Source organism: Segatella hominis (assembly GCF_019249725.2).
Taxonomy (GTDB): Bacteria; Bacteroidota; Bacteroidia; order Bacteroidales; family Bacteroidaceae; genus Prevotella.
Genome location: NZ_CP137559.1, coordinates 1,320,932 through 1,378,602, shown reverse-complemented (window position 1 = coordinate 1,378,602; position 57,671 = coordinate 1,320,932). Strand labels below are relative to the sequence as shown.

General features: G+C 44.5%; 43 protein-coding genes and 12 tRNA genes (2 of these 55 running past the window's edge). 46 read left to right on the top strand and 9 right to left on the bottom strand.

Annotated features, from left to right (window positions below; genetic code table 11):
- From KUA50_RS05655 to rplU, 4 genes are all read right to left on the bottom strand, one after another.
- Positions 1-1,842 carry the 5' portion of a bifunctional dihydroorotate dehydrogenase B NAD binding subunit/NADPH-dependent glutamate synthase gene (locus KUA50_RS05655; RefSeq protein ID WP_218457184.1) on the bottom strand. It extends 504 nt beyond the left edge of the window, so 1,842 of the gene's 2,346 nt are visible here — the first part of the coding sequence; its start codon is at positions 1,840-1,842; its stop codon lies beyond the left edge, outside the window.
- Between the two features lie 182 nt (positions 1,843-2,024).
- Positions 2,025-3,317 (bottom strand): serine--tRNA ligase, encoded by a 1,293-nt coding sequence (gene serS, locus KUA50_RS05650; RefSeq protein WP_022109697.1) that lies wholly within the window; start codon positions 3,315-3,317, stop codon positions 2,025-2,027.
- A gap of 233 nt (positions 3,318-3,550) precedes the next feature.
- Entirely contained in the window at positions 3,551-3,841 is a 291-nt protein-coding gene (gene rpmA, locus KUA50_RS05645) for a 50S ribosomal protein L27 (RefSeq protein WP_218457185.1), read from the bottom strand.
- A 17-nt stretch (positions 3,842-3,858) separates the two neighbouring features.
- Complete coding sequence (gene rplU, locus KUA50_RS05640; protein ID WP_022109699.1) at positions 3,859-4,176, bottom strand: 50S ribosomal protein L21; 318 nt, start codon at positions 4,174-4,176, stop codon at positions 3,859-3,861.
- A gap of 448 nt (positions 4,177-4,624) precedes the next feature.
- Here rplU and KUA50_RS05635 point away from each other — a divergent pair, with 448 nt between their 5' ends.
- The 25 genes from KUA50_RS05635 (at position 4,625) to KUA50_RS05515 (ending at position 20,270) form a co-directional block, all read left to right on the top strand.
- The gene (locus KUA50_RS05635; RefSeq protein ID WP_218457186.1) at positions 4,625-5,902 is read left to right on the top strand and encodes a serpin family protein; all 1,278 of its coding nucleotides are present in this window, start codon (positions 4,625-4,627) and stop codon (positions 5,900-5,902) included.
- Positions 5,903-6,158: 256 nt separating this feature from the next.
- Positions 6,159-6,245: transfer RNA gene (locus KUA50_RS05630), tRNA-Ser, on the top strand.
- A gap of 26 nt (positions 6,246-6,271) precedes the next feature.
- Positions 6,272-6,343: transfer RNA gene (locus KUA50_RS05625), tRNA-Glu, on the top strand.
- Between the two features lie 47 nt (positions 6,344-6,390).
- Positions 6,391-6,462: transfer RNA gene (locus tag KUA50_RS05620), tRNA-Glu, on the top strand.
- A gap of 85 nt (positions 6,463-6,547) precedes the next feature.
- Positions 6,548-7,804, top strand: coding sequence for a DUF5103 domain-containing protein (locus KUA50_RS05615; RefSeq protein WP_318346075.1), 1,257 nt, complete (start codon positions 6,548-6,550; stop codon positions 7,802-7,804).
- Positions 7,805-8,003: 199 nt separating this feature from the next.
- Positions 8,004-9,656, top strand: a complete 1,653-nt coding sequence (locus tag KUA50_RS05610) for a glycoside hydrolase family 10 protein (protein WP_256624288.1) — start codon at positions 8,004-8,006, stop codon at positions 9,654-9,656.
- 81 nt (positions 9,657-9,737) lie between these two features.
- A tRNA-Lys gene (locus KUA50_RS05605) sits at positions 9,738-9,810 on the top strand.
- Positions 9,811-9,830: 20 nt separating this feature from the next.
- A tRNA-Arg gene (locus KUA50_RS05600) sits at positions 9,831-9,904 on the top strand.
- A gap of 34 nt (positions 9,905-9,938) precedes the next feature.
- Positions 9,939-10,012: transfer RNA gene (locus KUA50_RS05595), tRNA-Arg, on the top strand.
- Positions 10,013-10,043: 31 nt separating this feature from the next.
- Positions 10,044-10,116: transfer RNA gene (locus KUA50_RS05590), tRNA-Lys, on the top strand.
- A gap of 18 nt (positions 10,117-10,134) precedes the next feature.
- A tRNA-Arg gene (locus KUA50_RS05585) sits at positions 10,135-10,208 on the top strand.
- Between the two features lie 32 nt (positions 10,209-10,240).
- Positions 10,241-10,316, top strand: a tRNA-Lys gene (locus tag KUA50_RS05580).
- 163 nt (positions 10,317-10,479) lie between these two features.
- On the top strand, positions 10,480-12,012 hold the full coding sequence (locus tag KUA50_RS05575; RefSeq protein ID WP_218457189.1) for a carbon starvation protein A: 1,533 nt from the start codon (positions 10,480-10,482) through the stop codon (positions 12,010-12,012).
- A gap of 128 nt (positions 12,013-12,140) precedes the next feature.
- Positions 12,141-12,623 carry an outer membrane beta-barrel protein gene (locus KUA50_RS05570; RefSeq protein ID WP_218457190.1) on the top strand — a complete coding sequence of 161 codons (483 nt, stop codon included), beginning with the start codon at positions 12,141-12,143 and terminating at the stop codon, positions 12,621-12,623.
- A complete protein-coding gene (gene recR, locus KUA50_RS05565; protein ID WP_022109705.1) occupies positions 12,623-13,234 on the top strand; it encodes a recombination mediator RecR in 612 nt (203 codons plus the stop codon). The genes KUA50_RS05570 and recR overlap by 1 nt, the downstream gene beginning before the upstream one ends.
- 102 nt (positions 13,235-13,336) lie before the next feature.
- On the top strand, positions 13,337-13,771 hold the full coding sequence (locus tag KUA50_RS05560; RefSeq protein WP_218457191.1) for a hypothetical protein: 435 nt from the start codon (positions 13,337-13,339) through the stop codon (positions 13,769-13,771).
- Between the two features lie 57 nt (positions 13,772-13,828).
- Positions 13,829-15,016: a glycosyltransferase family 2 protein gene (locus KUA50_RS05555; protein ID WP_218457192.1), complete on the top strand. Its 1,188-nt coding sequence runs from the start codon at positions 13,829-13,831 to the stop codon at positions 15,014-15,016.
- Positions 15,017-15,037: 21 nt separating this feature from the next.
- The gene (locus tag KUA50_RS05550; protein ID WP_218457193.1) at positions 15,038-15,556 is read left to right on the top strand and encodes a GNAT family N-acetyltransferase; all 519 of its coding nucleotides are present in this window, start codon (positions 15,038-15,040) and stop codon (positions 15,554-15,556) included.
- Positions 15,557-15,654: 98 nt separating this feature from the next.
- Positions 15,655-15,728: transfer RNA gene (locus KUA50_RS05545), tRNA-Asp, on the top strand.
- Positions 15,729-15,758: 30 nt separating this feature from the next.
- Positions 15,759-15,832 (top strand) — tRNA-Asp (locus KUA50_RS05540).
- 30 nt (positions 15,833-15,862) lie between these two features.
- A tRNA-Asp gene (locus KUA50_RS05535) sits at positions 15,863-15,936 on the top strand.
- A 463-nt stretch (positions 15,937-16,399) separates the two neighbouring features.
- Entirely contained in the window at positions 16,400-17,845 is a 1,446-nt protein-coding gene (gene ltrA / locus KUA50_RS05530) for a group II intron reverse transcriptase/maturase (RefSeq protein ID WP_218458242.1), read from the top strand.
- A gap of 231 nt (positions 17,846-18,076) precedes the next feature.
- Positions 18,077-18,766 carry a hypothetical protein gene (locus tag KUA50_RS05525; protein WP_218458246.1) on the top strand — a complete coding sequence of 230 codons (690 nt, stop codon included), beginning with the start codon at positions 18,077-18,079 and terminating at the stop codon, positions 18,764-18,766.
- 215 nt (positions 18,767-18,981) lie between these two features.
- A complete protein-coding gene (locus KUA50_RS05520; protein WP_218458243.1) occupies positions 18,982-19,329 on the top strand; it encodes a hypothetical protein in 348 nt (115 codons plus the stop codon).
- Positions 19,311-20,270, top strand: a complete 960-nt coding sequence (locus KUA50_RS05515; protein ID WP_218458244.1) for an IS3 family transposase — start codon at positions 19,311-19,313, stop codon at positions 20,268-20,270. Before KUA50_RS05520 ends, KUA50_RS05515 begins: the two co-directional genes overlap by 19 nt.
- Positions 20,271-20,856: 586 nt before the next feature.
- Here the strand turns inward: KUA50_RS05515 and KUA50_RS05510 are convergent.
- Both KUA50_RS05510 and KUA50_RS05505 read right to left on the bottom strand, forming a co-directional pair.
- Entirely contained in the window at positions 20,857-21,747 is an 891-nt protein-coding gene (locus tag KUA50_RS05510) for an IS3 family transposase (RefSeq protein ID WP_233524585.1), read from the bottom strand.
- A 50-nt stretch (positions 21,748-21,797) separates the two neighbouring features.
- Positions 21,798-22,145 (bottom strand): hypothetical protein, encoded by a 348-nt coding sequence (locus KUA50_RS05505; protein WP_218458243.1) that lies wholly within the window; start codon positions 22,143-22,145, stop codon positions 21,798-21,800.
- Positions 22,146-22,338: 193 nt separating this feature from the next.
- Here KUA50_RS05505 and KUA50_RS05500 point away from each other — a divergent pair, with 193 nt between their 5' ends.
- Together KUA50_RS05500 and KUA50_RS05495 are read left to right on the top strand one after the other, a co-directional pair.
- Complete coding sequence (locus tag KUA50_RS05500) at positions 22,339-23,151, top strand: metallophosphoesterase family protein (protein WP_218457579.1); 813 nt, start codon at positions 22,339-22,341, stop codon at positions 23,149-23,151.
- The gene (locus KUA50_RS05495; RefSeq protein WP_218457578.1) at positions 23,132-23,788 is read left to right on the top strand and encodes a hypothetical protein; all 657 of its coding nucleotides are present in this window, start codon (positions 23,132-23,134) and stop codon (positions 23,786-23,788) included. Before KUA50_RS05500 ends, KUA50_RS05495 begins: the two co-directional genes overlap by 20 nt.
- A 36-nt stretch (positions 23,789-23,824) precedes the next feature.
- On the opposite strand, the gene KUA50_RS05490 is transcribed toward KUA50_RS05495, so the two are convergent.
- Positions 23,825-24,166 (bottom strand): sugar 3,4-ketoisomerase, encoded by a 342-nt coding sequence (locus tag KUA50_RS05490; RefSeq protein ID WP_218457577.1) that lies wholly within the window; start codon positions 24,164-24,166, stop codon positions 23,825-23,827.
- 378 nt (positions 24,167-24,544) lie between these two features.
- Between KUA50_RS05490 and KUA50_RS05485 the strand changes: the two genes are divergently transcribed.
- Positions 24,545-25,513, top strand: coding sequence for a hypothetical protein (locus tag KUA50_RS05485; RefSeq protein WP_218457576.1), 969 nt, complete (start codon positions 24,545-24,547; stop codon positions 25,511-25,513).
- 273 nt (positions 25,514-25,786) lie between these two features.
- Here the strand turns inward: KUA50_RS05485 and KUA50_RS05480 are convergent, their stop codons facing one another.
- Positions 25,787-30,154: a translocation/assembly module TamB domain-containing protein gene (locus tag KUA50_RS05480; protein ID WP_256624321.1), complete on the bottom strand. Its 4,368-nt coding sequence runs from the start codon at positions 30,152-30,154 to the stop codon at positions 25,787-25,789.
- Positions 30,155-30,458: 304 nt separating this feature from the next.
- Between KUA50_RS05480 and KUA50_RS05475 the strand changes: the two genes are divergently transcribed.
- The 8 genes from KUA50_RS05475 to KUA50_RS05440 all read left to right on the top strand — a co-directional run bounded on the left by KUA50_RS05475 (position 30,459) and on the right by KUA50_RS05440 (position 38,577).
- Positions 30,459-31,814: a Na(+)-translocating NADH-quinone reductase subunit A gene (locus KUA50_RS05475; RefSeq protein ID WP_218457575.1), complete on the top strand. Its 1,356-nt coding sequence runs from the start codon at positions 30,459-30,461 to the stop codon at positions 31,812-31,814.
- Positions 31,815-31,832: 18 nt separating this feature from the next.
- Entirely contained in the window at positions 31,833-32,990 is a 1,158-nt protein-coding gene (locus tag KUA50_RS05470; protein WP_022109820.1) for an NADH:ubiquinone reductase (Na(+)-transporting) subunit B, read from the top strand.
- An 18-nt stretch (positions 32,991-33,008) separates the two neighbouring features.
- Entirely contained in the window at positions 33,009-33,611 is a 603-nt protein-coding gene (locus KUA50_RS05465; protein ID WP_218457574.1) for an FMN-binding protein, read from the top strand.
- Between the two features lie 12 nt (positions 33,612-33,623).
- Positions 33,624-34,250: an NADH:ubiquinone reductase (Na(+)-transporting) subunit D gene (locus tag KUA50_RS05460; protein ID WP_118118863.1), complete on the top strand. Its 627-nt coding sequence runs from the start codon at positions 33,624-33,626 to the stop codon at positions 34,248-34,250.
- 1 nt (position 34,251) lies between these two features.
- Positions 34,252-34,875 carry an NADH:ubiquinone reductase (Na(+)-transporting) subunit E gene (gene nqrE, locus KUA50_RS05455; RefSeq protein WP_118118865.1) on the top strand — a complete coding sequence of 208 codons (624 nt, stop codon included), beginning with the start codon at positions 34,252-34,254 and terminating at the stop codon, positions 34,873-34,875.
- An 18-nt stretch (positions 34,876-34,893) separates the two neighbouring features.
- Entirely contained in the window at positions 34,894-36,168 is a 1,275-nt protein-coding gene (nqrF, locus tag KUA50_RS05450) for an NADH:ubiquinone reductase (Na(+)-transporting) subunit F (protein WP_089542481.1), read from the top strand.
- Positions 36,169-36,369: 201 nt separating this feature from the next.
- Positions 36,370-36,909 (top strand): phosphodiesterase, encoded by a 540-nt coding sequence (yfcE, locus tag KUA50_RS05445; protein WP_218457573.1) that lies wholly within the window; start codon positions 36,370-36,372, stop codon positions 36,907-36,909.
- Between the two features lie 24 nt (positions 36,910-36,933).
- The gene (locus tag KUA50_RS05440) at positions 36,934-38,577 is read left to right on the top strand and encodes an NAD(P)/FAD-dependent oxidoreductase (RefSeq protein ID WP_218457572.1); all 1,644 of its coding nucleotides are present in this window, start codon (positions 36,934-36,936) and stop codon (positions 38,575-38,577) included.
- A 74-nt stretch (positions 38,578-38,651) separates the two neighbouring features.
- On the opposite strand, the gene KUA50_RS05435 is transcribed toward KUA50_RS05440, so the two are convergent.
- Complete coding sequence (locus KUA50_RS05435) at positions 38,652-40,217, bottom strand: ATP-binding protein (protein WP_218457571.1); 1,566 nt, start codon at positions 40,215-40,217, stop codon at positions 38,652-38,654.
- Between the two features lie 397 nt (positions 40,218-40,614).
- On the opposite strand from KUA50_RS05435, the gene KUA50_RS05430 reads away from it, so the two are divergent.
- From KUA50_RS05430 to KUA50_RS05385, 10 genes are all read left to right on the top strand, one after another.
- Positions 40,615-43,356 (top strand): hypothetical protein, encoded by a 2,742-nt coding sequence (locus KUA50_RS05430; protein WP_218457570.1) that lies wholly within the window; start codon positions 40,615-40,617, stop codon positions 43,354-43,356.
- Positions 43,357-43,381: 25 nt separating this feature from the next.
- The gene (locus KUA50_RS05425) at positions 43,382-43,600 is read left to right on the top strand and encodes a hypothetical protein (RefSeq protein ID WP_218457569.1); all 219 of its coding nucleotides are present in this window, start codon (positions 43,382-43,384) and stop codon (positions 43,598-43,600) included.
- Between the two features lie 313 nt (positions 43,601-43,913).
- Entirely contained in the window at positions 43,914-44,861 is a 948-nt protein-coding gene (locus tag KUA50_RS05420) for an Rpn family recombination-promoting nuclease/putative transposase (RefSeq protein ID WP_218457568.1), read from the top strand.
- 451 nt (positions 44,862-45,312) lie between these two features.
- Positions 45,313-48,660, top strand: a complete 3,348-nt coding sequence (locus KUA50_RS05415; protein ID WP_218457567.1) for an alpha-amylase family glycosyl hydrolase — start codon at positions 45,313-45,315, stop codon at positions 48,658-48,660.
- A gap of 264 nt (positions 48,661-48,924) precedes the next feature.
- Positions 48,925-50,067, top strand: coding sequence for a DUF2027 domain-containing protein (locus KUA50_RS05410; protein WP_218457566.1), 1,143 nt, complete (start codon positions 48,925-48,927; stop codon positions 50,065-50,067).
- A 26-nt stretch (positions 50,068-50,093) separates the two neighbouring features.
- Positions 50,094-52,088: an NAD(+) synthase gene (locus KUA50_RS05405; RefSeq protein WP_218457581.1), complete on the top strand. Its 1,995-nt coding sequence runs from the start codon at positions 50,094-50,096 to the stop codon at positions 52,086-52,088.
- A 252-nt stretch (positions 52,089-52,340) separates the two neighbouring features.
- Positions 52,341-55,952 carry an isoleucine--tRNA ligase gene (gene ileS / locus KUA50_RS05400; RefSeq protein ID WP_218457565.1) on the top strand — a complete coding sequence of 1,204 codons (3,612 nt, stop codon included), beginning with the start codon at positions 52,341-52,343 and terminating at the stop codon, positions 55,950-55,952.
- A gap of 191 nt (positions 55,953-56,143) precedes the next feature.
- A complete protein-coding gene (locus KUA50_RS05395) occupies positions 56,144-56,530 on the top strand; it encodes a TraR/DksA family transcriptional regulator (RefSeq protein ID WP_022111630.1) in 387 nt (128 codons plus the stop codon).
- On the top strand, positions 56,531-57,184 hold the full coding sequence (locus KUA50_RS05390; protein ID WP_022111629.1) for a lipoprotein signal peptidase: 654 nt from the start codon (positions 56,531-56,533) through the stop codon (positions 57,182-57,184). It begins immediately after the preceding gene.
- 2 nt (positions 57,185-57,186) lie between these two features.
- Positions 57,187-57,671, top strand: partial view of a DUF4296 domain-containing protein gene (locus KUA50_RS05385; RefSeq protein WP_218457564.1) — the 5' portion only. Its footprint extends 553 nt past the window's final position; the window shows 485 of its 1,038 coding nt (coding positions 1-485); the start codon lies at positions 57,187-57,189; its stop codon lies off the right edge, out of view.

Here is a 57,671-nt window from a genome sequence, read left to right as displayed (position 1 = left end):
CATAGCTGTATTTCCACCGCCTACAACTACTACTTTCTTGCCTAAGTTGATAGGGGTGTCGCTATGAGGGTTGGCTGCGTCCATCAGGTTCACGCGGGTCAGGTACTCATTGGATGACATAATGTTCAATGCATTCTCGCCAGGAATATTCATGAAGTTAGGCAGACCTGCACCAGAGCCCACGAAGATGCCCTTGAAACCCTGTTCGTTCAGTTCCTTTACGGAAATTGTCTTACCAACAATGCAGTCGGCAATGAATTTTACACCCATTTTCTGAAGATTCTCAATTTCTACATCCACGATGGCATTAGGCAGACGGAACTCTGGAATACCATATTTCAATACTCCGCCAATCTCGTGAAGTGCCTCGAATACTGTTACGTCGAATCCCTTCTTGGCCATATCGCCTGCGAAACTCAAACCGGAAGGACCAGAGCCTACTACTGCTACCTTTATACCATTGGCTGGTTCCAGTTCTGGAACGGAAATGTTTCCGCTCTGGCGCTCGTAGTCAGCTGCAAATCGCTCAAGATATCCGATTGCCACTGCAGGCTCGTTCATCTTGAGGTGGATACATTTGCTCTCGCATTGTTTCTCCTGTGGACATACACGACCGCAAACGGCAGGCAGGGCAGAGGTGTTTTTCAGAACCTTAGCTGCTGCTAAGAACTGGCCGCGTTCGATATTCTTGATGAAAGATGGAATATTGATGCTTACAGGACAACCTTCCATACAGGTAGGTTTTGGACAGTCCAGACATCGCTTGGCTTCAGTCAATGCCATCTCCTTGGTTAAACCGATATTGACCTCTTCTGTACGTGTGGTGGCACGATATACTGGATCCAACTCCGGCATCTTAACACGCTCTATGGCAGTGCGCTCTTTTGCTTTCATCGAAGTGCGTAACTGCTTGCGCCACTCAGAGTTGCGGTCGGTAAGCTCTGCGATACTTTCTGTAGTAGGCTCTACGTCCATCATTACATCTGTCGTCTCCTTATTCTTGTTTGTTTCTACTGTTGCAAGGTGCTCTTCGAAATGCTCCATCTCTTCACGCTCTGCATCCTTGAAGGTACCCATGCGCTTGAACATCTCATCCCAGTCAACCAATGCTCCGTCAAACTCAGGACCGTCGATGCAGACAAACTTAGTCTTGCCGCCAATGGTCAATCGGCAGGCACCGCACATACCTGTACCATCCACCATAATCGTGTTGAGGGATACATCTGTAGGGAGATTATATTTCTGAGTCAGGAGACAGCAGAATTTCATCATGATAGGAGGGCCGATGGCGAATACCTTATCGATGTGCTCCTGATTGATGAGCTTTTCGATACCGACAGTTACAACACCTTTCTCGCCGTAACTTCCGTCATCGGTCATGATAATCAGTTCGTCACTGGAAGCGCGAACTTCATCTTCCATGATTACCAATTCCTTGTTGCGTCCAGCAATCACAGAGAGAACACGGTTGCCTGCAGCTTTGAGGGCACGCATGATAGGGAGCATTGGAGCTACACCTACACCACCGCCCGCACAGATTACTGTACCATAGTTCTCGATATGGGTTGGGTTGCCGAGAGGACCCACAACATCATGAATTTCATCTCCTTCGTTGAGACTACAGAGTTTGGTAGATGATAATCCTACCTTCTGCACAACCAGGGTGATGGTGCCTTTTTCTATGTCTGCATCAGCGATAGTCAGAGGCATACGCTCACTATTGTCATCCACACGGATGATGACGAAGTTACCTGCCTTGCGGCTTTTAGCTATCAAAGGTGCTTCTACGTCGAAACGATAAACCTTCTCTGAATATTGTATTTTTTTGATAATCTTGTTCATAGGGTTATTTTTGGTTATTATGTTTACTCTATAAGGTTGTTTTTGTATAATTTGGTTCCGTGATAAAAAAGCAAAAGGATAACGTCGGCTGTAGAAATGCAGCCGATGTTATCCTCGTACTTAATATTGTTGGCCAGTGAATCCCAGCCAGATATTTGAATTAATCGATGTTCTTACTCTGATTAATCGAAGTTCTTATCGTCCAACATCTCGAAACCGCAGTATGGTACCAATACCTTTGGTACACGGATACCCTCTGGTGTCTGGTTGTTCTCCAGGATAGTTGCTACGATACGTGGCAAGGCGAGAGCAGAACCGTTCAATGTGTGGCAAAGCTCAATCTTCTTGTCCTCTGCATGGCGGTAGCGGCAGTGGAGGCGGTTAGCCTGATAGCTCTCGAAGTTGGATACTGATGAAACCTCCAACCAGCGACCCTGTGCTGCACTCCATGTCTCGAAGTCGTAGCAGATAGAAGAGGTGAAACTCATATCACCACCGCAGAGACGGAGAATATGGTATGGCAACTCCAACTTCTTCAAAAGACCCTCTACGTGGTCAAGCATCTCGTTCAAGCTCTCGTAAGAGTGACCTGGTTTGTCAATACGTACAATTTCTACCTTGTCAAACTGGTGCAAGCGGTTCAAACCACGCACGTCCTTACCATAGCTACCTGCCTCACGACGGAAGCAAGCAGAGTAAGCACAACGCTTGATAGGGAGATCCTTCTCGTCGAGGATAACATCGCGGAAGATGTTGGTTACAGGAACCTCGGCAGTTGGGATGAGGAAGAGGTTATCAAGATTAGCATGATACATCTGACCCTCTTTGTCTGGCAACTGACCTGTGCCGCGACCAGAATCCTCATTTACTACATAAGGAGGCTGAATCTCGAGGTATCCACTCTTGCGAGCTTCATCCAGGAAGAAAGCCTCAAGCGCACGCTGGAAACGGGCCATCTTGCCGATATATACTGGGAAGCCAGCTCCAGTAATCTTCACACCGAGGTCGAAGTCAACGAGGTTGTACTTCTTCAGGAGATCCCAGTGGCAGAGAGCATCTGGACCGAGGTTAGGCTTTTCGCCACCTTCTTTGACAACCACGTTGTCTGCTGCATCCTTACCCTCAGGTACCTGTTCGCAAGGAATGTTAGGGATTTCGAGCAACTGGTTGGTCATATCATTCTGAGCCTTCTCCATAATCTCTTCAAGTGCCTTGGCGTCAGCCTTGAGCATAGCTACCTGAGCCTTTGCGGATTCAGCTTCTTCTTTCTTGCCTTCTTTCATCAAAGCACCGATCTGCTTTGCAAACTGGTTGGCTTGCTGCTTGTTGTTGTCAAGCTTCTGCTGAGCCTCACGACGGATTTTGTCGTACTCCAATACTTTCTCTACGGCCTCACGAGCATTAGGAAAATGCTTTTTTTCAAGACCTTTGACTACACGTTCAGTCTCTTCACTGATAAGTTTAAGTGTAAGCATAAGATATATATATTTTATTTAAAATTATTAATCACGGTAAACGTTATTTGCTAACTGAAGGCAAAATTACAAAAAATATTTCTTTTAGCGCAATAAAATGGGTAGAAAATGTTGTTTTAGGGACAAAAATAAGTACAAATGGGCTTATTGGGTAGAAACGAAGAAAGCCTGCATCGTCTGATGCAGGCTTCTATGTTGTTTGTTTGGAATAAGTTTTTCTAAAACTTTAAAATTTAAGCGTCAGCTTTCTTGGTCTTCTCAGCATAAACCTCAGGAGAGAGAACAGAAACTGTACTCTTATCCTTGCGGCCCTTGTGGAAGTAAACGATACCGTCTGTCAAAGCATACAATGTATCATCCTTACCCTGAGCTACATTCTCACCTGGGAAGTGCTTGTTACCACGCTGACGAACGATGATGTTACCAGCGACGATGTTCTGACCACCCCAGATCTTAACGCCTAATCTTTGTGAAGCTGATTCACGGCCGTTCTTAGAACTACCAACACCTTTCTTATGTGCCATTTCTAATTCCTCCTAATTTAAGCGATTACAGATTTGATTGTTACCTCTGTGAACTGTGCACGATGACCGTTCTTCTTGCGATAGTCCTTGCGGCGCTTCATCTTGAAGACGATTACCTTGTCACCCTTTACGAGTGGGTTCACAACTTCTACTACTACTTTTGCACCCTCTACAGTTGGGGCACCGACAGTGATTGCGCCGTCTTTGTCAACGAGCAAAACCTTGTCGAACTCAACAGTCTTACCTGCTTCTACATCCTTGATGTGATGTACGAAGAGCTTCTTGCCCTCCTCAGCCTTGAACTGCTGACCGTTAATTTCTACGATTGCGTACATTAATTTAATATATAAACGGGTTTTTCCGCGAGGCGTCCTGCAACGTGCCGGCACTTATTTGAGCCCCAACGAACTTAACTTTTCTGTAATATTTGCCCATACATGAGCATTCGGAGTGCAAAAGTACTACTTTTTTCTGTTATAGCCATGTTTCCTGTGAAAAAACATCGAAGTTTTATAAAGTTTTAACGGAATTGGTGGGGTAGAGACGCTTCTTGGCTCTAAAAAGTTGTTTTCTTTGACTTCTTTTACTATTTTTCTGAAGGTTTTGTTCTATGGCTATGTTATGATGCTTATTTTGTTAATGCTGGTTAATTTCTTTTCGGAAATGCAAGGAATCTAATGGAATGTTGTTTTAAAGTCGGTTGTCTTCTCGAAGAAAGCGTCATGATGGCTCTTTTGATGGAGAGACATGTTTATATCGTATAATGATTAAATTAGATAGATTATGAAAAAAAGTGTAATGACTATCGCCACAATGGCTTTGGCGATGACAATGGTTTCTTGTGGCTCTTGTAAGAAAGTTCAAGGTGGAGTGAAAGGAACGGAGAGTATGGAAGCTACTAAAAGTGAGGAAGCTATGGATGAGGGATATCTTATCTTGTCGGATGAACAGCGTAGTATTGTAGATAAGAACAATGGCTTCGCCCTCAATCTCTTCCATGAAATTTCAGGTTTTGATTCTAAGGTGGTTTCCCCAATGAGTATTTCTTATCTGATGGGTATGTTGGCAAACGGAGCTGATGGACAGACTCGTGAGGAAATTTTGAAGACTATCGGTTGTGAGGGCGTTTCTGTGGAAGATTTGAATGCTCTTTATAAAATGATGCTTCAGAAGGCAAATAGTCTGGATAAGCAGACAACTGTGAATATCGCCAATTATATTGCACTCAACAAACAGTATCAGCTCAAGAATACATTCGCTGGAATTATGAAGAATGATTATCAGGCTGGTGTAGAAAATCTTGATTTCGCTTCTTCTGCTTCTGTTAAGCATATCAATCAGTGGTGTAGCAAACAGACCAATGGTATGATTCCAAGCATGATCAGTCAGTTGGATGCCAATGCGGTTTCTTGTATCATGAATGCTATCTATTTTAAGGGAGCATGGACAGATAAGTTTGATAAGAAGAATACGAAGTTGGAGGCATTTCATGGATATACCCGTGATATCAAGAAGGCTCAGATGATGCATCGTCAGGCAAAATATCAGTATGCTGATGGTGCTGGGTATTCTGCAGTTCGCATTCCTTATGGCAATCGTTCATACGAGATGGTTGTGTTGCTTCCTAATCAGGGTAGTTCTATCGACGAGATGATGAAAAAGGTGGATGTGAAGTCGCTGGCTGAACTGCGTGGTAAGATGGACGAATGTATGGTTGACTTGAAGTTGCCTCGATTCTCTACTGAGTTAAGTCTGCCTTTGAATGGTATCATCAGCAAGTTGGGTGCACCTTCGATGTTTGGTGGAAATGCCAACTTCTCGAATTTTGCAACTGGCAGTCTGTCTATTTCCAAGATGTTGCAGAAGGCGAAGATAGAGGTGAGTGAGGAAGGTACAAAGGCAGCGGCAGTAACTGCTGCTATTATGACGATGAGTCTTCAGCATCCTGATGAACCACGTCGAGTTGACTTCCATGCCGACCGTCCTTTTGTGTATATGATTACGGAGGCGAATACTGGTGCAATATTATTTATGGGACAATTTACAGGATCGGAACTTTAATTCCAAAGATGAATTTCTCAGAATATATTAGAACCAATATGAGTTCCTCGCTATGTGTAAACCCGATATAGTTCTCTCCCTATATATATAATAAGGTGTAAAAATGCGAGTGGGAGAGAAAAAGGTGAAAAAATGAAGAAAAATGCATTTTTCTTGAAAATTCTTTCCGAAAAATTTGGTGGAACCGAAAAAATGTATTACCTTTGCACTCGCATTTGAGAAACAATGTTTGTTGATTCAGAAATGAGTCCAATCAGGAAGGTTGGGTGAGTGGCTGAAACCACCAGTTTGCTAAACTGACGTGCGGGTTACCGTACCGGGGGTTCGAATCCCCCACCTTCCGCAAACATGTTTCAAGAGTGTACCGTTGGTCGATTCATCTAATGGTTAGGATACAAGATTCTCAATCTTGGCATAGGGGTTCGATTCCCCTATCGACTACGACGGAATGACATATAGAAGCCGGCGAGTAACCGACTTTTTTTTATGGTCGATTCATCTAATGGTTAGGATACAAGATTCTCAATCTTGGCATAGGGGTTCGATTCCCCTATCGACTACAATGAAGTCTTCATCTTTTTGGATGAAGACTTTTTTTGTTTCTATTTCTTTGGCTATTTCCTATTTTTGTTTTATCTTTGCAGAATGAAACAAATGAGAATTCATAACAAGTTCAGAGGTATTGCGTTGCTGGCGGCCTTCGCTTTATCGTGTGGAGTAGGGGTGGCTCAGCGTTCAGAGATACATAGTTCGCGTGTGACTACCTTGCAAGTGGTTGGGGGTGGCAATTGGCTGTCAATGCCTGTGGTGACGCTCGGCGGGCAAACTGTACAGATTTCTTTTGATGATCTTACGCATGATTATCATCGTTATTGTTATACAATCGTGCATTGTGATGCGGACTGGAATGAGTCTGCAGGATTGTTTGCGAGTGATTATCTTGCGGGATTTAATGGTGAACTGACCATTGATGACTACGAAGAGTCGCTCAATACCAATCAGCTTTATACTCATTATCAACTCCGTATTCCTAATGAGAACTGCCGTATCACCATGGGTGGCAACTATAAGTTGATGGTTTATGATGAGAATCGTGAGCATGAGCCGATATTGACTGCTTGTTTTATGGTAGTTGATCCGCAGGTGAATGTGGCAGTTGGTTATCGTTCGAATACTGATATTGATGTCAATAAGAGTCATCAGCAGGTGAGTGTTCGTGTAGATTATGGTAATTTGCGAATTACGGATTCCCAGCGTCAGCTCCGTATGGTGGTGTTGCAGAATGGAAGATGGGATAATGCAGTGTGTGATCCTAAGCCAGACTATATTAGTGCTGATGGCTTGCAGTGGACGCATTGTCGTGATTTGATTTTTCCGGCAGGCAATGTCTATCGGAAGTTTGAGATGCTTGATATGAATCATACAACGATGGGACTGGATGAGATGAAGTGGGATGGCAATGAGTTTCATGCTTTTGTGCAACCAGATTTGCCCCGTCCGAGCTATGTGTATGATGAAGCGCCACAGGGCTCGTTCTTTATTCGCAACAGTGAGAATATAGATAATGATTTTATTTCAGATTACGCCTGGGTGCATTTTTCTCTGAAGGCTCCTCGTCAGATGGGCGATGTTTATCTGAATGGTGACTGGACGCATGATCAGTTTCTCCCAGCTTATCGGATGGAATACGATGAGAAGACGCAATCCTACGAAGGAAAGGTGCTGATGAAGCAAGGTTATTACAGTTATCAGTATCTGGTACTTAAGGATAATGGTACTACGCAGCCTGTTACGTCGGAGGGTTCGTACTTTCAAACTCAGAATAAGTATCAGGTCTTGGTGTATTATCGTGGAACGGGCGATAGGACAGATAGGCTTGTTGGTTTCAAGGAAGTGAAGTGAGGTCTGTTGAATTCATGGAAGTGAGGCCTCTTGGCTTCGGAGAAATGAAGCCTATGGATTTTTTTAGTTGATAAAAGTAATGAAACGTATTTTTTTTCAAATATCATTGTTGTTGACTATGGTTATGTCGCTTCAGGCGCAAAATACCATATTAGATAGCTCTGTGCATAGAACCACGTCTGGTAGTTCTTTGCAGAGTATGATTTTTAATAATTATCCCCCAAAGCATGAGGTGCGTGCTGTGTGGCTGACCACGATTGGCGGTATCGACTGGCCTCATTCCTATGCGCAGTCTGCTTATTCTGCCGAAAAACAAAAGCAGGAATTGATTGAGATTCTGAATCGCTTGCAGAAAGCGCACATTAATACGGTGCTTATTCAGACCAGAGTACGTGGTACGATGATCTATCCTTCGGCGTATGAGCCTTGGGACGGTTGTTTGTCTGGCTTTCCAGGAAAGAGTCCGGGTTATGATGCGTTGAAGTTTGCGATAGAGGAGTGTCACAAACGGGGTATGGAATGTCATGCATGGGTAGTTACAATTCCGGTGGGTAAGTGGAATGCCTTAGGGTGCAAGCAGCTTCGCAGTCGGTTTCCGGGGTTAATCAGGAAAATCGGACCAGATGGATATATGAATCCGGAAGATAATCGGACTGCTGATTATCTTGCAAAAATTTGTGGTGAGATAACCCGTAATTATGATGTGGATGGTATTCATCTCGATTATATCCGGTATCCGGAGAGTTGGAATATCAGGGTGAGTCGTGAGAAGGGGCGAAAGTTTATTACCCGTATCGTTGAGGCGATACATCGTAGTGTGAAGCGTGAGAAGCCTTGGGTGAAGATGAGCTGTTCTCCTATCGGTAAGTTTGATGACCTTGGCCGTTATTGGAGTCATGGGTGGAACGCCTATACCAAAGTCTGTCAGGATGCGCAGGGTTGGCTCAAGTCGGGCTTGATGGATGAACTTTATCCGATGATGTATTTTCGCAACGAACAGTTCTTTCCGTTTGCAATCGACTGGGCAGAACAGAGTTATGGCAAGATTGTGGTGCCTGGTTTGGGAATTTTCTTTCTGGATCCTAAGGAAGGCAAGTGGAAAATAGGGGACATTACTTCCGAGATGTATCATTTGCGCAATATCGGACTGGGACATGCTTTTTTCCGTAACAAGTTCTTGCTTGACAACCGACAGGGTATCTATGATTTCACATCCAAGGAATTTAATCTTTATCCTTCTTTGGTGCCGGCTATGACGTGGGAGAGCAAGCGTATTCCTATTTCGCCATCTTGTTTGAAAACACAGCAGGTGGGAGGAAAAGTAGTGCTTACCTGGAATAATACTGCGCAATATGAGGATGGAACTGCTGTTTCTACACCTTATATATATAATAATGTATATGCAAGTAGAACTTATCCGGTTGATACGGAAGATGCAAGCAACCTGATTTCGGCAAGAATGATGGGCAATCGGATAACACTCGACCTTTCGGGAGATGAAAATCCGCTCTTTTTTGCTGTTACGGCAATGGACGGATATGGAAATGAAAGCCGTCCGGTGCAAAATATTGCCAAAGTTGAGGACCTTCTGTTGGGGCGGCAGGGGAAAGCTAAAAAGCTAAAATGCAGCGAAGGAAGGCTTTTCTTACCAGAAAGTGCGAAAAATGCAGATGCTACCTGTTTTTTTGTGGAATCCTTGTTGGGACAGCCTTTAAAGGTGCTTCGGAGTGTTGGTAACTCTCTGAATATAAGTAGTTTAAGTGAAGGTGTATATGTCCTGAAAAGCCTGAATAAAAAGGGTGTTTCGCATACCTTAGGAACCTTCTATATCAGAAAAAATAAAAAAAGTTAGAAAAAAGTTGCGAAAAAAATTGGTGGTTTCAAAAAAATGTAGTACCTTTGCACTCGCAATTCAGAAATGAGGCTTTAAGAAGCACCCTTAGCTCAGTTGGTAGAGCAACTGACTCTTAATCAGTGGGTCTAGGGTTCGAATCCCTAAGGGTGTACAAATTAAGGCAAAATGAATGGTTCCGTAGCTCAACTGAATAGAGCACTTGACTACGGATCAAGAGGTTCAAGGTTTGAATCCTTGCGGAATCACTCAGACTCATGGAAGATAAAAGAAATAGGATTTGGTTCCGTAGCTCAACTGAATAGAGCACTTGACTACGGATCAAGAGGTTCAAGGTTTGAATCCTTGCGGAATCACTTCTCAAGTTTCGATGCAAACGTTCAGTATGCACCCTTAGCTCAGTTGGTAGAGCAACTGACTCTTAATCAGTGGGTCTAGGGTTCGAATCCCTAAGGGTGTACAAAACGTTAAAAAGCATGGTTCCGTAGCTCAACTGAATAGAGCACTTGACTACGGATCAAGAGGTTCAAGGTTTGAATCCTTGCGGAATCACAAATGTGAGTAAAAACATCAAGTTTTTATATGCACCCTTAGCTCAGTTGGTAGAGCAACTGACTCTTAATCAGTGGGTCTAGGGTTCGAATCCCTAAGGGTGTACCAAAAAAGAGCAATCTTCACGGGTTGCTCTTTTTTTATGTCAAATTATTCAACAAATATTTTTGTTAATTGAAATATAAATCGTACCTTTGCGGAGAATTTGTTAGTTGAAGATTAATAAAAGGTTAAACCTGATATAAGAAATCAACGTAAATTGTAAAGTAAAATGGTAAGTTTTATGTTAAGTCTTGTAGCCCTTGTGCTCGGCTACTTGTTCTATGGAAAATTTGTAGCACATATTTTCGGTCCTGATGATCGTCCAACTCCAGCGCTGACCAAGGCTGATGGAGTTGACTTTCTCGTATTGCCAAGTTGGAAGATTTTTATGATTCAATTTCTCAATATTGCAGGTACTGGTCCCATCTTCGGTGCCATCATGGGTGCGTGGTATGGTCCCGTAGCTTATCTCTGGATTGTTTTGGGTTGTATCTTTGCCGGTGCGATGCATGATTATCTGAGTGGTATGTTGAGTATTCGTAATGGTGGTGCCGGTTTGCCTGAATTGGTAGGTAAGTATCTGGGTGGCAGAACCAAGAAAGTGATGCTTGTCTTCTCCGTTCTTCTGCTGATGATGGTGGGTGTAGTCTTTGTCTATAGTCCTGCTATTATCCTTGAAAGCATCTGGGGTAGCAAGATGTGGTGGATCATTGCCATCTTCGTCTATTATATTATTGCAACGCTTCTGCCGATTGATAAGATTATCGGCAAGATATATCCTCTGTTTGCCATCTCCCTGTTGTTTATGGCAGGTGCTCTGATGGTTGGACTCTTTGTTAAGATGCCTGATTTGCCTGAACTTTGGAGTGATATGGCAAATAGCAATAACAATCTGAATACGAGTTGGTTAGGTGTGGATGCCTTTATGGATAAGAATCCGATATTCCCTTGCCTCTTCATCACGATAGCCTGTGGAGCCATCAGTGGTTTCCATGCTACTCAAAGTCCTTTGATGGCACGTTGTATGAAAAGTGAGAAGTTGGGCCGTCCTATCTTTTACGGTTCTATGATTACTGAGGGTGTCGTTGCTTTGATATGGGCTACCATTTCTATCTACTTCTTTTATGATGGAGGTTGGAAAGAGGTTGTTCCTGCTGATGTCGCCCAGCAGTTTATCGCTCAGTTTGGTACGCCTGATGGAAAGTCGCTCGTTCAGTTCTTCGATGCTCCTACAGTTGTGAAGATGATCTGTTCCAGTTGGCTTGGTGTGGCTGGTGGAATCCTTGCCCTTCTCGGTGTTGTGGCAGCTCCTATTACCAGTGGCGATACTGCTTTCCGCAGTGCCAGACTCATCATCGCTGAGTTCTTGGGCATCGAACAGCATACAATGCATCGTCGCCTGCTCATCTGTATTCCTATGTTTATAGCAGCCATCCTTCTTTTGGTATGGCAGATGGCAAATCCAGACGGATTCAATGTGATTTGGCAATACTTCGGATGGGCCAACCAGACCTTGTCAGTATTTACTTTATGGACGCTGACGGTTTATCTTGTAGAGAACAAGAAGCCATTTGTGGTCACACTCGTACCAGCACTCTTTATGACAGTGGTATGTTCTACATTCCTGTTGGTCAGCAAGCAGGCTTTAGGATTGCAAGAGCCGATGGCCTATACGGGCAGTTGTCTGATACTAGTAATAGCGCTGGTTTGGTTCTATTCCTGGTATAAGGGATTAAAGCGCAAGAATATCGGAGAAAAGTAGTCTGACTGTTGATGGTATGATTCTGAGTGCGGAATGGCATCAGAATGCAGAAGAAATCAGAATGGCGAAATCATTAGAATAAATAAAAATAATCACAGGTTGTGATTTATCTATAAAATAATCGAGATATGAAGAAATTTGCTATTTTATGTGCATCTCTTTTGTTGACGGTGTCGGCAAATGCACAGTTTGAAGAAGGTAAGGTATATTGTGGGGCTTCTCTTTCTGGCCTCAATTTGAGTTATAATGGTTCAAGCGAGCTCAATTTAGGTGTTCAGGCTAAGGCGGGTTATCTCTTTGCCGATAATCTGATGGCTGTAGGTCTGTTGTCTTATGATCATTCGGGCAAGGACGGTGTCAAGGATTATGTTAGCGTAGGTGCGCAGGGTAGATACTATATTATCCAGAATGGTCTCTATTTAGGTGCTGGTGTCAAGTTGGCTCATACCGGTAGCTACAATGACGTGATGCCAGGAGTAGAAGTGGGTTATGCCTTTTTCTTGAGTCGCACCGTGACTATTGAGCCAGCCATTTATTACGACCAGAGTTTCAAGAATCATTCAGACTTCTCAACAGTAGGTCTGCGTGTCGGTATTGGTGTTTATCTGTAATGATACAGAAATATCCATCAGCACTTTTGGAAAAGGCGGTGAGCGAGTTTGCTAAACTGCCGGGAATAGGGCGCAAAACAGCTTTGCGCCTTGTTCTTCATACCCTGCGCCAGAGCGACGAGTCGGTGGAACAGTTTGTGGGTGCCGTCTCTCAACTCAAGCGTGAGGTAAAGTATTGTCGTGTATGTCATAATGTGAGCGATACCGAAGTTTGTCCGATATGCAGTGATCCCCGCCGGGATGCCTCCATTATTTGTGTGGTGGAGAACATTCAGGATGTGATGGCTGTAGAGAATACCCAACAGTTTCACGGACTATATCATGTCTTGGGTGGTATTATTTCTCCAATGGATGGTATCGGACCGGCTGATCTTGAGATAGATTCACTTGTGGAGAGGGTGGCTCATGGAGGTGTCGATGAGGTGATTCTTGCCTTGAGCAGTACAATGGAGGGTGATACCACCAACTTCTACATTTCCCGCAAGTTGGCAGATTATCCAGTAAAACTGTCGGTAATTGCGAGAGGAATTTCAGTAGGTAACGAACTGGAATATACGGATGAGGTAACGCTCGGTCGTTCGATAGTCAATCGTACTCCTTTCGGGCAGTAAGAGGTTCCTTTTTCTCCTCGCTTTCAGATAAACATATTTTTAATACAGAAAATAGACCTCTAAATTAGAAAAATAGAGTTTCTATAACAAAGAAGAAATAAAATGAACTTGAAATTTTCCCAGCGAATATTGCTTATCAACTTTTGGGTATTATTATTGGCAGCCATTCTCATGGTTTTGCTCTACGAAACAGAAATGTTAGCGCCAGGCACATTGCTTTTCGGTGCAGAGTTTGTCTTCTTGATGCAGGTCATCATGGAGTTTCTTACCATTGCGGTCATCCCTTTGGCTCTGAAGTTGTTTGCTTTCAAGGCTGTCAAGCGCAAGTTGGTGAATGGTAAAGGATCGGCTCTTTTGCCTTGGGGCACAGCTCGCATCAACATGCTGTGCTTGCCGATGCTGGTCAATACCTTCATGTATTACCAGACGATGTCGCCTGCTTTCGGCTATATGGCAATCATCCTTTTCCTGTGTGTCTTTTTCGTATATCCATCCATGGCGAGATGTGTGTCTGAAACAGAAGATATTCCAGCATAACATTTACTTTTCAGGCATCATGTTAATCATATTTATTCTTCCTATATATATAATAAGGTGAAAATTACAGTTGTAATCGTTAGCTATAACGTGAAATTCTATCTCCAACAGTGTCTTGAATCTCTCCAGAGAGCGCTTCAGGGCATAGAGTCGGAGGTGTTTGTCGTCGATAATCATTCCAAGGACGGGTCGGTGGATTATCTTTCGAAGCGTTTTACGCAGGTGAACCTGATAGACAGTCCTCATAATTTGGGTTTTGCGAGAGCCAACAATCTGGCGATTCGCAAGAGTCATGCAGAGTATGTACTGCTTCTCAATCCTGATACGGTGGTAGGAGAATCTACGATTCGTGAGGCTATCGACTTCATGGATGCTCACGAAGATGCCGGTTCTTTAGGTGTTCGCATGTTGGATGCTTCAGGTAAGTCGGCACTGGAAAGTAGGAGAGGGTTGCCTTCTCCGATGGTGGCTTTCTACAAGATGGTAGGTCTGTGTGCCCGTTTTCCGAAAAGTCACCGTTTCGGTCATTATTATATGAGTGCTCTTCCATGGGATGAACCAGGAAGGATAGAGGTGGTGAGTGGAGCCTTCTGTCTGTTGCGAAAGAAAACCATCGATGAGGTGGGTTATCTGGACGAGGACTTCTTCATGTATGGCGAGGATATCGATCTTTCTTATCGTATTCTGAAGGGAGGTTATCACAATTATTATCTTCCTTCTACCATCTTGCATTATAAGGGTGAGAGTACCCAGAAGTCGAGCTTCCGCTATGTGCATGTGTTCTATGAGGCGATGCTTATCTTCTTCAGAAAGCATTATTCCGGTATGTCGTGGCTCATCAGTTTGCCTATCAAGGCAGCCATTTATGCCAAGGCTACTCTTGCCCTTTTCCAGATGCAGATCGACAGGGCCCGTAAGAGCTTAGGATTTATCACCTATGAGTGGCAGACTCCGAACTATGTGTTTGTAGGAAGTAAGGAGATGCAAGAGAAATGTGGAGACTTGGTGCGCCGGAAAGGTTTGCTGGCAGAATTTGTAGCTTGCGGCAAGAATGAACTGACAGCGACTTTCTTGGAGAAGATTACTGATTCTAAGAAACTGCAGATTGTAGTCTTCGATGTTTCGGAATTTGATTACGAACAAATCCTCGAAGTTTTTGCAGTCGCTCCTTCTCCTTTAAGGAAGATGGGATTCTATCATCAGGATTCAGGCATGCTGATTACAGATGCAGAAGTAATAAAATAAGGTGTACAAGTGTAGAAAGTCATGGAAAATAGTAAAAAACCTCAGATAAAGCTTCGGGCGATGGAGCCGGAAGACTTGGATTTCTTGTATGGAGTTGAGAATGATGACAGGTTGTGGAATGTAGGTGTTACCAATGTTCCTTATTCCAGAAGTATGCTTCTGGACTATATTACATCAGCAACTGGCGACATTTTTGCTGACAAGCAGGTGCGGTTGATGATAGATAATGAAGTCGGAGAGACGATAGGTATGGTTGATTTGATGGATTTTTCTCCTATTCACCGCCGTGCAGAGTTGGGTTTGGTCATCCGGAAGGAGTATCGCGGACGAGGTTATGCTTCTGCTGTTTTGGATAAAATAGTGGATTATGGAAGAAAAGTGATACATTTGCATCAAATTTATGCGATTGTGCCAGAACATAATGAAAAATGTATAAAAGTGCTCGAACTATCTGATTTTCAGAAAACTACGAGGTTGAATGCATGGCTTTTTGATGGCAAGAAGTATAGTGATGCGATTTTTTTTCAAAAATTCTTGTAAAAAAGTTGCCGAAAAAATTGGTGGAATCAAAAAAATGTAGTACCTTTGCACTCGCAAATGAGAAATGAGCTTCAAGCTAATGAGATTTGTTACTTGAAGGTGCGTTAGTTCAGTTGGTTAGAATGCCTGCCTGTCACGCAGGAGGTCACGAGTTCGAGTCTCGTACGCACCGCAATGTACATTTCGAATTTAGCATCTTGAAGGTGCGTTAGTTCAGTTGGTTAGAATGCCTGCCTGTCACGCAGGAGGTCACGAGTTCGAGTCTCGTACGCACCGCAAAGTACATTTCAAATTTAGCATCTTAATGGTGCGTTAGTTCAGTTGGTTAGAATGCCTGCCTGTCACGCAGGAGGTCACGAGTTCGAGTCTCGTACGCACCGCAGAAAGCAATCTCAATTTGAGGTTGCTTTTTTTGTTTTGGTATGCTCGGCATGAGCTTATTCTAATGGGTGCAAGTCCCTAACGAGCCCCAATAGCGGGAATCGTATAGCCAATAGCAAGGGTGTCCATTGCGAGGTGGAATCTGAAAGAAGCTTGCGGCAAACATCTGACCTAACGCACAGAAACTTCATACAAGGCATTTGACCATGGATGAGATTGCCAAACAAATCAAAGTCCTATAGCTATTCGGAATGGTTGGTGTAAATGAAGTGGGTATAAGATGGAAAGAATAAGCCCTTATCCGAGGAGGTCTCACGGACATGGCGATTAGTTGCTTTTACGAAAGTCATGGAGTAAAGCTTGCCGTGAGAAGTCAGCAGATGCCATAGTAGTGGAGTTCTCGATAACACTCCATGAAGGGCAGAACCTATAAATTAAACGATAGTAATTGAAACGTACCTTATGAAGGAAAGAATGCAGAAAACATTGGCAGAAGTCAAGGGCTGCCCACAGAAAGATAGGACGGAATCCGAAGGATATGTGGGAGCGCAGACCTTCATGTGGATATGTGAAGACAACATCGTGGAAGTACCATTCGATAAGGAACACCTATTGGAGCGCATCATCAGTCCCGATAACTTGCTCAAAGCCTACAAGGCAGTGCAGCGTAACAAGGGCTGTAGCGGTATCGACAAGATGTCATGTGAGCAAATGCTCCCTTGGCTCTTGGCTAATAAGGATGTCCTAATCCGTTCCTTGCTTGACGGTTCATACCGTCCGAACCCAGTTAAAAGGGTAGAGATACCCAAAGACAATGGCAAGATGCGCCTGTTGGGCATCCCCACGGTCATAGACCGTCTGGTTCAACAAGCCATCAATCAGACCCTAACCCCCATCTATGAGCGCCAATTCTCTCCAAGAAGCTACGGCTTTCGTCCGAGAAGAGGTTGCCATGATGCCCTGAGAAGTGCGCAGAAAATGGTCGATGAAGGCTACATCTATGTGGTTGACCTCGACTTGGAGCGTTTCTTCGACACGGTGAGCCACAGCAAACTCATAGAAATCCTCAGCCGCACGATAAAGGATGGCAGGGTAATAAGCCTTATCCACAAATATCTCCGCAGTGGTGTGATGAACAAAGGAATGTTCGAGACAAGTGAGGAAGGCACTCCACAAGGAGGACCGTTAAGTCCGCTTTTGAGTAATATCATGCTCAACGAGTTGGACAAGGAACTCACACGTCGAGGTCTCCCTTTTGTTCGCTACGCCGATGACTCGATGATATTTTGTAAGTCCAAGCGTGCAGCCAAGCGCGTGAAGGAATCCATAACCCGATTCATCGAAGGAAAACTTCATCTAAAGGTGAACAGGGATAAGACATTTGTGTCCTATGTGCAAGGTGTGAAATACCTTGGCTACTCCTTTTATGTAATGAAAGGCAAATGCCAACTCACTGTGCATCCAAAAGCCAAAGCCAAGATGAAAGCCAAACTCAAGGAGTTGACTTCCCGAAGCAATGGTTGGGGATATGCCAAGAGGAAGCAAAAACTTGAAGAGTACATAAAGGGTTGGGTAGGTTACTATCACCTTGCCAACATGAAACGTTTTCTCATAGACATGGATGAGTGGCTAAGGCGACGGCTACGTATGTGTATATGGAAGTCGTGGAAGAGGGTGAAAACGAGAGTTGCCAACTTGGTAAAGTGCGGTATAGACAAATACCAAGCTTACATGTGGGGCAATAGTCGTTTGGGTTATTGGCGCATAGCTGGCAGTTATATACTATGTCATGCGATAACCAACGAAAAGTTGAGCATGGCAGGCTATGCTACACTGATGGGTTCATACATCGAATGGCACCCAAAAATAGGAACCGCCGTATGCGGAACCGCACGTACGGTGGTGTGAGAGGTCGGAAAACGAAAAGTAGGAGAAAAACTACTTCGTTTTCCTCCTACTCGATTCTTTTTTTCTTCTCTTTCAATCTTCTCTTTTCTTTTTCCCTTCCTTTCTCCTCCTTCTCCTTTCTCTCTTCTTTTTCTTTTGTCAAGGATGTATTCTTTTCTATAAAATATGTTGTGGCATTTGCCCATTTCTGAGAAATGTTGTATTTTTGCAGGAAAAGAGATTATAATAACGATGAAGAAACTTTCAGTAATCATATATTTGGCAATGGGTGCATGTGCCTTGCCGGTGTTGGCGCAAAGCAATCAGGCTTTGCGAGATTCTTTGGCTCATGCCACGGATATTCTTGCTTACCATCCCGATAGTATCGATCTTCGATTGAAGAAAGCGGCATGGAATATCCAGTTGGAACAATGGAATTATGCGAAGGATGATCTGGATAAGGTTTTGTATTTAAACTCTACCAATATTGCTGGGTTGTTTTACCGTGCCTTTGTCAATGAAAAATTGAATAGATACAATTTTGCCCGACTTGACTACCAAAATCTTCTGGTTCTTGTGCCTGGCAATTTTCAAGCGCAGTTGGGTTTGGCTCTGCTCAATCAGAAAGACCTGCATTTTACGGAAGCTTATGATGGCATCAATAATCTAATCGAACAGTATCCGGATAGTGCCATCGCTTATGCTGCACGTGGTGGTATGGAAAAGGAAAAGGGACAGTTGGAGTTGGCGGAGTATGATTATGCGCAGGCCGTCGCTCGGGATAGCGCCAATCAGGATTATCTCGTCAATCATGTTGACCTGCTCGTTAAGTTGGGGAGAAAACAGGAAGCGTATGCTGATTTGGAACGACTTTTAAAGTTGGGTGTGGCGCCAGGGCAGTTGCGCGATTTCTATATTCGTTTGAGAACCAAGAAGAAATAGTTGTCTTGGTTCTCCTTTTTCGTTGTTTTTTTGTTTTCATTTCTACAAATATAGTACGATTCTTTTTATTGTGTCTATAAAATTAGGAACAAAAAATAAAGAGTGTCTACTATTTCAGTTTTATGAAATTGATAGTGTCTACCTTTTTAGTTTATAAAGTATGTCTTGTCCTAGAAAAAGTTGACACAGTATAAATCAACTTAAAAATAACAAATATGGACAAAGACAAAATGGATTTAGCGTTGAGCATAGCTCGCAGTTATTATCAGTATCATGTACCAGTTAGAGAAATTATGGCAAAAATGTCAATTAGCAGTACTTCAGTTTACAGAATTCTTGGTAACTTTGCAACCAATAATCCACAAATCGTAGAAGAAATGAAGCAAAATGCAACACCAGAAAATCTCTCGCAGGAGAACATTGAATTGAAGAAACGCTTGGCAGCTATGGAGCAAGAACTCCATGAGGCAAAGATGGCAGCTGCCGCCTATAACAAGATGATTGATATTGCAGAGCGTCTTTATAAGATTCCTGTGCGAAAAAAATCTGGACCCAAACAGTAAAGGAACTTCGTGCAGAGGACAAAAACTATAGTGTTTCTGGCCTCTGTAAACTGTTTGGGTTTACTCGTCAAGCGTATTATCAGCACGAAGACAATATGCTTGCAGCCTTGGCAGAGGAATCGTTTGTAATAGAGTATGTTAAGTCTATTAGAAAGCAAGATCCAGGTATCGGCGGTCGTAAACTCTGGCTGATGTATTGCAAGGAGTTTGGAGAAGAGAACGCCATGGGACATTGCCGTTTCGAGGATATAATATCAAGGTACAAGTTGGGAGTGCGTTCTTCCAACCGAAAACCTCGTACAACGGACTCTCGTCATGGGTTACCCACATACCCCAACAAGATAAAAGAACTGATACCATCATCACCCAATGAAGTTTGGGTGAGCGACATTACATATCAGAAGATTTGGGATGATGCCGAACAAGGCACTTATCATTTCTGCTACATTTCTTTGATTACGGATTATTACACAAAAGAAATCATTGGCTATTCTGTCGGTGAGTCACTCTCCACCAGGTTCCCTTTGAAAGCCCTAAACATGGCCTTAATGCGCATGGAAAGTTATAAGGATATTATTACACCAATCCATCATTCCGATAGAGGTGTACAATATGCTAGTAACGAATACATCAAATTACTAAGGGAATACGGTATCATACCTAGCATGACAGAATGTGGCAATCCGAAGGATAATGCTGTAGCAGAGCGTGTCAATAACACGTTGAAGAACGAGTTATTCATGGGGCTTTCTTTTACTTCTTTACAGGAAGTAGAAGAGGCTTTAGAAAGGGCAGTACACTTTTACAATGAGTTACGCCCTCATGGAAGTATCGGGATGCTAACACCAAAGGAAGCTGCGAAACAAAAGGGAAGTTTAAAGAAAAATTGGACAAGTTATAGGGAAAAGTACATAAAATCCTTGTCAGTTCAGGAAAAATGATTAATTTTGCAGCAAAATTGTAAAAACCGCGATCCACCCCTAGGGGTGGGTCCTTTGTCTACTTCTATTAGGAACTAGAATGAAGTATGTAAATACTAACTAGGAATAAGATAGAAGATTGACAAGTAGAATTAGGAATAGAGAAAATAATTGTCAACTTACAATAGGAATAAGGAACTATGTAGTCAACTAAATATAGGAAACTACACAGGAAAAGTCAATAAGCGCTTTATCAGGATGTGCCCAAGGCTTGGGGAGGCGATGCCCAAGGCTTGGGGAGACGATGCCCAAAGGGTGGGGAGACAATGCCCAAAGGGTGGGGAGACAATGCCCAAGCCGTGGGGAACACTTCCTTATGTGGTTTAATGACTTTTCCTGTGTAGTTTCCTATATTTAGTTGACTACATAGTTCCTTATTCCTATTGTAAGTTGACAATTATTTTCTCTATTCCTAATTCTACTTGTCAATCTTCTATCTTATTCCTAGTTAGTATTTACATACTTCATTCTAGTTCCTAATAGAAGTAGACAAAGGACCCACCCCTAGGGGTGGATCGCGGTTTTTACAATTTTGCTGCAAAATTAATCATTTTTCCTGAACTGACAAGGATTTTATGTACTTTTCCCTATAACTTGTCCAATTTTTCTTTAAACTTCCCTTTTGTTTCGCAGCTTCCTTTGGTGTTAGCATCCCGATACTTCCATGAGGGCGTAACTCATTGTAAAAGTGTACTGCCCTTTCTAAAGCCTCTTCTACTTCCTGTAAAGAAGTAAAAGAAAGCCCCATGAATAACTCGTTCTTCAACGTGTTATTGACACGCTCTGCTACAGCATTATCCTTCGGATTGCCACATTCTGTCATGCTAGGTATGATACCGTATTCCCTTAGTAATTTGATGTATTCGTTACTAGCATATTGTACACCTCTATCGGAATGATGGATTGGTGTAATAATATCCTTATAACTTTCCATGCGCATTAAGGCCATGTTTAGGGCTTTCAAAGGGAACCTGGTGGAGAGTGACTCACCGACAGAATAGCCAATGATTTCTTTTGTGTAATAATCCGTAATCAAAGAAATGTAGCAGAAATGATAAGTGCCTTGTTCGGCATCATCCCAAATCTTCTGATATGTAATGTCGCTCACCCAAACTTCATTGGGTGATGATGGTATCAGTTCTTTTATCTTGTTGGGGTATGTGGGTAACCCATGACGAGAGTCCGTTGTACGAGGTTTTCGGTTGGAAGAACGCACTCCCAACTTGTACCTTGATATTATATCCTCGAAACGGCAATGTCCCATGGCGTTCTCTTCTCCAAACTCCTTGCAATACATCAGCCAGAGTTTACGACCGCCGATACCTGGATCTTGCTTTCTAATAGACTTAACATACTCTATTACAAACGATTCCTCTGCCAAGGCTGCAAGCATATTGTCTTCGTGCTGATAATACGCTTGACGAGTAAACCCAAACAGTTTACAGAGGCCAGAAACACTATAGTTTTTGTCCTCTGCACGAAGTTCCTTTACTGTTTGGGTCCAGATTTTTTTCGCACAGGAATCTTATAAAGACGCTCTGCAATATCAATCATCTTGTTATAGGCGGCAGCTGCCATCTTTGCCTCATGGAGTTCTTGCTCCATAGCTGCCAAGCGTTTCTTCAATTCAATGTTCTCCTGCGAGAGATTTTCTGGTGTTGCATTTTGCTTCATTTCTTCTACGATTTGTGGATTATTGGTTGCAAAGTTACCAAGAATTCTGTAAACTGAAGTACTGCTAATTGACATTTTTGCCATAATTTCTCTAACTGGTACATGATACTGATAATAACTGCGAGCTATGCTCAACGCTAAATCCATTTTGTCTTTGTCCATATTTGTTATTTTTAAGTTGATTTATACTGTGTCAACTTTTTCTAGGACAAGACACTGAAAAGATTCATTTGTCTATAATTCAGTTCTTTTTGACCTAATTTATTAAAAACTTTTTTGTAAAGTCAAGTTTTATTTGTATCTTTGCATCGTTTTAGTTGATAAAATAATAAAGTAAGAAATTAAATAGATAAGAATGAAAAGAAGGAATCTTCTATCAGCAGCATTACTTTCTTTAGTACTTTTTTCGGGTTGCGATTCGGTGTTTGATATCCATCCTTATGATGTGAGAGTAAAAGGGCAGACCCAGATAAATTCGACAATGATCACGAAGATAGAAAATGCCGTTAAGTCACAAGATACCATCCGTTTTGCTTTTATCAGCGACTCGCATCAGTGGTTGAACGACTTGTCTGATTTGGTGGGTGATATCAACAAGCGTGACAGTATCGATTTTGTAATTCATGGGGGTGACATTACAGACTTCGGTTCTACGCGAGAGTTTGAATGGACTCGTGATAAATTATTCAAACTCAATAAGCCTTTTGTCGTACTATTGGGTAATCACGACTGCTTAGGTACGGGCAATCAGGCCTATGAGAAGATGTTTGGAAATCCAGATTTCAGTTTCATCGCCGGACGTGTCAAGTTTGTCTGTCTCAATACCAATGCCATCGAATATGATTATTCAATGGCAGTTCCTAATTTTGATTATATGGAGGAAGAAGTGACCAGTCGGGCTGATGAGTTTGACCGGACGGTTGTGTGCATGCACGCCGCTCCTTATACAGAGCAGTTTAATAATAATGTGGCAAAGGTATTCAATTATTATACCCTTAACTTTCCGAAACTGATGTTCTGCCTGTATGGTCATGGGCATCACACAGAACAGACGGATATCTACAAGAATGGCATCATGTATTATCAGGTAGGCAACACGCCGAAGAGAGAGTATTATATATTTAAGATAACCCCAAAAGACTACAGTTATGAGATTATTAAATTCTAAACGGATCATGTTGATGGTTGTGGCGTTGTGCGTGATCAATACGGGCTTGTTTGCTGAAAGTCCTGATACCACCCGTTATGACAAGCGTATTCATCATTATCGCCAGAATTGGGAATCACTGATACCTACCCAGTTGATATTACAGACTTGTGGCAATATGGGGCTTTTCTCCGTTGGAGTAGGATGGGATTATGGCAAGCGTGGACAATGGGAGACTCAGTTGCTGTTTGGCTATATTCCCAAGTACAGTTCCCATTCCGCAAAAATGACAATCACGCTCAAGGAGAATTATATCCCTTGGTCTATCAATCTCAAGAAAGGCTGGTCCTTTGAACCATTGGAGTGTGGATTGTATTTCAATACAGTCATCGGACAGGATTTCTGGACGAAGCAGCCAACAAAGTATCAGAGTGGCTATTATCCTTTTTCCACCCGTATTCGCCCGAACATATTTATCGGAGAGCGTTTTTCCAAGGAAATTCCTAAGAATAAGCGTAAGTTCATCAAAAGTTTTTCGTTTTTCTATGAATTGGGCACCAATGACATTTACTTCATGCGCTTATATCGCAATGGAGGAAAGGCGGAATTCTGGGATGTCTTCGGATTGTCGCTGGGTCTCAAAGCCCAGTTGTTCTGATAATTCTATTTTTATCGGATGACACGGAATTTATTTTTATTCTATTTCCAGACAGACCACTCCGTTGGAGAAATCGTAAATAGAGTAGTGGGTGTCACCCTGGATGAGCAGTCCCTGATAAGGGCGATTAAGCATATAATCTCTTTTCGTATCATCATCTTCGTGGATGGTGATACGAAAGGAGCCGCTGAGGGCTACGTAGAATTTATAGCCTTCTTTCTCTGTGTATTTTTCTAATACTTTACCCTGACTGATGCCATATAGATATTCCACGCGATGGATGTGGAAAGGGATGTTTTTCATCTCTTCCGTCACAGTCAAGCTACCCCTTGGGTCGAATATTTTGGGCAACAGTATGATTTCTTCTTTCTTTTCCATTGTCTTTTTCTTTATTAATAATAACGGCTAATTTCCTGATTTATTATATGAAAGAATACATGTATTAAATGAAGGAATACATGCTATCATAAAACTAAAGATCGGCTACCTTCACAGGCAGCCGATCTACATTCAATAGGTATTAGTTTTCTTTAAGGTAAAAAGATTGTATTCAGGATAACGTTTGCAAAGATAATAAATTAAATTGAAAACCCCAAGGCTTTACTTGTTTTTTTTAATAAAAATATTTTTTTTCTAAAAATAGTTTGGTTGATTCGATGTATTTCTTTATATTTGCAGTCGATATGGCGAAAACTACGTTAGGATTTTTCCTCTGTAGTTAACTAACGGACTTTTATTTTTTTAAATCTTATAATTATGAACAAATTGATGAAATGGCTTTTTGTAGCCGTTGCGTTTACAGGTATGTGCGCATGTTCAGGTGAGGATGCCTTGCAGCAGTCTTCACAGGTTGAAACCTCCAGTGTTAGTTTCAGTTTCTTTGATTCAACCGTAGAGAAATTTGGAGAGGCAAATCTTTCGAGTGGTGCGATGGAAGCAAATGGGGAATCTATTACCCGAGCTGATGATAACACGGCTACTACATGGAAAAAGAGATTTACCCGTCTCGACATTGCCATTATTCCAGCCAATTCCAGTCAGAATATTCAGTATGTCCATCAGTCTGATGCCACTCAGAGTGATTTCGGTTCTGCTACTTTGCGTTTGCCTATTGGCAAGTACAAGATGGTGGCTATTGCCAGTGCGATGAAGGGAGAGGTGAATATTGTGTCTGCAGAGAAAGTTACTTTCCCGGAAAATGAGGTCCTGGACGATATGGCTTATGTCTGCAAGGATATTGAGGTAAAGAGTGGAAGCAACATTTTTAATTGCCAGTTGGAAAGAGCCATCTCCCTTCTGAAATTCCATTCATCCGATGAACTTCCTTCTGGTATATCCAAGATTGAAGCTTCTTTGGCGGGAAATATCAGCAGGGTATTCAATCCAACTACTGGATATGGTGTCAAAGGTGCTGGTGACAATACGCAAAATAGGAGTTGGAGCCTTGCAAATTTGAAACCAGGAAAGGCGATGACAATTTCTATGTACGTATTTCTCTCATCTGAGAAGGAAACCATTCAGGCTGATTTGAATATATATAATACTGATAATGAGGTTATTAAGGCGCTTCATTTTGATCAGGTGACACTCCAGCAGAATCACGTTACCACTTATACCGGTCCTCTGTTTACTTCTGGTAGTGCCTTCGAATTTACCTTCGAAAATACCGACCTCTTGAAGTCTGATTATGACCAGACATTTGATGATGCCGGTCAGACGAAATAGGAAGATTGTGGTTCCGTTATATTGTTTCTTGTCCCACAGATTTCGCAGATGACGCAGATTTCTTTTCATCGGATGACACGGAATTTATTCGGAGGTTTCCTGCAGAGACGATTACTCACAGATTTTCGCCGATGCGACCTGTTCGGTCGTTGCAGATATCCCCTGAGATTAGACAAAGCGATTCGCCTGAGATTCCATGAAGAAAAATCTGCGTAAATCTGTGAAATCTGTGGGACAAAATTTTCATCAGATTTCACAGATATACACAGATTTTTATTTGCCTATAGTCTTGCCCTTATCTTTGTTCTTCTTCTTTTTCTTTTTGATGCCGAACAGATCCTTCAGACCGTTGAAGTCCTTCTTCATGATAAGGCCGAAGCCCTGGGTGTTCAGACTGTTCTTGGTGAAGTATCGGTCGTTGGTCTGGTTGTACATTCTCACGGCGAGATTACCGTTAGGGAAGATGAGATAACGCAGGTCGAAGTCACCGATAAAGCTCTGGGTGGCATTGGCATTGTCCCTGTAGCCGAACTGTCCGTTGAAGAGCAGACGGTTGTTGAACAGGCGACCGCTCAGAATACCCTCATATTCCGCATTGTTGAAACCCTCGTCTCCCGTAGAGATGTTGGCACCGAAATTCCATTCGTTGCTGTTCACCAGACTGGAGAGTACGGTGTTGATCTGCTGTGAGATGGTACCGCTCAGAAGACTCTGCATGGCAAGCGAAGTCTGACTCTGTTGCGCTGCATTCTCAGTAGCCTGATTGTTCTTCGTCTGTGCATAGAATCTTCCGATACCGAGCAGATAGAGCACCTGCTGGTTCATCTCCTCCTGCGAGTTGATGAGCGAATAGATCATCTGTTTCGCATCGCTGTTTATCGTAGGCAGATCCATCGAGAAATCAACGCTCGGTGCATTTGGCGTGCCCTTGATATTCATGAGACAATCTACGCGGATATTGTTGCTGGAGAACGAGCGACCGATGTTCAAGTCGCTCAGTGGCACTCCATTCACCACGTATTTAGCCTGAAGGTTGAGAGCCGCTTTATATGGATTTCCACCGAAGTTGATGGTTCCTCCCGGCAAGAACTCGAAGTCCTTCTTGATAATGTTCTGGATAGTCAACTTATAAATACCATGATCCACTACATAGTTGCCAAACATATCAAATGAGCCCTTGTTGAAGTAGTTGGCTCTGATTACGCCGTTTCCGTTGAGCGTGATGTAGTCACCGCTCTGTGGGTCCATGAGCAATTTGAGCGTCAGGTTCTGGTTGGTGTTCACCAGGAAGTTGATGCGCATATCCGATTCCATATCGTCATCGTCATCATCCTTTTTCGTGTTCTTGGTGAATGAGAATGGCTTTTCCCACTCAGGTGTAGCATCATTCCAGTGGATGAAACTCTTGTCGCTGATGGCATCCGGACTTGCCACGTTATAAACGAAGATAGAACCGTGCTCCGGTACGGCATCGATGTCGATGACGGTCTCACCGCTCTTGCCGTGTATGCCCACATCTCCCGTAGCATATACCGTGCCGTAGAAGGTGTTATCGCCAAATTCCCGGGTGTCATATCCCAAGAAGTTCTTTGCCTTCAGGTCGAGGTCGTAGCTCAACTTGGTGAGATGCTTATGGTGGATGCCACCGTTTACCACGGCAATGTTGTTGTTGCAGTCGTAGATGGTATCGTTTATCAGCAGGATGTCGTCAGGGATGGCATGAGCACGGAGTCGGTCAAAGTGATATTCGGTGCCCAACTGCTTCATGTGCATCTTACCGCTTACTTCCACGTCGCCCACGAGGTTGATTTTCTTCAGGTCGCCCACTACGTTCACCTTTCCGTGCCCCTGTGCCTCAATATTGTCCATGAAACTGCCGCAGAAGTTCTCCATGAACTTCATGTTGGTTCCGGCAGCCTCAATGCCGAGGTCGATATAGTTGCGCTTCGGAGATACATAACCGTTGATGTAGGTCTGTCGTCCAGGTCCTTCATCAGCAGTAGCCCTGATGTCTATCTGCTCGTCTTCCTTGTTGTAGTTTACGAAGGCGTGGAGTATGCCCATCGGTCCGTTCTCGAAGGTGAAGTCTTGGATGTCCAACTTGGCGTAGGCATCCGGATCCTGGAAGATAGATTTCACGACAGCCTTTCCTGTCGCTTTTCCTGTGAAATCCACCGAGTGGAAGTTGACGAGGTTGAGGATGTATGCCACATCTACGTCCTTGAGGTCAGCCACAATGGAATCCTCCCTGTTAGGGGTTGCCATACCGTTGATGATGACGTGCTGCTTGCCGTGTTTCACTACGAAATTATCCACGGTGAGGTGGTTTTTGTGATATTCCACGGTGGATGCCTTCACGTCCCATTGCGTATTTCCTAACATCAGACTGGAAGGTTTCACGTTGGTCTGTATGGTCATCTGTCCCTGTTCATTCTTTGAGAATCGGGTGTCAGCATTCAGCAAACCGCTTACAGGCAGTTTGGATGAATGGTTGTTATAATTAAGTAATGTGGAGAGCACATTGTCTGCCGCCGCCGCTTTTAGTCTGATTTCCGGAGCCTTCTCGTAAGGCATTCCCTGCGTGATGCGTGCTTCCAGATTGAGCGCATTGGCCTGGGTGGTGAGTTCCACGTTGCCGTTGTGGAATGGTTTCCCGTTATAGCTGAAGAGTGGGGCACTGAGATAGAGGTTCAGCTCATTGCTCTGTTCCGACATGTTTCCGTTGATGTGGATAGGCGAACTGATAGCCAATGGAATGCCCAACATCTTGTTGAGCACCTCGGTGGAGTAGATGTTGCCCTGGAGGGTGAAGTCGTTGTCTCCCTTCGCCTTTGTCTTCTTGATGTCAGGCAGTGTAGGCAGTTTTTCTGCTACCATGTTCTGTATGCTCGATGCCAATGTGGAGAGATTGTATTGTCCTCTGGCATGCAGGCTCATGAAAGGAGCCTCCAGGTCGAGATAACTGTCGCTGCTCTGGTTGTTGGCGCTCAGGTCGATATCGTCGAGACAGTAGTCCTTGTCAGCCATCTTCACGCCGAGAATGGAAGGTTGCAGATGGTCGATATGCGTGTTGATGTCGTATTTGTTGCCCTTGATGGCATAGTTTCCCTCAATGTTCACGCGGATGTTCGGATCGTCGATGGAGGCGAGCCCTTTCATGAGTCCATGATTGTACTGACCGTCCAGACTGATATTGCGGAAACTGTATTTGTTGTAGTCGAATCGGCTGATTTCACCCTTCGCTACCAGATGGTCCTTGTTGCCTTTCACCTCGATGGCAGTAGCCACCTGTCCGAAGGTCTTGTTGGCAAGAATACGGTCGAGGGCGATTCCCTGGGTAGCTATTTTAGCCTGAATATTTTTGCCGTTTTTGGCAAGTTGGATGTCAGCATTTCCAACGCCCATTTCAAGTCGTCCCTTCGAACTGAGTCTGTCGCCGTGTCCGCTGAGGTGACCAACATAGTGGATGCCGCCGAGACGGGTCACTTCTTTAGGAACATTGATTTTCTTACCTAAGTTATGAGAGATGAAGCTGATGCTCTCTTCGGTCAGGTTGAGATTGGCGATATCCACATCCCATGCCGGACGGCTGTTCCAGTCGCTGATTCTTCCTTTTGCCTGCAGATTGATGCTGCCGCTTCCCGTCTTGAAGTTGATTTTCTGGCATCTCAGAGAGGTAGAGGTGCCTGTAAACTGTGTTTCGAAGAACACGGCATCTTCGAAATGGCGGAAGATAGGGAGCAGGCAGGCGATGTCTGACAGGGTGATTTTCGACTGTTCGATACTGCCCGAATATTGCAGAGTAGGCATCACCAACATCCCGTTATCAAATCTGTAAGTGGCATGTATGTCGCCTAAGGTGATATCAGAATGTGGCAACTGCAGTTCAAACTCTTTCAGCGAAGCTTCACGTTTGTTGGCATCCAACTTAAAACCGAGAGAATTCAGTTGAAGCCCTGATTTATCGCGGAACGCTAATTTCTTGATATGCAGATTGATAGCATCATCAGTGATATGGTTTGCAATGATGTGGGTCGAGAGGTCGCTGATGCTGATATGAGCAGGCGAGAATACTCCGGATTTAGAGGCGATATACCGTTTGTCATACTTCACCGCACCATGTCGGATAATCAGACTTCCGATGTGCAGGTCGAGTGGCGTATGCTTGGTGGTATCCTTGGAAGCCAACGAGTCGAGCACAAACTGGAAGTTGTGCTTGCTCTGTGGCGTCTGCTGATACAGGTTGGCTTTCAGACCGAACAGCTGTGCCGAAGCGATGGAAATCTTCTGGTTGAGTAGGGGCAGCAGACTTACCTTTGCTGATATTCTGGACGCATAAATCATGCTGTCGCCTTTCTGGTCGTACATCATCACGTCATCGATGATGATACGGTTGAAGAAACCCAGATTCACGCTTTCCACCGTCACTTTTGTATCGAATTTATCGGCGAGCGCATTTGAAACCTGAGAACCCAAGAAGTGCTGTATTGGAGAGAGGTGTACCAATACAGTGAGCAGAGCATAGACACCTACCAGTGTCCAGATGATGCCGTTGAATATATGTTTTAACTTTTTCAGAGCTTTACTATTTATGTGATTAGCGGCAGAATCGATGTGAATTTTGCAAAGTGTATTTGACAAAATCTTTCGGGCCGCTGAATATTTATTAATTTTTTTGGCAAAAATACTGCTTTTTTATTACAATACCGAATAATTCACCCTTTTTTCTTTCCATTCTTACTTTTTTTTGCTAATTTTGCAGCAATGTTTGCAGTTTTTAATGTATAAAGTCCCACAGATTACACAGATTCCCACAGATTTATCTTCGCAGGCGAAGATGCTGTAAGAAAGATAATTTGTGAGAACTGTAGGAGATAAAAGAAATAGTTTTCAACGAAAGTAATAAGAACGAAAATCAGTTTATATAAATATTTAATATGTAGTTATGGCAAATGTAATTAAGTTACGTAAAGGCTTGGACATTAACCTGAAGGGTAAGGCTTCCAAGGATGTTGCGCTGCAAGTGTCAGAGACTGACGAGTATGCACTCGTTCCTGAGGCTTTTGTAGGTGTTACTCCTAAGGTCGTAGTGCGCGAGGGTGACCATGTCAATGCCGGTGATGCCTTGTTTGTCAATAAGGCATGCCCAGAGGTGAAGTTTGCCTCACCTGTGAGTGGTGTAGTGACCGCCATAGAGAGGGGTGACCGCCGCAAGGTGCTCTGCATCAAGGTGAAGGCCGATGCTAAGCAGACCTCAACGGATTTCGGTAAGAAGATTGTGGATGAGATGGATGGCGACGCTATCAAGCAGGCTTTGCTTGAGGCGGGACTTTTCGGATACATCAACCAGTTGCCTTACGCTGTGTCCACAACTCCAGACACAACGCCTAAGGCAATTTTTGTTTCCACACTTCGTGATATGCCGTTGGCAGCCGACTTTGAGGTGGAGCTTCTCGGCAACGAGCAGGCTTTCAAGACGGGTCTTACCGCATTGAGCAAGATCGCCAAGACTTACCTCGGTGCTGGTGTCAACCAGCCAAATGTGGCATTGATGGCAAGCAAGGAGGTAGAATTGAATGTCTTCGACGGTCCTTGTCCTGCTGGTAATGTAGGTGTTCAGGTCAACCATATCGACCCAGTCAACAAGGGTGAGGTGGTATGGACTGTAGATCCTGCAGCCGTTATCTTCTTCGGTCGCCTCTTCCTTACAGGTAAGGTAGATCTCCGCAAGATGGTAGCAGTAGCCGGTAGCGAAATCAAGACTCCAGGTTATGCTGAAGTATTGGTAGGTACCCCTTTGAGTGCTTTTGTAGCCGATCAGTTGAAAACTACTGAGCACGTGCGAGTTATCAATGGTAATCCTCTGACAGGTACTCAGGCATCACTTGCCTCTTATGTAGGAGGACATACCTCCGAGATTACCGCTATTCCAGAGGGTGACGACAAGGATGAGATGCTGGGCTGGATACTTCCACGCACCGATCAGTTCTCTACATCCCGCAGCTATTTCTCATGGCTTTTCGGCAAGAAGAAGGAGTATGCGCTGGATGCACGTGTGAAGGGTGGTGAGCGCCACATGATCATGAGCGGCGAGTACGACAGTGTATTGCCAATGGACATCTATGGTGAGTATCTCATCAAAGCCATCATCACAGGCGATATCGACAAGCAGGAGCAACTCGGTATCTACGAGGTGAGCCCAGAAGACTTTGCTGTAGCTGAGTTTGTAGATAGTTCCAAGCTCGAACTCCAGAAGATTGTACGTGACGGTTTGAACACCTTGCGTAAGGAGAATGCTTAATTTAATGAATAATAAAAAATGAGTGCATTAAGAAATTATCTCAATAAGATAAAGCCTAACTTCCAGGAGGGAGGTAAGCTTCATGCCTTCGAGAGTGTCTTCGATGGTTTCGAGAGCTTCCTGTACGTGCCTAACACGACAGCGAAGAGCGGAGCCAGCATTCACGACTCTATCGACTCGAAGCGCATCATGAGCTTTGTGGTAATCGCCCTGATTCCTGCATTGCTCTTCGGTATGTATAATGTGGGATACCAGAATTTCAAGGCTGCCGGTACATTGGATACTGCCAGCTTCATCGAGGTCTTCGGCTTCGGATTCTTAGCTGTCCTCCCTAAGTTGCTGGTTAGCTACATCGTGGGTCTCGGCATCGAGTTTGCCTGGGCTCAGTGGAAGCACGAGGAAATCCAGGAGGGTTATCTCGTCAGCGGTATCATCATCCCATTGATTATTCCTATCACTACACCGCTCTGGATGCTTGCCTTGGCTTGCGCCTTCGCAGTTATCTTCTGCAAGGAAATCTTCGGTGGTACAGGTATGAACATCTTCAATGTGGCTGTAGGTGCCCGTATGTTCCTCTTCTTCTCATATCCATTGGCTATGAGTGGTGATAAGGTTTGGATTGCCAAGGATGCCATCTTCGGTCTCGGCAACACCTTGCCAGACGGATTCACAGCGGCTACTCCGCTCGGACAGTTGGCTCAGAACATTACGCCTACCGCTAATCTCTGCGACGCCATCACAGGTTTCATCCCGGGTTGTATTGGTGAGACATCTGTCATCGCCATTGCCATCGGCGCCATTATCCTTCTCTGGACAGGTATCGCATCTTGGAAGACCATGGGTTCCGTATTCGCAGGTGGTATCGTGATGGCGCTTATCTTCCAGGCTCTCGGCATGACTCCTATCGCTTGGTATGAGCACATCGTTCTCGGTGGTTTCTGCTTCGGTGCCGTATTCATGGCTACCGACCCTGTAACCTCTGCCCGTACAGAAAAGGGAAAGTACTTCTACGGATTCTTCATCGGTGCCATCGCCGTTATCGTACGTGTGATGAACCCAGGTTATCCAGAGGGTATGATGCTCGCTATCTTCTTCGGCAATATGTTTGCTCCACTCATCGACTACTGTGTAGTACAGAGCAACATCTCTCGCCGTGCTAAACGTGCAATTAAATAATGTAGGAGGAATGTAGATATGAAGACAAATTCAAATAGCTATACTATTATCTATTCGGTTATCATCGTGGTAATCGTGGCATTCCTGCTCGCATTCGTGTCTTCTTCATTGAAGGCAACACAGGATGCTAACGTGGCACTGGATACTCAGAAGCAGATTCTGAACTCACTCAACCTCCGCGACCTCGACAATGCAACTGCGGCTGCTAAATATAAAGAGGTGGTAAAGGCAGAGAAGGAGAAGGACGGCATGAAGTATTACGAGTGCGAGATTGATGGTCAGAAGAAGACCGTTTACTCCGTAAAGGGTATGGGTCTCTGGGGCGGTATCTCAGGCTTCATCGCCGTAGATGCCGACAACAACACCATCTATGGCGTATATTTCAACCACGAAGGCGAGACAGCCGGACTCGGTGCTGAAATCAAGGACAACCTGAAGTGGCAGCAGAAGTTCCAGGGCAAGAAGATTCACAAGGATGGCGTACCGGGCATCGCGCTCGGCGTTGAGAAAGACGCTCCAGCAGGCGACCCAAATAATGTGGATGCCGTGACAGGTGCTACATTGACATCCGATGGTGTGGATGCTATGCTCAAGGAAGGTCTTGCTAAATTCATTAAATAATTAAGCGATATTATGGCATTATTTAGTAAACAAAATAAGGAGGCATTCATCAAGCCATTGAACGGTGACAACCCTGTCCTCGTCCAGGTGCTTGGTATCTGTAGTGCCTTGGCTGTTACTTCACAGTTGAAGCCAGCCATTGTGATGGGACTTGCCGTTACGATCATCACGGCATTCTCTAATGTGATTATTTCCATCATCCGCAACACCATTCCACAGCGCATCCGTATCATCGTTCAGCTGGTAGTGGTTGCTGCCTTGGTTACCATCGTGAGCCAGGTGTTGAAGGCTTTCGCCTATGATGTGAGCGTTCAGCTCTCAGTGTATGTAGGTCTGATCATCACCAACTGTATCCTGATGGGTCGTTTGGAGGCATTTGCCATGATGAACAAGCCTTGGCCTTCATTCCTCGATGGTGTAGGTAATGGTTTGGGTTATGCCCTCATCCTCGTGATTGTGGGTGCAGTACGTGAGCTTTTAGGCCGTGGTTCATTGCTCGGTTTCCAGCTGATTCCAGAGGGAGCTTACGATTTCGGATATGTTAACAACGGTATGATGACCATGCCAGCCATGGCATTGATTCTCGTTGGATGTGTAATCTGGGTACATCGTGCCTATATTTATAAGGAGGAGAAGTAAGATGGAGCACGCAATTAGTTTGTTTTTCCGTTCGATTTTCGTCGATAACATGATCTTCGCCTACTTCTTGGGTATGTGTTCATACTTGGCAGTATCTAAGAACGTGAAGACCTCTTTGGGATTGGGTCTTGCAGTAACCTTCGTGTTGCTCATCACCGTACCAGTAGATTATCTCCTGCAGACCAAGGTGCTCAGCGCTGACGGAATCTTAGGTGTGGATCTCACTTATCTGAGTTTCATCCTCTTCATCGCAGTCATCGCCGGTATCGTGCAGTTGGTCGAGATGGTTGTAGAGAAGTTCTCTCCATCGCTCTATGCAGCTTTGGGTATCTTCCTGCCATTGATTGCCGTAAACTGTGCCATCATGGGTGCATCACTCTTCATGCAGCAGCGCATCCTGATGGATCCTACCAATACTCAGGCTATCACCTCAGTATGGGATAGCATTGTATATGCAGTAGGTTCTGGTCTCGGTTGGACACTCGCCATCGTGCTGATGGGTGCCATCCGCGAGAAGATGCAGTATTGCGACGTGCCAAAGCCATTGCAGGGACTCGGCATCACATTTATCACAGTAGGCCTCATGGCAATGGCTATGCTTTGCTTCTCAGGCTTGAAAATCTAAAATAGGAGGACTATAGATATGGGTAATACATCATTTATATTGGCTAGTATCGGAGTTTTCCTCGTAGTGATTCTCCTATTAGTTATCATCCTGCTCGTGGCTAAGAAGTATCTCAGCCCAAGCGGAAATGTAAATATCGAAATCAATGGCGACAAGACCATCAACGTGCCTCAGGGCAGCAGTTTGATGACTACGCTGAATGAGAACGGCATCTTCCTGCCTTCTGCCTGCGGCGGTAAGGCAAGTTGTGGCCAGTGTAAGGTTCAGGTGCTCGAGGGCGGCGGCGAGATTCTCGATTCTGAGAAGCCTCACTTCACCCGCAAGCAGATCAAGGACCACTGGCGCTTAGGATGCCAGTGCAAGGTGAAGGGCGACCTGAAGATCAAGGTGCCTGAGAGTGTGATGGGCGTGAAAGAGTGGGAGTGCGAGGTGATCTCCAACAAGAACGTTTCCAGCTTCATCAAGGAGTTCAAGGTGGCTCTGCCTCCAGGCGAGCACATGGACTTCGTTCCGGGTTCTTACGCTCAGATCAAGATTCCTGCATACGACTGCATCGATTACGACAAGGACTTCGACAAGGATCTCATTGGCGAGGAGTACATCGGAGCATGGAAGAAGTTCAACATCTTCTCTCTCAAGGCTCACAACCCAGAGCCTACCGTTCGTGCTTACTCTATGGCGAACTATCCTGACGAGGGTGACATCATCACTCTTACTGTTCGTATCGCTACAACTCCATTCTTGCCACGTCCACAGGTAGGATTCCAGAACGTACCAACAGGTATCGCTTCTTCTTACATCTTCTCATTGAAGCCAGGCGACAAGGTAATGATGAGTGGTCCTTACGGTGACTTCCATCCTAACTTCACTTCAGGCAAGGAGATGATCTGGATTGGTGGTGGTGCCGGTATGGCGCCATTGCGTGCGCAGATCATGCACATGACCAAGACATTGCATACTACCGACCGTGAGTTGCACTTCTTCTATGGTGCTCGTGCGTTGGGTGAGGCTTTCTTCCTGGAGGACTTCTGGGAGCTTGAGAAGGAATTCCCTAACTTCCACTTCCATCTTTCACTCGACCGCAAGGATCCAGTGGCAGATGCTCAGGGCGTGAAGTACTACGAGGGATTTGCTGTTAACTGCATCCGTGATACCTACTTGAAGGATCATGAGGCACCAGAGGATTGCGAGTACTATCTCTGCGGACCTCCAATGTTGATTAAGACCGTAACCGATTATCTGGATTCTCTGGGAGTAGATCCTGAGAGCATCATGTATGATAACTTCGGATAAAGATGATAAAATAAAAGCCGTTGCGCTCATGAGTTGCCTCATGATGCCCAACGGTTTTTTTGTATTGTTAACAGACTTCTTGGCTTGAAATCTTGGCTGTTTGTCGTTTTTTTCCTAATTTTGCATCACGTTATCCGTCACAATGGATCAACAGTGACAGAATCGCATCAAAATAATAGAAATCAAAAGGAAAGAAGAATTATGAAATACCTCTTATTTTCGGATATACATGGCTGTTTGCCAGCATTAGAACGGGCACTCAACTTCTATGAGGCTCAGAAGTGTGATATGATGTGCATCATGGGTGACATCATCAACTACGGTCCCCGCAACCGCATTCCGGAGGGCATCGACCCTAAGGGCATCGTGGAGCGCCTCAATGGTCTGGCAGACCAAATTATCGCCGTACGTGGCAACTGTGATGCAGAAGTAGATCAGATGCTGCTCGATTTCCCTATCATGGAAACCTACGCCCTGCTCGTGGATGACGGCAAGCGATACCTGCTGACCCACGGACATATATATAATAAGGAGAACATGCCTAAGGGACCTTATGATGCCATCATCTACGGCCATTCTCATCTCTGGGAATTGTCGCATTCCGACCGTGCCATCTGCAATACGGGCAGCATCACCTTCCCTAAGGGCGGCAATCCTCCTACCATCGCCACTTTGGAGGACGGCAAGTTCACCATGTACAATTTGGATACATTGGAAGTCATGGCAACCATGGAGGTGTAATCAAAAAAGGAAAATCCTAATAATATGATCGAGGAATATCAAATCAGAATTCTGCCAGAACAGGCAGCGAGCGAGGAAGGCATCAAGCGCTATCTCGCCAAGGAAAAGGGGTTGGATGTGAGAACACTCAACCAGGTGAGAGTACTCAAGAGAAGCATCGATGCCCGCCAGCGCACCATCTTTGTCAATCTCAAGGTGCGTGCCTATATCAATGAGTTTCCGCAGGACGATCAGTATGTCCATACGGAATATCCCGACGTGAGCAGTAAGCCTTGTGTCATCGTGGTGGGAGAGGGACCTGGCGGTCTCTTTGCTTCCCTCAAACTCATCGAATTGGGTTACAGACCGGTGGTTTTGGAGCGTGGCAAGGATGTGCGTGAGCGCAAGAAAGACCTCAGTAATATCACCAAGACCCAGAAGGTGGATGGCGAGAGCAACTACTGTTTTGGTGAGGGTGGTGCAGGTGCCTATAGTGACGGCAAACTTTATACCCGCAGCAAGAAACGTGGTAGCGTGGATAAGATACTGAATGTGTTCTGTCAGCATGGAGCCAATACGAATATCTTAGCTGATGCCCATCCGCATATCGGTACCGATAAGTTGCCGCGTGTCATCGAGAATATGCGCAATACCATTCTCCAATGTGGTGGTGAGGTGCATTTCCAGACCAAGATGACCCGCTTCGTCTTGGAGGGCGACAAGGTGATAGGTGTGGAGGCTGTCAACCTGCAGACGGGTGCGGAGGAAAACTATCGTGGACCAGTGATTTTGGCTACCGGTCATAGTGCCCGTGATGTGTATCGCTATCTCGCTTCTTCCAAGATAGAGATTGAGGCGAAGGGCATTGCGGTGGGTGTCCGTCTGGAGCATCCTTCCCAGATCATCGATCAGATACAGTATCACAACAAGAACGGTCGTGGCAAGTATCTGCCTGCAGCCGAATACAGTTTTGTAACCCAGGTGGATGGCAGGGGTGTATATAGTTTCTGTATGTGTCCGGGCGGTTTTGTGATTCCTGCAGCTACGGGTCCGGAACAGCTTGTGGTCAACGGCATGAGTCCGAGCAACCGTGGTACGGCATGGAGCAATTCGGGCATGGTGGTGGAGACGCATCCTGAAGATGTAGCGCCATTTGTGAAGGATCATCAGGCAGTGTTGGAGGAAATCGAACTTCGCAGACAGGAGGATTCTTCACTCTTCACTCCTCACTCTTCCCTCCAAATGATGTATTTCCAGGAGATATTGGAGAAACAGTGCTGGCAGCAGGGCAACATGAAGCAGACGGCGCCATCTCAGCGCATGGCCGACTTCGTGAACAACCGTTTGAGTTACGACCTGCCTAAGAGCAGTTATGCGCCGGGTCTGGTATCCAGTCCGCTTCATTTCTGGATGCCGTCATTTGTGAGCAAGCGTCTGCAGGAAGGATTCAAGACATTCGGCAAGAATGCGCATGGATTTCTGACCAATGAGGCGATACTGATAGCGACGGAGACTCGCACCTCTTCTCCGGTTCGCATTGTTCGCGACCGTGAAACCTTGCAGCATGTCCGCATCCAGGGTCTCTTCCCTTGTGGTGAGGGAGCTGGCTATGCTGGTGGCATCGTTTCAGCAGGCGTGGATGGAGAGCGCTGTGCCGAAATGTGTGCGCAGTATATGGAGCAGCTGTGATTTAAAATAATCAAATATAAAAAACACCTGAGCATCATTTCGCTGCTCAGGTGTTTTTGTCGGAATATTTAGGCTTACATCACGTCTTCTATTTTCCAATCTGTAATATTATGTGTAGCGACATCAAAGTTGATGCCTACCTTTACGATTGGCAAGCCACATAGAGCAAAACGTTTAGGATATTCCTTGAGGTCAATCTGCTTCATCGCTGCAGCTGCATCCTTATTGAGTTTCAACTCAAAGAGATAGAGATGCGTAGCTGTTCTCAGTACCATATCCACTCTTCCTGACGGAGTGCGAACTTCTACGTCCACGTAATTATCAAGAATAGAGAATATCACATACATCATCTGCTGATAATGCCCCTCTGAATCCGCATTGTTGCAATACGGAACCGTGGCAAGAAAAGCTTGAAGCATCTGCAAAGCACCATTCATATCATTACGGCGAATAAGAGCCGACATCTTTGCGATGGTGGTTGCTCCCTTAGGCGTAGTCATACCTATATAATTAGGTAAGAGACTACGATATAATCCAACACGGATTTCTTTGTTTGGGATATCAAGCGTGAAAAGCTCAGTTTCAGGGTCGTATCCTTTTATAGTTATATAACCACTTTGATACAGTAAAGGCATGATGGACACCATCATTTCGGTCGGTGCGTCAAAGTCTGACTTGTCAGCCTCACAACGTCCTATATCAGAAGGCATTACCTGAAATTTCTTAAGCATTTCTATCAGATAGGTAGGTGTGCCAGAAGTAAACCAATAATAATCCAACTTACTTTTAGCCATAGCATTCAGCAGACTATAGGGGTTGAAAATATCTGGTGACTGAGCTGCAAAATGATAACCGTCATAAAACTCTCGCAATGCATCAAGAGTCTGAGTTCGGGTTAGATTCATCTTAACTGCCAAAGCATCAACATCTGCTGACATCTGAGTCTCCAATTCCTCCTTGGTAATACCGCAGATTCCAGCGTACTCATGATCCATGCTGATATTGGTGATATTATTGAGTTCACTGAAGATGCTCATCTGCGAAAATTTAGTGATACCTGTCAGGAAAACAAAGCGAAGCATAGGTTCGCAATCCTTCAAAGGACTATAGAAATTACGCATCACATTGCGCAAATCTTTCAAATGAGAATCTTCATGCACAACATCAAGTAGGGGAGCATCATACTCGTCAATGAGTACAACCACCTGCTTGTCAGTTTGCTGATAAGCTTTAATAATTAAATCTGCCAAACGGGTATTAGGATCCTGACGTGGAGTATCAATACCAAAAAGTTTCTCCAGTTTATTCAATTCGAAATCCAAATATCTTTCCAGCTGGTCTTTCTCCATGTGTTTACCGCCAGCCATGCTGAAATGCAGGACAGGATATTCCGTCCAGTCCTTTTCCAACTTTTCAATAGCGAGTCCTTTGAAGAGTTCCTTCTTTCCCAGAAAATAACTCTTAAAGGTAGAAACCAATAGTGACTTTCCGAAACGGCGTGGACGGCTTAAGAAGAAATGTTTTCCTCCGCTATGAGTCATGCGATAGACATATTCCGTCTTATCAACGTACAGCAGATTTCGGGTGATGATTTCCTCGAAAGTCTGGATTCCTACTGGATATAATTTCAATTCTGCCATGGTTTGTTCTTTTAAGTTTCTGGTGATAATACCTTATCAGCCTATTTGCTTTTGCAAAGCTAATCATTTTATTCGGAATAACAAAGGGAATTGGCTAAAAAATGCCGATTGTGCAAACGTTTGCATGGTAATATATGTATAAAATTAGAGGAAAAATGTGCAGGTTTCGGAAAAAAAAGTTAATTTTGCCGCAATAAAGTAAGTATAATAAAAGTTTCTAACTAAGTAATGGATATTGCTAAAAGCATGTTCATCTTAAAAAATAGACAAAGTTAAAAATAGCGTATAAGTTCCTAAAAGAAGTGATGATTACCTAACAGAAAAGTACAAGGTCATCTAGCTGCTCAAAGAAGCTTAGAACAATATATAAATAATAACTTAACTAAATAAATAAAAGATGAAAAGATTTTTTATGTTTTTAATGGCGGTTTGGGCATTATTGTCCATATCGCAAACGGTAAAGGCAGCCGATGATGTTTATTTAATGACAGCTGAAAGCATCAATGGTGCCGGGGGAAGCTACGATATCCCTAGTAATCATAAAATGGATTTGGAGTCCGGTGATACTTATAAAATTAAAATCGAAAGTAATAGCGCTGATGAATTTTACTTTCGAGTAGGTGTTAACAGCTCGCCCCAAAAACAGTTTTACCCTTCAATGAATGGTGAACTTCTCGAAATTAATGAGGAAGGGGGCTCAAGTTTATATAAAAGTGCTGAACAAGGAACTTCGTCCAGTAATACCTGGAAGGTTTCTTTTGATAAAAATGCTTATGAGTACATTACTATTCATGTTGTTATTAAAGGCGAAACAAAAGTATGGGTTGATGGTAAGAAAAAAGATAGTGGTACTGTAACTCCTCCTACTCCTTCTGGTGAAAATCCAATTGCAAATCGTAAATACAGCGAGGGTTATTATCTTGTAGGTAACTTCTTCAACTTTGATGGTGAAACAATCAACTATAAAGATGCTGTGTTTAAATTCCAGGAGCAAAAAAAAGATGCAGAAGATAATGCCGTTTATATGGTGCAAATTCCTGCAACTCTTACTGCAAAAGCTCAGGTAATGAGTGTGGACGCAACAGGAACTCCTGTTGCTGTTTATGGCCCTGGTAAGAATTCCACAACTATTATTGATAATACTAATCCTGTAATGGGTGAGGATCATACAGCAACTCTCGTCTTTAATAATTTGGAAAAAAGTGAGGATATTTCAGAAAAAGATGGAAACTACTGGAATATGAAAAGCCGTAGAACAAAAACTACCGAAGGTGGTCAAGATGGTTCTTATACTATTTATCTTACAATTGGCCATCTTAAGAAAGAGCCAAGTTCGTTGACAATCAAATATGATGATATGAAGCGTGTTGCTTATTATCTGAGTACAGATGAGGAGGCTACAGCTATGACTTTAACTTCTGACAGAAAAAATTATAATGTACTATCCGATCAAGGAAATTTCTATGCTGGTAAATTTTATGGTAATTTGTATGCACAAGAGGGCTCTGAGTTCTATGCGATTTCTAATGCAATGAATCAAGATAAGAAAGAAAATATTTTTGATGAGTATAAAAATCAAGTAGTGTATCTGGAAAATATTCTTTCTACTTATCCAAAGTTGTTCTTGTGGGGTAATGGAGGTAAGCCTCTAAAAACCACAGACAACAAAATTAATGCTAAAAATGGAACTTTTAAATTAAATGATGATGTTGTAGGTGTTTCGTCATGGGAATTTAATAGCAATAAAGGCAATAATAATCATAATGAGTTATGGGGAAATACTGGTGGAGAGGTTCTAAGTACAGGTCGTAAAACTATTACTTCCCTCTCAATGGTAGGTACAGCTATTCCTGGTACTACTACTGCAGATGGTGAATGGAATTGGGGTTCTGATGTTGCTGATATGGATTTTGATGTTTCAGAGAACTGCTATAAGTTGACCATAGCTACTACTGAAGACAATAAGAACAAGCCATTCCGCTTTGTCGGTAATCATACACAGGCAATCAACTGGTTTGAAAATGGTACAAATCCAGAGGATAAGGCAGCAATTTATCCTTATGATGAAACTGCTCCAGTAGGTCATAAAGCTTCACGTTCTGATCCTAATGAGGTTTCTTATACAGAGAGTGGTCTGACAGAAAGTACGGATGAAAATCTCAATATCATATGGAACCGTCCTGCTGGTACTTGGACAGTAAGATTCTACATCTATACTTCTACTGTGGGAGGTAATTCATCTTACAGATATTTCTATACTATTTCAAAGAACCGAGATTTGGAACTTCGTGATTTTAAAGATGTAGTTTACATGTCTGAGGAAAATGTTCGTAATATTAAGAATAAAGGTAATTATCAATACTTCAGAACATGGAGTGATAAAACGGCTTGGAAGCGTCCTAAGAATGTGGATGTCTTTGTTGTATCGGAGGTTACTGCTGCAGATGCAAATAACCACGTAGGATTTAAATTGAAGAATATTAATAATTTTGATACTTCTGAAGATGTTATTCCTGCATATACTGGTGTAATCTTGGCTTTGAAGGAAGATATTAAAGTTCCTGGTGCTGTGTTCCATAAGAGAAAGTCTTTGATTACTTATAATACTTTGGTTATTCCACTGGAAGAGGCAACTAATAAGAAGTTGAAATATACTGGAGACAATCGCTTGGAAGAATGTGTTATAGCTAAGAATATTCCTACAGCGGATGAAGAAAATGTTAATTATCTCTTTGGATTCTATCATGCAATTCATGGTTTAGGCTTGGATAACGCAATAGACAAACAAGGTTATAATCAAAACGATTATCTTTTGGGATTCTGGATTTCCAATGGTAAGGGCTTGACCTATGCAAATAGTAGCTATCTTTCTATAAAGAAAGCAATAGCGGAAAAGCTCAATTTGGGTACGAGCAATGATTTTAGTGCGCTTCAAAACCAGTCAGGTAGTGCAAAGAAAATCCCTGCACTCTTCTTTGATTTCGGTGCTGTAGATAATGACGTTACTGGAATACAGGGGGTAGTTGAATCTAAAACAGTGCTTGACGGTAAGTATTATACCTTGAGTGGACAGCAAGTGGAACACCCTACGGTAGGTGGCATTTACATCCACAATGGTAAGAAATACGTAATTAAATAATATTGGATAAGTAAAAACTGAAGATATGAAAAAGAAGTATATAATTCCACAGATGACTATGGTTACTTTTGCGGGAGAAACTTTCTGTGAAGGATTCAATGGGGCATCTGGACTTAACAACTCAGATCAAAGCCATTACGGTGGAACTGGTGCCAAGGAAAACGACTTCTCTTCTTGGGATTACGATTTCGATGAGGAGGAAGATACTGAATCTAATTTCAAGAGCAAGTCGCTCTGGGATTAAATGAAAATTCAGATGAAATGAGTTTGAAACAAAAATATACAGAGTTTATATAACAAACTTTTATTAATCATCTTTTACTAAAGTTAGACGAGGGTTGCAGGGATGCAATCCTCGTTTTTCGTTTAGCAGGTTGTTAGTGAGGGGGATGGGGCAGATTTCTATAATTCATAAACGTCATAACTCATTGAATATGGGAGAATCTTTTTTCTGAGTAATTTGCTGATAACTTGAAGGATTCTTGCTGTTTTTTTTGGTATTTTCGATAAAATAGCTTATTTTTGCATCACATTTCAGTTAAACGTTTTAAAAGGAGATGAATATGAAACGGATAGAAGAACGATATATTAGCTTGCTTACCGATTTCGGTTTTAAGCGTATCTTTGGAACAAAGCCTAACAAGGATTTGCTCATCAATTTCTTGAATTCACTGTTTGATGGTTTTCAGGTCATTAAGGATGTGAAGTACTTGAATAGTGAGCACGTTGGTGATGTCTTTGCCGAGCGCAAGGCCATCTTTGATGTTTATTGCGAAAATGAGCATGGTGAAAAGTTCATCGTTGAAATGCAGAATGCTTATCAGAAGTACTTCAAGGATCGTTCTTTGTTCTATTCTACTTTTCCTATCCGTGAGCAGGCTCCAAAAGGGGCAGAATGGAACTTCAAACTTGAACATGTATATACAGTTGCTCTGCTGAACTTCGACTTGGAAGAAGAGGCATTTGACAAGAATGATATCAACCATGATGTAGGCTTGCTTGATAAGAAGACTTTTAAGGTTTTTAATGACAAACTTTCTTTCAAGTATGTTGAGATAGCGAAGTTCAACAAGACAGAGGAGGAGCTTGACACGCTTTATGATAAGTGGTTGTATGTATTGAAAAACCTTTCCCGATTGGATAAGCGTCCTGCTGCCTTGAAAGAGAAAGTGTTTACTAAACTCTTTGAGGAGGCCGAGATTGCGAAGTTCACCCCAACAGAGCTGAAAGAATATGAGGATAGTTTGAAGGCTTACCGTGATGTCAAAAACTCTATAGATACGGCTTTGGAAAAGGGTCGTGAAGAAGGTATGGCGGAAGGAATGGCTAAAGGAATGGAAAAAGGAATGGCTAAAGGAATGGAAAAAGGAATGGCTAAAGGAATGGAAAAAGAAAAGCAATCCACAGCTCGCCGCCTTCTTTCAATGGGTCTTTCTGAAGAGCAAGTATCAACGGCCACCGAGCTTCCACTGGAGGTAATCCGGAAATTGAGTGAACAAGCCTGAACTGGCTGAACTTTCAGAAAATCATATAAAAATGAGGAAAGAATATGAGGATAGTTTGAAGGCTTATCGTGATGTCAAGAACTCTATAGATCCGGTTATCTGACCATCAAGGATTATGACGAGGGTGTTTATACTTTAGGTATTCCTAACTTTGAAGTAAGGAAAGCACTTAAAGAATTACTTTAAGCATTTTTTAGGTTTAAATACTACACCTCTCTTAAACCATTACTTTATGGTCTAAGAGAGGTTTTTAATTATGCAAACTTTTGGGCGGAAATCTTTGAAAGATTCTATGCAATCGATTGCATAATAATATTTTACGTTCTAGTGCAATCGATTGCATATAAAAAGTGTGGGTTAAGCGCTTGTTTATTTGCTGTTTACACCTTTTGTTATTATATTTGCAAACAAATGATAAATAACTAAATATCTTAACTTAACAACACAATTTATGAGAAGGTTTACTAAGAAGCTTTGGACGGCATTGCTGCTCCTTCTGGTCTCAATGCAGTCGATGGCGACGGATGTCTTCACATCTAATCGTACAGACTTCCGAGACGAAAGTATCTATTTCATGATTACCACACGTTTCTACGATGGTGATCCTGCTAACAATGTGCTCTGCTGGGATAACCAGGAAGCACAGAAGAGTACCAAGGACCCTTGTTGGCGAGGTGACTTCCAGGGTGTGATCGACAAGCTTGACTACATCAAGGCGTTAGGTTTCACTGCCATCTGGATTACTCCTGTCGTACAGAATGCGTCCGGTTATGACTACCACGGCTATCATGCTTCGGATTTCTCCAAGGTAGATTGCCGTTATCAGAGCGGTGACGGCAAAAAGAGCGGTGACGTGATGTTCCAGGAACTCATTGACAAGGCTCACAAAAAGGGTATCAAGATTATCCTCGATATCGTGCTCAACCACTCCGGTAACTTCGGTGAGGAGAAGCTCTGCAAGGAGTTCGACCGCGATACACGTCTTCGTAATCAGGCAGACATCAATGCTTGTATGATTCCTAATCCCGAAACATTAGGTAGTGACTATCCAAGTCTTTTGCCTACGGCACAGTATCAGCGTCGTCTTGCCCTGATGAAGAATACAGATGGCAATAACCACGATATACACAACTATTGGCATCATACAGCCAACAACTGGAACTGGGACTTCCCAAGCCGTTGGATGGGTCAGATTGCTGGTGACTGTGTGGATCTCAACACAGAGAACGACTACGTGGCTAAGTATCTCGTAGATTGCTATGGACAGTTTATCAAGATGGGTGTCGATGGTTTCCGTATTGATACATCCGGCCACATCTCCCGCTTGACATTCAACAAGGAGTTCATCCCTAAATTTGTAGCTCTCGGTAAGAAGTACGAGGACAAGCGCTTGAACAAGGCACCTTTCTTTATGTATGGTGAGGTTTGTACACGTATGAACGATGTAACCTACAGAGGTCAGGCCAATCTTTCTTGCTACTTCTATACCTGGAAGTCGGATCAGTCCTTGCTTGATGCTTGGGATGGAAGCCAAAGCTACTGGGATAATCAGGTGATTCCTGAGGGTTCTGAGCCTGTGGGTCCACAACAGCTTTGCTTGAAGGAGACAACTTCTCCACAGAGCAACAATGCCAAGATGATCAATGGCGCATGGCACGAGCCAGACTATTCTCAGGCAAGCGGATTCAACGTCATTGACTTCCCTATGCACTACAGCTACAACACTGCCCAACAGGCTTTCGGCATGGCAAGCGGCGATGAGTGCTATAATGACGCTACTTTCAATGTGGTATATGTAGATAGCCATGACTATAGTCCAGGTCCTAGCGATACCAACCGTTTCGGTGGTACAGATGCTCAGTGGGCTGAGAACCTCTCTCTCTTGTTTACCTTCCGTGGAATCCCATGTCTCTATTATGGTTCTGAGGTTGGTTTCCGTCGTGGTAAAGTAATTGATAAAGGTCCTAATGGTCCTCTTTCTAACACCGGTCGTGCTTACTTCGGTGGTTATATCACAGGTGATGTAGAAGCATCAGACTTCGGTGAATACAAGGCTTCTGGTAATGTGGCTGCTACTTTGAATCATGATTTGGCTCAGCACCTCATCCGTTTGAACAAGATTCGTCAGGCTGTTCCTGCTCTCCGTAAGGGTCAGTGGACTACAGATGGTTGTAAGGCCAATGGTGGTATCGCTTTCAAGCGTGCTTATAAGGACAACTATGCACTCGTAGCCCTCAATGGTGGTGCTACTTTCACAGATTGCCCAGATGGTACTTATACAGACTTGGTAACAGGCAAGACTTACACAGGTCCTACTATCACCGTTGATGCTCCTAATAATCAGGGTCAGGTTCGCGTACTCGTGAAAGACTGGAAGGGTGGCAAGCTCATTGATGATGGTGCTTTCATCTACGATACAACAGCCAAGTCTCTGGGCGGTCAAAAATATGATGGTAATGAAGAGGCTGGTACAACTTGGGTTGACGAGGCTCCTCTTCAGCCAGTAAGCGTTTCTCTTTCTCCAGCTGGTGGTACTTTCCGTACCAATACGATAACTGTTACCGCAAAACTCTCTGAAGATGCCTTGTCTGGTTGGTACCAGATAGAGGGTCAGGACAAGGTAGATTTGACTCCTGGTAAGGCTGCTACCTTCACTATCGGCGAAGGCATGAACTTCAAGGACACCAAGACTGTGACTTGGAGCGCTACAAGCTCTGAAGGCGAGAAGACTGGTAAGGTTACTTATACCAAGGTAGATCCTAACGCAGCTATCACCGTATATGTAAAGGCAGACAAGTCTCCAACTATCTATGCTTGGGTTCCTGGTACTCCAGCCAAGGAGTTGACAGGTGCATGGCACGGTAAGACCATGGATGGTCCTGAAGAGATTGGTGGTGTCAACTACTGGTACAAGACTTTTGATGGAGTAGAGAGCTTCAATGTGATTCTGAATAATGGTAATGACAAGCAGTCAAGTGACATCACTGGTATCACAGGCGATATCTACTTGGAGTATGACGGTGGTTCAAGTGTCAAGACGCTCGATGCTCCTGTCAACACAGCAGCCAAGGTTACTTTGAGTCCTAATGGTGGTGACTTCCAGAAGACTATCTCCGTAACTGCCACATTGAGCAACAATGCCAAGAGCGGTTGGTATAAGATTGGTGATGGCGAGCAGGTGGCTCTTACCCCTGGTAAGGCTGCTACCTTCACTCTCGGTGCTGACATGATGGAAGGCGAGAGCCAGACTGTAACTTGGAGCGCAACCAATGCAGATAACGAAACCAAGACAGGTTCTGCTACCTTCAACAAGACGAAAGAGATCGTTATTCCTACTCCAACAGGTATCTATGCTTACTTCCTCGCTCCTGCTAACTGGAATGACATCCACGTATGGGCTTGGAATGATACAGACAACTTTACTGGTGGTAACTGGCCAGGTGTAGCATGTACCAAGACTGGTGAGAAGAAGAATGGTCTTGATGTTTGGATGTGGAAGTATGATGGCGATTTGACAAGTACTCCTACCAAAATCATCTTCAATAACAATGGTAATGCTGAAAACCAGACAGGTAATTTCGATTTCGTAAACGGTGCAGTTTATAATCGTGACGGTAAGACCAACGAGTCTATCTCAACAGGCATCAACCAGGTAGGTAGCAAGAAGGCTCCTGCTAAGTTGAAGATTTATTCTATCAATGGTCAGAAGGTAGCTGAGGTAGGCAGCATGGCAGATGCTGAGTACATCCTCGCTCCAGGTGTCTATGTTTGCGGTGGCAAGAAGTATGTCATCAAGTAATCATAAACCCTCTTTAAATACTTAGGGATATACGTTCTCTCTGAGAGATACTAATATATCAATTTTTAATTAATCAAAGTAATAAGTTTTCCGGTCGGGCTCTTTGGTAGAGCTTGACCGGTTTTTTGTTTCGTTTGTTTTCCTCCTCTGAATTGTATTTCGTCAAATTCATCGAAATCTGCACGAATTGTGATAAAAAAGATAAAACTTTTCGTCATTTACAATATCTTTTGTATCTTTGCACCAAACAAATAGAAAACAAAGATGAAAATAGGTGATAAAGTAAGATTCCTGAGTGAAGTGGGAGGAGGAAAGATCTCCGGCTTCCAGGGTAAAGATATCGTGATGGTGATGGACGAGGATGGCTTCGAGATTCCTACTTCCATCCACGACGTGGTAGTGGTGGAGCAGGACGACTATGCCATGGGTAAGATGATTTCTGCCAAGATGGATGCCAAGCAGGCTGCTGAGGAACGTGCCAACACGGAACTGAAGAACGACAGTCGAAGCATCAAGTCTATCCTCAACCTGCATGATGTGGAGGTGGATATGAATGTGGACGAATATGATGCTGCCGACCGTGAGATTACCTTCCAGGCTCCAGCCCGTGAGCGTGACGGCGGCAACAAGCTCAGCGCTTATCTTGCCTTCGTACCGGTGGATATCAAGGAAATCACGAATACCCGTTTCGAGACTTACTTCGTCAACGACAGCAACTATTTTATCCAATATACCTATCTCGTAGCTGAGGGTAATGCCTGGACGCTGAAGGGCTGTGGAGAGGTAGAGCCTAACACGAAGCTCTTCATCGAGGAATTCGGTCGTGACGTGCTTAATGAGATGGGACATATCGCCATCCAGATGGTGGCCTACAAGAAGGATAAGCCTTTCCTCCTCAAGCCTGCTACCGACGTGCAGTTCCGCCTGGATCCTGTGAAGTTCTACAAGTTGCATCTCTTCGAGGAGAATGATTTCTTCGAGACACCTGCCTTGCTCTTCACCATCGTGGAGAATGATGAGGTGGCAAGACCATTGGTCGTTGACTCCAAGAGATTGAAGGAGCAGATGTATAAGGACGAGAAGATCGTCGCCAACGAGAGCAAGAAGAAGCAGAAGAAGGACGATGGCACGGTGGTTATCGACCTACATGCCGACGAGGTGCTGGAGACGACCGCAGGCATGAACTCCGCCGACATCCTGCATTATCAGATGGATGTGTTCAAGAAGACGATGGCGGAGTACAAAAATAAGAAAGGACAGAAAATCATCTTCATCCATGGCAAGGGCGAGGGCGTGCTCCGTCAGGCAATCGTGCATGAGTTGAACTACCGCTATAAGTCCTGCTCTTATCAGGACGCTTCCTTCCAGGAGTATGGTTATGGAGCAACTCAGGTTACGATTAAGTGAAGAACGAAGAGTGAAGAATTATGAATATGAAATATGGCTTTATGAAGGTGGCAAGTGCAATCCCAGCAGTACGTGTGGGAGATGTCATTTTCAATACTCAGAAGATAGAAGAACAGATTATCTTGGCTGAGGGCAAGGGTGTGGAGGTGATTACTTTCCCTGAACTTTCGCTCACGGGATATACCTGTCAGGATCTTTTCCGCCAGCAAATCCTGTTGGAGGCAACGGAACAGAGCGTGATGATGCTGCTCGATTTCACCCGCAAACTCGATATCATCGCCATCGTGGGCGCTCCTGTCGTGGCTGGCGATCTGTTGCTCAACTGTGCAATCGTCATTCAGCAGGGACAGATATTGGGCATCGTGCCGAAAACTTACCTGCCCAACTACTGTGAATTCTATGAGAAGCGATGGTTTGCATCTGCTCAGGACCTCCGTGAACAGGAAATCCGTTTTGCCGGACATAAGGTGAAACTGACTCCTGACGTGCAGCTCTTCCGTACCTTTGACGGATTCCAGTTTGGTGTGGAAATCTGTGAGGACGTTTGGGCTCCTGCGCCTCCAAGCAACAAGTTGGCTTTGGCGGGTGCTGACATCATCTTCAACCTCTCGGCTACAGATGAGCTGATAGGCAAGAACAGTTATCTGAAGAGTCTGCTCTCCCAGCAGAGTGCCCGCACGATAACGGGCTATGTTTACAGTTCCTGCGGATTTGGTGAGAGCACCCAGGATGTGGTCTATGGAGGCAATGCCCTGATCTATGAAAACGGTGCACTTTTAGGTGAAAGTGAACGTTTTAGCTTAGAGGATCAAATGGTTGTGGCTCAGATAGATGTGGAGAAGCTCCGTTCTGAGCGTCGCACCAATTCTACCTACGTGAATGCCCAGCGAAATATCAAATATTCCGTGCTCAATAAGCAGTTTGGTATCTCCGTGATAGATACACATCCTGCCGAGAATGTCCGTGATTTTGTATTGGAGCGAGAAGTGAATCCGCATCCTTTCATCCCAGCTACTGCCGATATGAAGGCTTCCTGCGAGGAGATCTTCAATATCCAGGTGATGGGTTTGGCGAAGCGCATCGTACATACCCATGCCAAGACCGTGGTGGTGGGCATCAGTGGTGGACTCGACTCTACGTTGGCTTTGTTGGTTTGCGTGAAAACATTCGATAAATTGGGCATGAACCGCAAGGGCATCATCGGTGTCACTATGCCGGGATTCGGAACCACCGACCGCACCTACAATAATGCCATCACGCTGATGGAGAGTCTCGGCATCACCATCCGTGAAATCAGCATCGCCAAGGCGGTAACCCAGCATTTCGAGGACATCGGGCATGATATGGAGGTGCATGATGTAACCTATGAAAATTCGCAGGCGCGCGAGCGTACACAGATACTGATGGATCTTGCCAACCAGTGTGGCGGTATGGTAATCGGTACGGGTGACCTCTCTGAGTTGGCGCTCGGTTGGGCTACCTATAATGGCGACCACATGAGTATGTATGGCGTGAATGCCAGCATCCCTAAGACATTGATTCGCCACTTGGTCAACTATGTGGCTGAGAGTGGGGTGGACGAGCAGAGCCGCATCACTTTGCAGGATATCATCGATACGCCGATCAGTCCGGAGCTGATACCTGCCGACGAAAATGGCAATATCAAGCAGAAAACGGAAGATCTGGTGGGACCATACGAGTTGCACGATTTCTTCCTATATTACTTCCTTCGCTTCGGCTTCCGTCCTTCCAAAATCTATCTTTTGGCAAAGAAAGCCTTCCTTGAATCACAAGGTGAACGAGTGAAGATAAGTGATAATGACCCAGATAGTTATGATGAAGAAACCATCAAGAAATGGCTCAAGACATTCGTGCGTCGTTTCTTCAATCAGCAGTTCAAGCGCAGTTGCTTGCCTGATGGTCCGAAAGTGGGTAGCGTGAGCCTTAGCCCACGTGGCGACTGGCGTATGCCTTCGGATGCCACTTCTACCATCTGGTTGCAGGAAGCAGAAAGCCTGTAGGCTTGGTGTAGGAGTTATAGACCTGGTCAGGCTTTGAAATAATGATTTAAAAGTAATGATTATGGGATGGTTTCCGTTGCCAGCCCTACATGATATTGTTTCCCGATTTAAGCATCAAGAGCGATTCTGATGTTTAAATCGGGATTTTTAATGGAAAAATTATAGAAATTTAAAAGCGATTATTCGGTGGAAAGATATTTTTTTCGTAACTTTGCGCCCAAAAGTAAAAATAATAATAAATATACAGATAATATGGCTAAGAAATTTGCCGAGCACAATGGTCTGAATTTGACAAAGACCAACAATGACGTTTTAGCAGAGTGGGAGAAGAACGACATCTTCCACAAGTCTATTGACGAGCGTGAAGGCTGCCCTCAGTTTATCTTCTTCGAGGGACCTCCATCAGCTAACGGCCACCCGGGTATTCACCACGTGTTGGCTCGTAGTATCAAGGATACATTCAACAGATACAAGACTATGAAGGGTTTCCAGGTACACCGCAAGGCGGGATGGGATACTCACGGACTTCCTGTTGAACTCGGTGTCGAGAAGGAACTTGGCATTACCAAGAAGGATATTGACAACAAGGCTTCTGAGAAGTATATCTCTACAGAGGACTACAACCATAAGTGTCGCGAGAACGTGATGAAGTTCACCGCTGAGTGGCGCGAGTTGACCGAGAAAATGGGTTACTTCGTTGACCTCGATCATCCTTATATCACTTACGATAACAAGTATATTGAGACCCTCTGGTGGCTCCTCAAGCAGCTCTATAACAAGGGCTTGCTCTACAAGGGTTACACCATCCAGCCTTATTCTCCAGGCGCAGGTACCGGTTTGAGTTCTCACGAGTTGAACCAGCCTGGTTGCTACCGCGACGTGAAGGACCTCACCACCACAGCCCAGTTCCTCATCAAGGATCCTAAGGCTGAGTGGACCAAGTGGGGTAAACCATATTTCATCGCATGGACTACTACACCTTGGACTTTGCCATCAAATGTGGCTCTCTGTGTGGGTCCTAAGATTGACTATGTAGCCATCGAGACCTACAACCTCTACAATGGCGAGCCTATGACACTCGTGATGGCTGAGGCGCTGGTAGGTTCTTATCTGAAGGCTGACCAGGAGTGCAAGGAGGGCGATCTCCTTCCATTCGACAAGGAGAAGAAGCAGTGCCCATGGCGCATCATCGACCACATGAAGGGTACCGACCTCGAAGGTTTGCACTACGAGCAGCTCCTTCCTTGGGTGAAGCCATGCGAGAAGGTAGATGCTTTCGCGCCTCAGTTCGTTACAGAATATGCTGCTGCTCATCCTGAGAAGGTATTTGCTTCTGAGGATGGTCGCGATAAGTTCGTTGAGATGGACAGTGAGGCTTTCCGCGTCATCCTCGGCGACTACGTTACTACCGATGACGGTACAGGTATCGTGCACATCGCTCCTACATTCGGTGCCGATGACGCCAAGGTAGCCAAGGATGCCAACATCCCTGCGCTCTACCTTATTAATAAGAAGGGCGAAACCCGCCCAATGGTTGACCTGCAGGGTAAGTTCTATCTCATCGAAGACCTCGATGCCAACTTCGTAAGCGCTTGCGTCAACAAGGAGGCATACGCTCATCACGCAGGCGACTACGTGAAGAATGCCTACGACCCACAGTTTAATGTGGATGGTGTTTGGGACAAGAAGGCTTCTGATAAGGCTGAAGACCTGAACATCGTAATCTGCTACGAGTTGAAGCAGGAGGGCAAGGCTTTCAAGAGTGAGAAGCACGTGCACAACTATCCTCACTGCTGGCGTACCGACAAGCCTATCCTCTATTATCCATTGGATAGCTGGTTTATCAAGGATACTGCCCGCAAGGAGCGCATGGTAGAACTCAACAAGACCATCAACTGGCAGCCTGAGAGCACTGGTACAGGCCGTTTCGGCAACTGGCTTGAGAACCTGAACGACTGGAACCTTTCACGTTCCCGCTTCTGGGGTACTCCATTGCCAATCTGGCGTGACGAGAACCGTGGCGAGAAGTGTATCGGCAGTCTTGAGGAACTCTATGCTGAAATCGAGAAGTCTGTGGCTGCCGGTATCATGCAGAGCAACCCATTGAAGGAGAATGGTTTCGTTCCTGGCGACTACAGTCAGGAAAACTATGATAAGATTGACCTCCACCGTCCATACGTTGACAAGATTGTTTTGGTTAACGAGGAGGGCAAGCCAATGTATCGTGAGAGCGACCTCATCGACGTTTGGTTCGATTCAGGTTCAATGCCTTACGCCCAGCTCCACTACCCATTCGAGGGTGAGATGGCTCGTGGCACAGAGGCAGACCGCGATGCACTCATCCACAGCACCTACGAGGGATATGCTATTCCTCCTAAGTTCTATCCAGCCGACTTCATCAACGAGGGCGTGGATCAGACCCGTGGATGGTTCTTCACCCTGCACGCCATCGCTACCATGGTATTTGATAGCGTAGCTTTCAAGAACGTCATCTCTTCTGGTCTCGTGCTCGATGCTAAGGGCAACAAGATGAGTAAGCACGTGGGCAATGTGACCAACCCATTCGAGATGATCGATAAGTATGGTGCCGACCCTGTTCGTTTCTATATGATGACCAACAGTGAGCCTTGGGACAACCTCAAGTTCGACCCTAACGGTGTAGATGAGACCCGTCGCAAGTTCTTCGGTACCTTATATAATACATACAGCTTCTTCGCCCTCTATGCTAACGTAGATGGTTTCGATGCAGAGGCTGCTCAGGTGCCATTCGAGAAGCGCCCAGAGATCGACCGCTGGATTCTCTCTTCACTCAATACCCTCATCAAGGGCGTTGACAGAGAGTTGGCTGGCTACGATCCAACCCGCGCAGGCCGTCTCATCGACGCTTTCGTCAACGACGACCTCTCTAACTGGTACGTTCGTCTGAACCGTAAACGTTTCTGGGGTAAGGAGATGAGCGAGGATAAGTTGAGCGCTTACCAGACTCTCTATACTTGTCTGATGACAGTGGCTAAGCTCTTGGCACCATTCGCTCCATTCTATGCTGACGAGTTGTATCACGACTTGGGCGGCGAGTTGGAGAGCGTACATCTCGACAAGTTCCCTGTAGCCGATGAGGCTGCTATCGATGCAGACTTGGAGGAGCGTATGGCCATCGCCCAGAAGATTACTTCTATGGTATTGGCATTGCGCCGCAAGGTGAACATTAAGGTGCGCCAGCCACTCCAGCAGATCATGATTCCTGCCGTAGATGATGTACAGAAAGCACACATCGAGGCTGTAGCTGGTCTGTTGAAGAACGAGGTGAACGTGAAGGAGGTGAACTTCATTGAGGGTCAGGGCATTCTCGTGAAGAAGGTGAAGTGTAACTTCAGAGTGATGGGTAAGAAGTTCGGCAAGCTGATGAAGGGTGTTGCAGCCCAGATGTCAGCACTCGATCAGGACCAGATTGCAGCTTTCGAGAAGGCAGGCAACATCACATTGAATATCGACGGACAGGAAGCCGTAGTAGAGGTAGCCGACGTGGAGATTATCTCTGAGGATATCCCAGGATGGCTCGTATCTAACGAGGGCAATCTGACCGTAGCGCTTGAGGTAGAGTTGACTCCTGAATTGAAGAAGGAGGGTATGGCTCGTGAGTTGATCAACCGTATCCAGAACCTCCGCAAGGAGACCGGCTTGGAGATTACCGACCGCATCAACGTAACTGTGGCTTCCAATGAGGAGACCAATGCAGCCATCGAGGCATTCGGCGACTACATCAAGGGTCAGGTATTGGCAGACAGCATCGAAATCGGTGACAACGCAGGCGTTGAGACCGAGTTTGATGACTTTAAGTTGAACATTCTCGTAGAGAAGAATTAAATCATGTAAGGAGTTAGAAGTAAGGAGTCAGGAATATCCCCGAAAAGCAGAGACGGAGTCCCTCCCGAGTGGAGCCGGAATTCCCCTCAAGAAGGAGTTTCCCCAACTGTTTGCTTCTAACTTCTGCTGTTTATCCGGAAACAAAAATAACTAAATAAACAAGATTAATAACTGCATAACAATAAATGTCTATGGCTAACGAAAAACTACGTTATAGCGACGAGGAGCTCGAGGAGTTCCGCGCTATTATTGAAGAGAAATTGAAAGTGGCTCGTTTGAACTACAAGGAGATGATGGCTCAGCTGAATCATTCCGACAGTAATGATATCGTAGATACATCACCTACCTACAAGGCTCTCGAAGAGGGTAGTGAGGCCCAGAGTAAGGAAGAGATCATACAGATGGCACAGCGCCAGCAGAAATTCATCAAGGGTTTGGAGGCAGCGCTGGTCCGTATCGAAAACAAGACTTATGGTATCGACCGTGAAACTGGTGAGCTGATTCCTAAAGAGCGTCTTCGTGCTGTTCCTCATGCCACATTGAGTGTAGCTTCCAAGGAGGCAAGAAATCGTAAATAAATGAAAGAAAATAAAAAGGTAAAGACAGGCTGGCTCGTCACGGCAATGGTAGTGATTCTCTTGATTATCGACCAGATTATCAAGCTCTATATCAAAACCCATTTTTGCCTTGGCGAGTCGGTTCGTGTTACAGATTGGTTTTATATTGAGTTCGTCGAGAATAATGGTATGGCATGGGGCATGTCGTTCATCGGCAAGTTCTGGCTCAGTCTGTTGAGGCTTGTTGCCATCTGTGTGCTGTTCTGGTATCTGCGCCGCATCATTCAGCGCGGAACCCACCGCAAACTGTACATCTATCTCGTGGCATTGGTACTGACGGGTGCCATCGGCAATATGCTGGACTCCATCTTCTACGGTCTCATCTTCACGGCTTCATCCACCGAATATGTTTCCTATATGGTGCCTTTCGGAACGGGTTATGCTGGTGTGCTGATGGGCAAGGTGGTGGATATGTTCCGCTTCCCATTCTTCACTTATACGTGGCCAGACTGGGTGCCTTTCTTTGGAGGGCAGCATGGTACTTTCTTCGACCCGGTATTCAATTTCGCTGATTCCTGCGTTTCTGTAGGTGTCATCTCGCTCCTACTTTTCTGTCGTAAGGAACTGGAACAGTTGGGAGGAGGAAAGAAGGAAAATGAACAAGAAAAGGAATAAGAATGAAATCATTGAATAAAGCATTTTGGGGTATATTCTTGGGTATCAGCTTCTTGGCAAGCATTGCTTCTTGTAAGCCTTCGGTGCCGGGAGAGTATCTTTCCGAGAAGGAGATGGAGAATGTGCTCTACGACTTTCATATTGCTGAGGCGATGGCCAACGATAATTCCCGCCAGGATGGAGGTGCAGCGATGATTACTTATCGAGAGGCTGTTTTCAAGAAACATGGCATTACGGCTGCTGAGTTTGATTCGTCGATGGTCTATTATATGCGCCATACGAAACTGCTCCACGACATCTATGTGAATTTGGGCGACCGGCTTACTGCTGAGGCGCAGGCGATGGGTGCTGACGTCAGTGATTTGAACAGTCTGGGCAATATGGTTTCCAGCGATACTGCCAATATCTGGAAGGGTCCTTCTGCGATGGTGCTCAGTACTTACAAGCCTTACAACTATTATAGTTTTGAGGTGCCGGTGGATACTTC

Coding starts and splice junctions, on each gene's coding strand:
- recR (WP_022109705.1), top strand. CDS start 12,623: ATGATACAGAAATATCCATCAGCACTTTTGGAAAAGGCGGTGAGCGAG.
- KUA50_RS05610 (WP_256624288.1), top strand. CDS start 8,004: ATGATTTTTAATAATTATCCCCCAAAGCATGAGGTGCGTGCTGTGTGG.
- rpmA (WP_218457185.1), bottom strand. CDS start 3,841: ATGGCACATAAGAAAGGTGTTGGTAGTTCTAAGAACGGCCGTGAATCA.
- KUA50_RS05440 (WP_218457572.1), top strand. CDS start 36,934: ATGATCGAGGAATATCAAATCAGAATTCTGCCAGAACAGGCAGCGAGC.
- KUA50_RS05410 (WP_218457566.1), top strand. CDS start 48,925: ATGAAAATAGGTGATAAAGTAAGATTCCTGAGTGAAGTGGGAGGAGGA.
- KUA50_RS05465 (WP_218457574.1), top strand. CDS start 33,009: ATGAAGACAAATTCAAATAGCTATACTATTATCTATTCGGTTATCATC.
- KUA50_RS05485 (WP_218457576.1), top strand. CDS start 24,545: ATGAACAAATTGATGAAATGGCTTTTTGTAGCCGTTGCGTTTACAGGT.
- KUA50_RS05390 (WP_022111629.1), top strand. CDS start 56,531: ATGAAAGAAAATAAAAAGGTAAAGACAGGCTGGCTCGTCACGGCAATG.
- KUA50_RS05435 (WP_218457571.1), bottom strand. CDS start 40,217: ATGGCAGAATTGAAATTATATCCAGTAGGAATCCAGACTTTCGAGGAA.
- KUA50_RS05495 (WP_218457578.1), top strand. CDS start 23,132: ATGAGATTATTAAATTCTAAACGGATCATGTTGATGGTTGTGGCGTTG.
- KUA50_RS05570 (WP_218457190.1), top strand. CDS start 12,141: ATGAAGAAATTTGCTATTTTATGTGCATCTCTTTTGTTGACGGTGTCG.
- KUA50_RS05425 (WP_218457569.1), top strand. CDS start 43,382: ATGAAAAAGAAGTATATAATTCCACAGATGACTATGGTTACTTTTGCG.
- KUA50_RS05395 (WP_022111630.1), top strand. CDS start 56,144: ATGGCTAACGAAAAACTACGTTATAGCGACGAGGAGCTCGAGGAGTTC.
- KUA50_RS05560 (WP_218457191.1), top strand. CDS start 13,337: ATGAACTTGAAATTTTCCCAGCGAATATTGCTTATCAACTTTTGGGTA.
- KUA50_RS05430 (WP_218457570.1), top strand. CDS start 40,615: ATGAAAAGATTTTTTATGTTTTTAATGGCGGTTTGGGCATTATTGTCC.
- KUA50_RS05460 (WP_118118863.1), top strand. CDS start 33,624: ATGGCATTATTTAGTAAACAAAATAAGGAGGCATTCATCAAGCCATTG.
- ileS (WP_218457565.1), top strand. CDS start 52,341: ATGGCTAAGAAATTTGCCGAGCACAATGGTCTGAATTTGACAAAGACC.
- KUA50_RS05550 (WP_218457193.1), top strand. CDS start 15,038: ATGGAAAATAGTAAAAAACCTCAGATAAAGCTTCGGGCGATGGAGCCG.
- serS (WP_022109697.1), bottom strand. CDS start 3,317: ATGCTTACACTTAAACTTATCAGTGAAGAGACTGAACGTGTAGTCAAA.
- yfcE (WP_218457573.1), top strand. CDS start 36,370: ATGAAATACCTCTTATTTTCGGATATACATGGCTGTTTGCCAGCATTA.
- nqrE (WP_118118865.1), top strand. CDS start 34,252: ATGGAGCACGCAATTAGTTTGTTTTTCCGTTCGATTTTCGTCGATAAC.
- KUA50_RS05405 (WP_218457581.1), top strand. CDS start 50,094: ATGAAATATGGCTTTATGAAGGTGGCAAGTGCAATCCCAGCAGTACGT.
- KUA50_RS05470 (WP_022109820.1), top strand. CDS start 31,833: ATGAGTGCATTAAGAAATTATCTCAATAAGATAAAGCCTAACTTCCAG.
- KUA50_RS05490 (WP_218457577.1), bottom strand. CDS start 24,166: ATGGAAAAGAAAGAAGAAATCATACTGTTGCCCAAAATATTCGACCCA.
- ltrA (WP_218458242.1), top strand. CDS start 16,400: ATGAAGGAAAGAATGCAGAAAACATTGGCAGAAGTCAAGGGCTGCCCA.
- KUA50_RS05635 (WP_218457186.1), top strand. CDS start 4,625: ATGAAAAAAAGTGTAATGACTATCGCCACAATGGCTTTGGCGATGACA.
- KUA50_RS05475 (WP_218457575.1), top strand. CDS start 30,459: ATGGCAAATGTAATTAAGTTACGTAAAGGCTTGGACATTAACCTGAAG.
- KUA50_RS05575 (WP_218457189.1), top strand. CDS start 10,480: ATGGTAAGTTTTATGTTAAGTCTTGTAGCCCTTGTGCTCGGCTACTTG.
- KUA50_RS05500 (WP_218457579.1), top strand. CDS start 22,339: ATGAAAAGAAGGAATCTTCTATCAGCAGCATTACTTTCTTTAGTACTT.
- KUA50_RS05505 (WP_218458243.1), bottom strand. CDS start 22,145: ATGGACAAAGACAAAATGGATTTAGCGTTGAGCATAGCTCGCAGTTAT.
- KUA50_RS05415 (WP_218457567.1), top strand. CDS start 45,313: ATGAGAAGGTTTACTAAGAAGCTTTGGACGGCATTGCTGCTCCTTCTG.
- KUA50_RS05520 (WP_218458243.1), top strand. CDS start 18,982: ATGGACAAAGACAAAATGGATTTAGCGTTGAGCATAGCTCGCAGTTAT.
- KUA50_RS05615 (WP_318346075.1), top strand. CDS start 6,548: ATGAAACAAATGAGAATTCATAACAAGTTCAGAGGTATTGCGTTGCTG.
- rplU (WP_022109699.1), bottom strand. CDS start 4,176: ATGTACGCAATCGTAGAAATTAACGGTCAGCAGTTCAAGGCTGAGGAG.
- nqrF (WP_089542481.1), top strand. CDS start 34,894: ATGGGTAATACATCATTTATATTGGCTAGTATCGGAGTTTTCCTCGTA.
- KUA50_RS05420 (WP_218457568.1), top strand. CDS start 43,914: ATGAATATGAAACGGATAGAAGAACGATATATTAGCTTGCTTACCGAT.
- KUA50_RS05525 (WP_218458246.1), top strand. CDS start 18,077: ATGAAGAAACTTTCAGTAATCATATATTTGGCAATGGGTGCATGTGCC.